Annotated in this window: 43 protein-coding genes, 3 tRNA genes and 1 pseudogene (1 of these 47 only partly in view); 26 read left to right on the top strand and 21 right to left on the bottom strand. The window is 48.7% G+C overall.

The window, feature by feature from the left end; translation table 11 throughout:
* Window positions 1-343: 343 nt before the first annotated feature.
* Window positions 344-760 (top strand): hypothetical protein, encoded by a 417-nt coding sequence (locus Q0Y65_RS10635; RefSeq protein ID WP_297959537.1) that lies wholly within the window; start codon window positions 344-346, stop codon window positions 758-760.
* Window positions 761-806: 46 nt separating this feature from the next.
* On the opposite strand, the gene Q0Y65_RS10630 is transcribed toward Q0Y65_RS10635, so the two are convergent.
* The 4 genes from Q0Y65_RS10630 to Q0Y65_RS10615 all read right to left on the bottom strand — a co-directional run bounded on the left by Q0Y65_RS10630 (window position 807) and on the right by Q0Y65_RS10615 (window position 4,953).
* Complete coding sequence (locus Q0Y65_RS10630) at window positions 807-2,315, bottom strand: ATP-dependent endonuclease (RefSeq protein ID WP_297959535.1); 1,509 nt, start codon at window positions 2,313-2,315, stop codon at window positions 807-809.
* A 92-nt stretch (window positions 2,316-2,407) separates the two neighbouring features.
* Window positions 2,408-3,898 (bottom strand): hypothetical protein, encoded by a 1,491-nt coding sequence (locus tag Q0Y65_RS10625; RefSeq protein WP_297959533.1) that lies wholly within the window; start codon window positions 3,896-3,898, stop codon window positions 2,408-2,410.
* A gap of 18 nt (window positions 3,899-3,916) precedes the next feature.
* A complete protein-coding gene (locus tag Q0Y65_RS10620; RefSeq protein WP_297959503.1) occupies window positions 3,917-4,723 on the bottom strand; it encodes a hypothetical protein in 807 nt (268 codons plus the stop codon).
* A gap of 2 nt (window positions 4,724-4,725) precedes the next feature.
* Window positions 4,726-4,953 carry a helix-turn-helix domain-containing protein gene (locus tag Q0Y65_RS10615; protein WP_297959501.1) on the bottom strand — a complete coding sequence of 76 codons (228 nt, stop codon included), beginning with the start codon at window positions 4,951-4,953 and terminating at the stop codon, window positions 4,726-4,728.
* 79 nt (window positions 4,954-5,032) lie between these two features.
* Between Q0Y65_RS10615 and Q0Y65_RS10610 the strand changes: the two genes are divergently transcribed.
* Window positions 5,033-5,875: a Dam family site-specific DNA-(adenine-N6)-methyltransferase gene (locus Q0Y65_RS10610; RefSeq protein WP_297959499.1), complete on the top strand. Its 843-nt coding sequence runs from the start codon at window positions 5,033-5,035 to the stop codon at window positions 5,873-5,875.
* A gap of 116 nt (window positions 5,876-5,991) precedes the next feature.
* Here Q0Y65_RS10610 and Q0Y65_RS10605 read toward each other — a convergent pair whose 3' ends face one another.
* The gene (locus Q0Y65_RS10605; protein WP_297959497.1) at window positions 5,992-6,288 is read right to left on the bottom strand and encodes a hypothetical protein; all 297 of its coding nucleotides are present in this window, start codon (window positions 6,286-6,288) and stop codon (window positions 5,992-5,994) included.
* A gap of 18 nt (window positions 6,289-6,306) precedes the next feature.
* Entirely contained in the window at window positions 6,307-7,014 is a 708-nt protein-coding gene (locus tag Q0Y65_RS10600) for a helix-turn-helix domain-containing protein (RefSeq protein WP_297959495.1), read from the bottom strand.
* A 291-nt stretch (window positions 7,015-7,305) separates the two neighbouring features.
* Between Q0Y65_RS10600 and Q0Y65_RS10595 the strand changes: the two genes are divergently transcribed.
* A complete protein-coding gene (locus Q0Y65_RS10595) occupies window positions 7,306-8,667 on the top strand; it encodes a tyrosine-type recombinase/integrase (RefSeq protein WP_297959493.1) in 1,362 nt (453 codons plus the stop codon).
* 129 nt (window positions 8,668-8,796) lie between these two features.
* On the opposite strand, the gene rpsI is transcribed toward Q0Y65_RS10595, so the two are convergent.
* Together rpsI and rplM are read right to left on the bottom strand one after the other, a co-directional pair.
* On the bottom strand, window positions 8,797-9,198 hold the full coding sequence (gene rpsI, locus Q0Y65_RS10590) for a 30S ribosomal protein S9 (protein ID WP_028519760.1): 402 nt from the start codon (window positions 9,196-9,198) through the stop codon (window positions 8,797-8,799).
* 16 nt (window positions 9,199-9,214) lie between these two features.
* Window positions 9,215-9,643 (bottom strand): 50S ribosomal protein L13, encoded by a 429-nt coding sequence (gene rplM, locus Q0Y65_RS10585; protein WP_297959491.1) that lies wholly within the window; start codon window positions 9,641-9,643, stop codon window positions 9,215-9,217.
* A gap of 503 nt (window positions 9,644-10,146) precedes the next feature.
* On the opposite strand from rplM, the gene Q0Y65_RS10580 reads away from it, so the two are divergent.
* From Q0Y65_RS10580 to nifU, 10 genes and pseudogenes are all read left to right on the top strand, one after another.
* Window positions 10,147-10,644 (top strand): CarD family transcriptional regulator, encoded by a 498-nt coding sequence (locus tag Q0Y65_RS10580; RefSeq protein ID WP_297959489.1) that lies wholly within the window; start codon window positions 10,147-10,149, stop codon window positions 10,642-10,644.
* 130 nt (window positions 10,645-10,774) lie between these two features.
* Window positions 10,775-11,014, top strand: a pseudogene (locus Q0Y65_RS10575) (hypothetical protein).
* 216 nt (window positions 11,015-11,230) lie between these two features.
* Window positions 11,231-13,267, top strand: a complete 2,037-nt coding sequence (locus Q0Y65_RS10570) for an endo-1,4-beta-xylanase (RefSeq protein WP_297959487.1) — start codon at window positions 11,231-11,233, stop codon at window positions 13,265-13,267.
* Window positions 13,268-13,411: 144 nt separating this feature from the next.
* Window positions 13,412-14,083: a hypothetical protein gene (locus Q0Y65_RS10565; RefSeq protein WP_297959485.1), complete on the top strand. Its 672-nt coding sequence runs from the start codon at window positions 13,412-13,414 to the stop codon at window positions 14,081-14,083.
* 13 nt (window positions 14,084-14,096) lie between these two features.
* Window positions 14,097-14,771, top strand: a complete 675-nt coding sequence (locus tag Q0Y65_RS10560) for a hypothetical protein (RefSeq protein ID WP_297959483.1) — start codon at window positions 14,097-14,099, stop codon at window positions 14,769-14,771.
* A gap of 102 nt (window positions 14,772-14,873) precedes the next feature.
* Window positions 14,874-16,313, top strand: a complete 1,440-nt coding sequence (gene proS, locus Q0Y65_RS10555) for a proline--tRNA ligase (protein WP_297959482.1) — start codon at window positions 14,874-14,876, stop codon at window positions 16,311-16,313.
* A gap of 173 nt (window positions 16,314-16,486) precedes the next feature.
* Window positions 16,487-16,936, top strand: coding sequence for a ribonuclease HI (gene rnhA / locus Q0Y65_RS10550; RefSeq protein WP_297959543.1), 450 nt, complete (start codon window positions 16,487-16,489; stop codon window positions 16,934-16,936).
* A 3-nt stretch (window positions 16,937-16,939) separates the two neighbouring features.
* Window positions 16,940-18,130, top strand: coding sequence for a cysteine desulfurase NifS (nifS, locus tag Q0Y65_RS10545; RefSeq protein WP_297959480.1), 1,191 nt, complete (start codon window positions 16,940-16,942; stop codon window positions 18,128-18,130).
* A 24-nt stretch (window positions 18,131-18,154) separates the two neighbouring features.
* The gene (locus Q0Y65_RS10540) at window positions 18,155-18,559 is read left to right on the top strand and encodes an EF-Tu/IF-2/RF-3 family GTPase (protein ID WP_297959478.1); all 405 of its coding nucleotides are present in this window, start codon (window positions 18,155-18,157) and stop codon (window positions 18,557-18,559) included.
* A gap of 46 nt (window positions 18,560-18,605) precedes the next feature.
* Window positions 18,606-19,022: a Fe-S cluster assembly scaffold protein NifU gene (gene nifU / locus Q0Y65_RS10535; RefSeq protein ID WP_297959477.1), complete on the top strand. Its 417-nt coding sequence runs from the start codon at window positions 18,606-18,608 to the stop codon at window positions 19,020-19,022.
* A 36-nt stretch (window positions 19,023-19,058) separates the two neighbouring features.
* Here nifU and Q0Y65_RS10530 read toward each other — a convergent pair whose 3' ends face one another.
* The 7 genes from Q0Y65_RS10530 to Q0Y65_RS10500 form a co-directional block, all read right to left on the bottom strand.
* The gene (locus Q0Y65_RS10530; protein WP_297959475.1) at window positions 19,059-20,579 is read right to left on the bottom strand and encodes a leucine-rich repeat domain-containing protein; all 1,521 of its coding nucleotides are present in this window, start codon (window positions 20,577-20,579) and stop codon (window positions 19,059-19,061) included.
* Window positions 20,566-22,905, bottom strand: coding sequence for a leucine-rich repeat domain-containing protein (locus Q0Y65_RS10525; protein ID WP_297959473.1), 2,340 nt, complete (start codon window positions 22,903-22,905; stop codon window positions 20,566-20,568). Before Q0Y65_RS10525 ends, Q0Y65_RS10530 begins: the two co-directional genes overlap by 14 nt.
* Window positions 22,906-23,026: 121 nt before the next feature.
* Window positions 23,027-24,067: a flagellin lysine-N-methylase gene (gene fliB / locus Q0Y65_RS10520; RefSeq protein ID WP_297959471.1), complete on the bottom strand. Its 1,041-nt coding sequence runs from the start codon at window positions 24,065-24,067 to the stop codon at window positions 23,027-23,029.
* A gap of 299 nt (window positions 24,068-24,366) precedes the next feature.
* Window positions 24,367-26,310: a nucleoside-diphosphate sugar epimerase/dehydratase gene (locus Q0Y65_RS10515; protein ID WP_297959470.1), complete on the bottom strand. Its 1,944-nt coding sequence runs from the start codon at window positions 26,308-26,310 to the stop codon at window positions 24,367-24,369.
* A 49-nt stretch (window positions 26,311-26,359) separates the two neighbouring features.
* On the bottom strand, window positions 26,360-27,076 hold the full coding sequence (locus Q0Y65_RS10510) for a CpsB/CapC family capsule biosynthesis tyrosine phosphatase (protein WP_297959468.1): 717 nt from the start codon (window positions 27,074-27,076) through the stop codon (window positions 26,360-26,362).
* Window positions 27,077-27,401: 325 nt separating this feature from the next.
* Complete coding sequence (locus Q0Y65_RS10505; protein ID WP_297959466.1) at window positions 27,402-29,663, bottom strand: cellulase family glycosylhydrolase; 2,262 nt, start codon at window positions 29,661-29,663, stop codon at window positions 27,402-27,404.
* 399 nt (window positions 29,664-30,062) lie between these two features.
* Window positions 30,063-33,674 carry a YfhO family protein gene (locus tag Q0Y65_RS10500; RefSeq protein WP_297959464.1) on the bottom strand — a complete coding sequence of 1,204 codons (3,612 nt, stop codon included), beginning with the start codon at window positions 33,672-33,674 and terminating at the stop codon, window positions 30,063-30,065.
* Window positions 33,675-34,055: 381 nt separating this feature from the next.
* Here Q0Y65_RS10500 and glmM point away from each other — a divergent pair, with 381 nt between their 5' ends.
* From glmM to Q0Y65_RS10485, 3 genes are all read left to right on the top strand, one after another.
* On the top strand, window positions 34,056-35,441 hold the full coding sequence (glmM, locus tag Q0Y65_RS10495; RefSeq protein WP_297959462.1) for a phosphoglucosamine mutase: 1,386 nt from the start codon (window positions 34,056-34,058) through the stop codon (window positions 35,439-35,441).
* Between the two features lie 197 nt (window positions 35,442-35,638).
* Window positions 35,639-37,231 carry a lipopolysaccharide biosynthesis protein gene (locus tag Q0Y65_RS10490; protein ID WP_297959461.1) on the top strand — a complete coding sequence of 531 codons (1,593 nt, stop codon included), beginning with the start codon at window positions 35,639-35,641 and terminating at the stop codon, window positions 37,229-37,231.
* Between the two features lie 155 nt (window positions 37,232-37,386).
* Complete coding sequence (locus tag Q0Y65_RS10485; RefSeq protein ID WP_297959460.1) at window positions 37,387-39,201, top strand: Na/Pi cotransporter family protein; 1,815 nt, start codon at window positions 37,387-37,389, stop codon at window positions 39,199-39,201.
* Window positions 39,202-39,364: 163 nt separating this feature from the next.
* On the opposite strand, the gene Q0Y65_RS10480 is transcribed toward Q0Y65_RS10485, so the two are convergent.
* From Q0Y65_RS10480 to Q0Y65_RS10455, 6 genes are all read right to left on the bottom strand, one after another.
* Window positions 39,365-40,165, bottom strand: a complete 801-nt coding sequence (locus Q0Y65_RS10480) for a hypothetical protein (protein WP_297959459.1) — start codon at window positions 40,163-40,165, stop codon at window positions 39,365-39,367.
* Window positions 40,165-42,336, bottom strand: a complete 2,172-nt coding sequence (gene rnr, locus Q0Y65_RS10475; RefSeq protein WP_297959458.1) for a ribonuclease R — start codon at window positions 42,334-42,336, stop codon at window positions 40,165-40,167. The genes Q0Y65_RS10480 and rnr overlap by 1 nt, the downstream gene beginning before the upstream one ends.
* Window positions 42,337-42,418: 82 nt before the next feature.
* Complete coding sequence (gene secG / locus Q0Y65_RS10470; protein WP_297959457.1) at window positions 42,419-42,676, bottom strand: preprotein translocase subunit SecG; 258 nt, start codon at window positions 42,674-42,676, stop codon at window positions 42,419-42,421.
* A 194-nt stretch (window positions 42,677-42,870) separates the two neighbouring features.
* Window positions 42,871-45,525: a glycoside hydrolase family 9 protein gene (locus tag Q0Y65_RS10465; protein ID WP_297959456.1), complete on the bottom strand. Its 2,655-nt coding sequence runs from the start codon at window positions 45,523-45,525 to the stop codon at window positions 42,871-42,873.
* Between the two features lie 266 nt (window positions 45,526-45,791).
* Complete coding sequence (locus Q0Y65_RS10460; RefSeq protein ID WP_297959455.1) at window positions 45,792-48,353, bottom strand: glycoside hydrolase family 9 protein; 2,562 nt, start codon at window positions 48,351-48,353, stop codon at window positions 45,792-45,794.
* A 242-nt stretch (window positions 48,354-48,595) separates the two neighbouring features.
* Window positions 48,596-49,999 carry an ABC transporter substrate-binding protein gene (locus tag Q0Y65_RS10455; protein WP_297959454.1) on the bottom strand — a complete coding sequence of 468 codons (1,404 nt, stop codon included), beginning with the start codon at window positions 49,997-49,999 and terminating at the stop codon, window positions 48,596-48,598.
* A 330-nt stretch (window positions 50,000-50,329) separates the two neighbouring features.
* On the opposite strand from Q0Y65_RS10455, the gene Q0Y65_RS10450 reads away from it, so the two are divergent.
* The 10 genes from Q0Y65_RS10450 to Q0Y65_RS10405 form a co-directional block, all read left to right on the top strand.
* Window positions 50,330-51,439 carry a D-alanyl-D-alanine carboxypeptidase family protein gene (locus Q0Y65_RS10450; protein ID WP_297959453.1) on the top strand — a complete coding sequence of 370 codons (1,110 nt, stop codon included), beginning with the start codon at window positions 50,330-50,332 and terminating at the stop codon, window positions 51,437-51,439.
* Window positions 51,440-51,545: 106 nt separating this feature from the next.
* Complete coding sequence (locus Q0Y65_RS10445; RefSeq protein WP_297959452.1) at window positions 51,546-52,271, top strand: 16S rRNA (uracil(1498)-N(3))-methyltransferase; 726 nt, start codon at window positions 51,546-51,548, stop codon at window positions 52,269-52,271.
* A gap of 108 nt (window positions 52,272-52,379) precedes the next feature.
* Window positions 52,380-52,655: a YtxH domain-containing protein gene (locus tag Q0Y65_RS10440; protein ID WP_297959451.1), complete on the top strand. Its 276-nt coding sequence runs from the start codon at window positions 52,380-52,382 to the stop codon at window positions 52,653-52,655.
* A gap of 179 nt (window positions 52,656-52,834) precedes the next feature.
* Window positions 52,835-52,911: transfer RNA gene (locus Q0Y65_RS10435), tRNA-Pro, on the top strand.
* A 66-nt stretch (window positions 52,912-52,977) separates the two neighbouring features.
* Window positions 52,978-53,053, top strand: a tRNA-Thr gene (locus Q0Y65_RS10430).
* A 36-nt stretch (window positions 53,054-53,089) separates the two neighbouring features.
* Window positions 53,090-53,175: transfer RNA gene (locus Q0Y65_RS10425), tRNA-Tyr, on the top strand.
* A 157-nt stretch (window positions 53,176-53,332) separates the two neighbouring features.
* Window positions 53,333-53,863 carry a hypothetical protein gene (locus Q0Y65_RS10420; RefSeq protein ID WP_297959450.1) on the top strand — a complete coding sequence of 177 codons (531 nt, stop codon included), beginning with the start codon at window positions 53,333-53,335 and terminating at the stop codon, window positions 53,861-53,863.
* A gap of 72 nt (window positions 53,864-53,935) precedes the next feature.
* The gene (gene typA, locus Q0Y65_RS10415; RefSeq protein WP_297959449.1) at window positions 53,936-55,759 is read left to right on the top strand and encodes a translational GTPase TypA; all 1,824 of its coding nucleotides are present in this window, start codon (window positions 53,936-53,938) and stop codon (window positions 55,757-55,759) included.
* 57 nt (window positions 55,760-55,816) lie between these two features.
* Window positions 55,817-56,503, top strand: a complete 687-nt coding sequence (locus tag Q0Y65_RS10410) for a leucine-rich repeat domain-containing protein (protein ID WP_297959448.1) — start codon at window positions 55,817-55,819, stop codon at window positions 56,501-56,503.
* Between the two features lie 18 nt (window positions 56,504-56,521).
* Window positions 56,522-56,973, top strand: the 5' portion of a protein-coding gene (locus Q0Y65_RS10405) for a hypothetical protein (protein ID WP_297959447.1). It continues 361 nt past the right edge of the window; the window shows 452 of its 813 coding nt (coding positions 1-452); its start codon is at window positions 56,522-56,524; the stop codon falls past the right edge of the window.

Raw genomic sequence — 56,973 nt, 5'->3', positions numbered from 1 at the left:
TTTATTATACATCAGATTCCTTTTGTGGGGAATACGTCCTTTATTTGACGCTTACGATTTTTCGTATAGTCCCAGTAGGGATAAAATTATCTCTTGCTGTAAGGCGCATCGGCACTTGTATTTTATTCTATTGTTTGCGAAAATGCCTGCTTTACGGCACTTTCAGTGTATTAACTTCGCTTTTCTTTATCTTCGGTTTTCTGCGATTTTGTAACTTTAAAGACCAGATAAAGACCAGCGAAAGACCAAATCGTTTAGGCGTACTCCTGTTATTATACGTTAAGTGAGAACCGTGGTGAGAGCTGCTGAGAACTTTCACCGCATAACAATGGAGGTAATAATCATGAGCAGATATACAAGTGAACAGACCGCATACAGCCCACTGAAAAAGAAATACGTTCCGCTGTGGAGATTGGACACCAATACAGTGACCGTCACGCACTTCAATGCCGATACGCAGACCGAGGAGAGCAAGACCTACCACACCGATTTTATCAGGTATCATCTTCATTTCTCTGACAGCCATTGTCCCGATAGGCTTCGCAGGCTCGTCAATGAGGGTAAGATCATGCAGTACCTTGATGATATGGAACTGAAAGTCGGTGAAGCCATCTCTCGCCAGGTGAAGCTTTGGAAGCAGACTGATAGCTGTTATCAGAAAGCTGTCCTCGCAGGCGATACCGAGAAGATGCTCTGTCTTGAAAACTGCTTCATAAGTATGGCAAGAGAATCGGTGTTTGAGTGTATGGTTTATATTTGACTTTGAACGGCTGTGCCTTCGGGTGCAGCCGCTTTTGAAATAAAATTTATGAAAGCAATTTCTTTATCGATTCCACAAATTTTGTAGGTTTTTCATATTCGTAAATATCATTTGACAAATACTTAATAAAGTCTGATTCTGATATACCAATTCTATCCAAATTAGCACATATGACAGAATAGAAATTTTTCCCATCCTTGTCATTTGAAGATGACGTTCTATCATCATTTAAATAGTCTTTAATTATATCACTTAGCGAACGTTGATTGAAATACTTATCACCTAACAATTTTATGAAGTTTTTATCTGGTGTATCAACCAACTTGAATTTTAGGTATTTCTCTACACTTGGAATGGGTAAAAAACACTTAGGCAATTGTTTATATTCTTCTTGTTTGGCAATATTTTCTTTCACATCTCCATCAAAGATACTGATAATATGTTTTCCGACTCCTAAAGTATTGTATGTTACCATATCGTGATGTAATTTCAACATTTGATTACAACCTCCAGAAGGAAGAATACATATTAATTTACTTGATGCAAGATTGTTTTCACGAATAACTTTATCTACTATAGCTTTAGCTAATTCGTCTTCAACTAATAATAGGAAATCAAAACCATTTGGAATATAAAGACTTCTTATTGCATAATTTGGATAGCAAGGATTGATAACATCAATAGTCTTAGTGTCGTTTTCTAATAAATATATATTTCGAGGAGCTATTCTATGAATAAGTTCCGCAGAATGCGTTGAAAAATATACTATTATTTCAGAATCTGAATTCTTTATTAAATCCAATAAAAAGATGTGAAGTCTATCAATAGCGGCAGGATGTAAAGCTAATTCAACTTCATCAATTAACAATAATACTCGATCATAAGTATGCCTCTTTATGATGTTATTAATAAAATCTATTAATGATATCAGCATACTTTCGCCACTACTCATTTGATATTGGCTAATAAGTTTATTGGTTAATGTTCCTTCTATTTCATAAAAATATGGAATACCGATAAAGCCTTCTTCTTTTGCCACTTTTTTAGATTTAATCTTTTTTAGTGTTTTATACCATTTTTTATCATTATGAAGAATATAACCTAAAGTTTCAGCAACAAAAGTATCTGCTTCAATTAGTTTTTCATGAATATCTGCTTTACCAATGAATTTTGTAACTTTATTATAATCAAAAAAACGTGTTCCATAAAAAATGCTACCCTCATAGAAACCATTAAAACGAACATCTTGAGTATCATTATATGAGCCGTATTTATCTTTTACCTTTTTGCCAGTAGAAAGCTTATTATTCTTATCTGGTGTCCACCTATCATTTTTATCTCCGATAGAAATTTCAACATATGAATTTGGAGAAAGATCTTTAGATGTAATCATTTTAGCAGAAGAAGGCTTAATTACAAGAGATAATAGTAACATAAGCGTACTCTTACCACATCCGTTTTCTCCAACAAGAGCATACATACCTTTTTCAAATGGTAATGAAACATTCAAACTATTGATGTTTCTAATATCGCATATCTGTATATTTAGATTCATTATTTTTCCTTTCTAAAAAAATTATAATCTTTATGTACTTTATTTATGAGATGCAACTCATATTCAAATTGTTTTTATCTTTATCGTATCTTTTATTTTGTTATTGTTATTGTTCCATTGATTATTTCTGCATTTCTTTTAGAAGTAATGGTATATGGAATATCTGTAATATCCTTCAATAATAGTATTATTGAAGGAAATGCGACAGAAGTATTATGTTTGATATAATCAAACTTAATTTTTACAACATAACATTTATCAGTAGTGTAAGCCTCAAATCCAAAAACATCTGATAAGTAGTCCGTAAATCCTTCGCAAGCATCGTATGTTGATCCAAATATACCTTGAATTGGCTTAACAGGTGTTGGAACTTGTTTAGAGAGTTTAATCGAATCGGCATAATCCAAAAATTCAGCTGTAGAAGGAATATGGAATATTTCGTCTAAATCTCTATCATTCATTAGGTAATTCTTGTCATCTACACTCAACTCAGGAAATGTATCAACGGTAACAAGAGCGTCTTTGGGGACATACAACGAAACTTCCACATCTTCATCATAGTCGGTTCCAGCATTTGTTAGAATTAGCCCGAGAGATTTCAGTCCAGTTAATGCTTTGTCAGCCGAAATCCATTTTAGAAAATCTTGTATAGTGTCATATAGCTTGTATATTAAATCATATTTTCTTTTTTCTTGGTCAGAACCACTAACAGAGGAATACATTGGTAATGCATCTAATGATTTATGTAGATTTCCAAGATCAAAGAAATTCTCGTTTAATTCTATGTTGAGATGTTTAGCGATTTCTGTGATGTATGTCTTAATATTATTACTAATCTCTGCTGGGGGCATAAAAGATAAAGTTCCAGTAAGCAAAGGATTCCCTGTTATTTTTGCTGTCTTAATTGAGTCGATTTCAGAATAGTATTCTCTAATCTTCGCAATATACCCATTTTCGTCATATTCGTTTTTTAGTTTGAAATCACATATTACTGCATTATCAGAGATATGATTTTCTCGATCAAGCCCCTTTAACAATAGTGATGAATGTCTTTCGTTATTCATACTTTCAACAGTTTTTAAACTCAAATAGTATTGTGACAGATGTGCAAAGAAATCTCGTTTAAAATCATCAATAGAAGTATATGTAAAATAAATACCCCTATCCTTATATTTGTCTTTAAATGCTTTGACACGTTTAAATTCTTCTGAATCCATTTGTGACGGACTAAGTGGTTTGTCGCAAAAATACATAAAGACTTGTTTTCCATCATGAAGCATTATCTCTATTTCTTCTTCAGTACCAGAACCGTATTCATCTGTTGGCGTTCCAAACCTTGTCCACAAGATAGCAACGGCTGCGTCACAATCATTTACAAATTGCTTATTGAGAAGTGCTTGTGGTTTACCACCAGATTGAGGATATGAGTTTTTACTCCAATGCTTAGTTCTAATTGAGATACCAAGTGAATCTGCAAAAGTAGAATTAAATTGTTCCACCGAACTTTTTATACATTCTATTTCCTCTTTAACATCACCAGGACATGAAATAAGTAAATCGTATTGAGTTACATTTTTGGCCATCGTCATTCTCCTTAATGATTACTTAACTGCTTGTAATATTTTTCTCCACTCAGTCAATACTTCTTTTCCGAAAATAACATCATCAACTAACCCCATATTAAGTGCATCAACAAGTCTGACAGTATAAGATTTTCCCATCTCCCACCAAACTTTATAGCTATCAACGAAGATAACATGATGAATCTTATGACCAGTTCTTTGATATATTTCCTTTAACTCATATCCATCAAGCTGCGTTTCATAAACACCATCAGCAATTCTGCTACCGAAAGTAGTAGTGTAGTAGTATTCTTTTATCTCCCACACAAGCTTTGGAGAATACACAGAAGGATATGCTCCATCAAATCTTCGTGACAATCCACCAAGAAGGGAGTTATTATCAACAAGATAAGAAAGTCCTCTTGGATCAGGATCAAATGTATCTGCTCCCCCAAGTACTTCCTCAGCAATCATTGTTATGATGGCAGTAAAGAAGTTAACCTTTTTCTTGTCGCCTGACTGCTTGTTCATAATCAATTTAGAATCATACTGACGGCTGTTATATAAATCCATAAAGACTTTCTCAGCCTGTTCAGCATTCATAAGGTTGTTCTGGACGGTATTGTTTATTGCAGTAGCTCTTTTCTGCAAATATAAAGAAGCTTTCACTATTACATCATCGGGAACATTTATATTCTCTCTTTTGCACAATGCAGAAATTTCTTCAGGAGAATACGAACTTACCAATCCAGTTCGACGATTTGTATAGCCAAGCTTTTCGGAAATAAAGCGAATAAGTGACCAAAATGAATTATCTTCCATCGAAAACTCAGGAAAAGCTTTCATGTTTACTCCCCACTTTCAATTTGTTTAAATATCTCAGATATAGATACATCCAATGCATTGGCGATCCTATCTATATTTTCCAACGAAACATTTCTTTTGCCAAGTTCTACGTCGCTCATGTAAGTGCGATGAAGTCCGCTTAGATCAGCTAACGTTTCCTGTGAAATGCCCTTTTCTAACCGTATTTTTCGTACAACTTGACCGTATTTTAATAATATTTCGGATTTCATCTTGACACCTCCACTATTTTATATTATAATATATATGTATGAAATAAGTCTACAGACTTTAAGTTACAGGAGAGATAATATGATACCCGCTTTGTTAAAATGGATAGGAAATAAACAGCGTTTTGCACAAACAATAGTTTCCTACATTCCCGATAGTTTCAACAATTACTATGAGCCATTTCTCGGAAGTGGCGCTGTAATGGCTGAACTGCTCAATAGCACAAAAGAATGTAACGCCTGTTACGGCAGTGATATACTTCCTTTTCTTATTGATATTTTTTCTATGGTAAAGGATGATCCAGAGAGAATAAAGCAGTATTACTCAAAAGAAATTGAAGAATACTATCTTGATCCAGAAAAAAAATATTTGGAGATAAGAGATAGATTCAATACAGATTTTAACGCTTTAGATTTTTGCTTGCTTTCAAGAACTTGTTATTCAGGTGTCATACGTTTCAGGAAAGCAGATGGATATATGTCAACTCCACGAGGACCTCATAAGCCTATAGCTCCCGCAACATTTTCTAAGAGGGTAGATCAATGGCATAACCTCTTGCAAAAAGCCTCTTTTTCTTGTGAGGATTATAGAGATGCAATGGATAAGGCTGTAGAGAATGATGTTGTATACTGCGATCCGCCTTATACACACTCACAATCCATTATTTATGGTTCGCATCAGTTTAGTGTTGATGAACTGTTTCAAAAAATCGATGAATGCAAAAAACGTGGAGTGAAAGTGATTCTCTCTATAAACGGAACCAGAAAAAGTAGAAAAGAGGATATATCTGTTACTCCGCCTGAGGGATTATTTGAAAGGAAACTCTTTGTAAACTGCGGAATATCTATGATAGATAGATTACAGCATACAGGCGAAGAAATGATTGATAAAAAGGTGGAAGATCAACTTCTTCTAACATGGTAAGATAAAAGCTCAGGAACGATTAATCCTGAGCTTTTTTGATATCACCAGAATCGAAGTCCGCACAAAAAAGGAAAGAGCTAAGAAGCATCGCTCCTCAGCTCTATAAAATACATCTGTTACTGCTCGGATAATTCTTTCGTCAACTCCGCTGACAGAATATCTATCTGCATTTTCAGTTCCGCAACTATGTTCTCATCAGGCACTTGCGAGAAAGGAACGGAATACTGGGCAAGTTTAACAGCAGTTACCGCTGCTACATTTTCATTGGTTATCCTTAGTTCCTGAATTTTGGAAATAGCCTTTTCTCTATCTAAATACCTTGTATTCATGTAATCGTTGATTATCTGCTGACGCTCCTGTATATCTTTTCTGATAGAAGCAATATCATAAGCCTTTTTGATAGGATCGTTCATAATGTAATCTCCCTTCTGTTATTCTATCCCCGTAAACATCACCCGATAACTCAGCCCCGTAAACTCCCTGAGAAAGTCCATATCCGAGAAGTTCAGCCCATAGTTATGGGACTTGCCGCCCTCTTTACCTGTGTAGAGGTACTCCATCTTCTCCTGATCGAGATGCTCGGTACGGAGAGCTTCACGGTCGAAGCCTTTTTCTTTCAGGTGATAAAGGACTATGCGTGAAAGCTGCACCTGCACGATGCGGTAGCTCTCGGTGTCGGCACAATGGTCGAGAATACCCAAAATATCGAAGATAGTTTCTGCATCTTTAAGGTGGTCGGTATCATATTCGGCTTCGGGGCTGTACTCAATATACTTATCATTATTGAGGAACTGCACCGTACAATTCACATAAGGAATGATTTTGAGCTGTGTTTCCAGGCTGATCTCGCTTCCACGGCGCAGGCTCACCCAACGCTGTGATAGAGAGCTGACAGACTTGAACACGCTACGCTTTTTGTTGGCTTCGGGAATGATCGGTGTATCGTCCTCGTTTATCAGATAATCTATCGGAACATCGAAATATTCCGCTATCCTCGTTATCATTTCAAGGTTGGGCATACCGTCATTCACCCATTTGGTGACGGTCGCTGCCGAGATACCCAGCTCTGTGGCTAATGTCCTCGGCTTGATTCCTCTCTCATCGCAAAGTTCATTGTATTTTCTCCAAAAGACAGTCATTTTGTGTCCCTCCAATTTGTGCAAAAGGCAGAACTTAACTCGTTCTGATTATTTTTGCTTGACAAATGCTACTTAGGTAGCATATAATATATCTCAGAGATTGAAACGTGTTATTTCTTGATTTATTATAGCACATCATACGCAATCTGTCAAGAGAAATAAAAGAAAAATTACAAAAAAGAGGAAAACGACAAAATGATTAGTATTTCATGGGGAGAACCCCGACCATTGCGGCAGAGGACAGATGCAATTCCTTTTCCGCTCGATGCGTTGCCGACTGTCCTGCGAAACATGGCGCAGGCGATCTCGGTCACGACCTCCACCGACGTGGGAATGGCAGGAACGGCTATGCTCTCAGCCGTGGGCTACTGTTTCACTGGTCTGTATCGACTTGCAGGAAAAGCAGACCACACCGAACCGCCTGTGCTGTATTCAATCATTATAGCACAGCCTTCTGAAAGAAAAAGCCCTGTGATGCACTTCATCAAAGCTCCGTTCGACACCTTTGAGAGCAAGTACAACAAAGACCACCGTGAGGAAATGTACAAGGCTCAGCTGGACATTAAGGCACTGGAAGCCCGTGTGAAGCAGATCATCAAGTCTACAACCTTTAAGCCGCCGCAGGGCGTAACGCCTAAAAAAGCGGAAAAGCTCGCACAGCAGTTTGCTTTCGACTTTGAGAACCGCTGTAAAGACTATACGGAACTCAATGAGAATATGCGTTTCTCTGAACTTGCTGACTGGTACTTTGAGAATTACGCACCTGTTGAGCTGAAGCCGAGTACGGCGTATACCTATAAGGGACAGTACAACAATCATATAAAGCCCGTTATCGGCAATATGAAGCTGAAAGAGATCACAACTCCTAAGCTGACAAGAATCATGAAATCTATGACGCTTAATCCGCAGACGGTGAAGAAAGTCTATGTGGTTATTCAAAGCATCTTCCGCAGAGGTGTTGAGCAGGGCTTCATTCGTGAATCGCCTTGTCACAACGTTATTCTTCCGAAGAAAAAGGACGGAAAGAAGAAAATGTCCCTTGACGAGAGCGAGATCAAGCGATTTATGGAGCTTCTTGATACAAAACCGTGGGACGAGGACTTTAAAAGAATAGTCAAAGTATTGCTTTACACAGGAATGCGTTCGGGAGAATGCTTGGGGCTTATGTGGGAAGACATTGACTTTGATGAAATGACGATCACCATTAACCATAATCTCACTGATATTGGCGGTAAACACAAGCTCGGCTCACCTAAAACGGAGAGCAGTCGCAGGGTTATCGGAATGAGCGATGTCCTTGCTTCTATTTTCAGGGAGCAGAAAGCCTATATCGACAGAATGTCGGCAGCACTCGGAAAGAACTTTGCTCACCCCGAAATGGTATTCACATCTGCACTGGGCAACTATCGAGACAGGAATTCTGTATACCATTCTCTGAAACGCTTCACTAAGGGAACGGAGTTTGAAAATCTTACCCTGCACCAGCTCAGGCATTGTAATGCTACACTCTTGCTGAACAGCGGAGTTGACCTCAAAGTGGTTTCGGAGCATCTCGGTCATCGGGATATAAATATCACAGCCGATATTTACGCTGACGTACTGAAAAGCACAAAGGCTAAGGTTGCCGATCTTATAACCCTTAAATTGTCCTGAACGCAAAATATCCGTCCCGAATGATCGAGACGGATATTAAAAATCTTTCGATAAAGACCAGACAAAGACCATGACGAATTTGTAAGGTCTGAAAAGTGCCGAAAATACGGCGATTTGAGATAAGTCTGATTATCTCTTTGAGAACTGGGGAGCACGACGTGCGGCCTTGAGACCGTACTTCTTTCTCTCCTTCATTCTGGGGTCACGAGTGAGGAATCCGGCCTTCTTGAGTGTGGGACGGAGCTCAGCATCGAACTCGAGAAGAGCTCTTGAGATACCATGTCTGATAGCACCGGCCTGACCTGTAACGCCGCCGCCTGCAACTGTGCAGATAACGTCGAACTTCTCAACATTGTCTGTGAGAGCCAGGGGCTGACGAACGATGAGCTTGAGAGTCTCGAGACCGAAGTAGTCATCGATGCCTCTGCCGTTGATAGTAACATTACCCGAGCCGGGGTAGATTCTTACTCTTGCTACGGAGTGCTTTCTTCTGCCTGTGCCGTAGTAGTATTTTACCTTTGATTCGTACATTTAAAAGCACCTCCTATTAAAGCTCGTAAGCAACAGGCTTCTGAGCCTCCTGCTTGTGATTAGCGTCCTTGTAAGTTCTGAGTCTCTTGATCTGAGCTCTGCCGAGGCTGTTGTTGGGAAGCATTCCGTTAACAGCGATAGTCATAGCTCTGTCAGCCTGCTCAGCCATCATATCCTTGTAAGCGATGGACTTGAGGCCGCCGATCCAGCCTGTGTGCCAGTAGTACTTCTTCTGCTCCAGCTTTCTTCCTGTGAGGACAGCCTTTGCGCAGTTGATAACGATAACGTGATCTCCGCAGTCTACGTTGGGAGTATAAGTGGGCTTGTGCTTGCCTCTGAGTATGTGAGCAGCCTTAGCAGCAACTCTACCGAGGGATTTGCCCTCAGCGTCGAGGATATACCAAGTACGGCTTACTTCAGCGGGCTTTGCCAGTGTAGTTGACATAAATTTTTCCTCCTGTAATAAATTTCCAAAACGGAGCGCGAGTACGGAAACAAGAGGCAGAACCTCTGACGGGACATCGGAGGCCGCTGCCTCTTGCTTCCCGGAAAACGCAGTATCCGTTTACAGTGCAAGAATTATTATACACGATAAAAAAGTGAATGTCAAGGCTTTTTCGGAGATTTTTTCAATATATATCCCTGTTTCTCTGTCAAACGCTCTGTTTTTCTCTCTTTCTCTCTCTTTCTCACGTTTCATTTCAGTTTTGGAAGGTAGAAAAAGGAGACGCTATTTCACGGAATTGTGTGCAATTTTACGAGCCGTTGGCTGAATTGAGAATGTAGGAGCATATATTATCCTCTCACAGAAAAAGGGTATGATTTTTGTGCAAAACTGCCTTTGATTTTGATTTTTGAAAATGCTAAAATATAATAAAGAACGTGTAGCAGTTTCTGCGTAAGTCCGGTTACTTGCTTCACGTTCTATTTTTTTGCGGGGTGATACTTATGTATAAGATAAATGATATTGTTATGTACGGTACATTCGGTATATGTAAGATCACGGCGATAGAAAAGCGTGATCTTACGGGAGAGGAACGGGAATATTACATTCTCAGGCAAAAAAATTCGGAAAAGAACGTTTTTTATGTTCCTGTAGATAATGAAACTGCACTCAGCAATATACACTATGTATGTTCGAGATCGGAAGTTGACGAGCTTATCTCGCACATGAACTCTGAGGACGTTATATGGATCGACAATGATATTAAACGCAAGGAGGAATACAGCCGTATTATAAAAAACGCAGACAAGCATGAGATGATAAGGCTTATAAAAACACTGTACCTCCGCAGAAAGGAGCTTTCCCAAGAGGGCAGGAAGCTGCGTTCCTCAGATGAAAAATATCTTGATCTTGCGGAAAATATGCTTTTTGAAGAGTTTGCCTATGCTCTTGACATAGACAGGAGCGAAGTTGTTGAATATATCGAAAAGCATATAGCTTGAATTTTGTGAAAAAACACCATTTGAAAAATAAAAAACAGCTGATATAATTAATAATGTAAAGAACGTGTAGCAAATATCTGCGTAAGTCCAGTTGTTTGCCGCACGTTTATTTTTTTGGAGGTGCATATCAATGAAAAGGGTCAAAGAAGCGTGTATCTGTCAGACTCTGCATTTTATGCTGAAGGAGGACACCACGCACGATTAAGCTGTCAGGCTTGTCAGGGAGGAGGTAGAGAAGTACAAGGCTTCTCTTGAAAAAACAAGAACCAAGTACAAGATCCTTGAGGAAAACGAACAGCCTGACGGCTCTGTTATAATCAGGATCAAGAAGCAGTATAATACCTCGCCTGTAGGTTCTTATCTCGATTGAGAAGGTGTTCATGCTGTAGGGGCGGATAAGGGGAGCAGCCTGTATCCGCCCCCTGTTTAATCAAAGACTAAGGGTTCTCTGCCGCGCTGACCATTTTTTGCCGCCGATTATAGTCGCCCCTCCCATTTATTGCTCTTTATACCGTAGTCTCATTGACTTATTGACATGATTGTGCTACAATATAAACACAAAAATTTATTTTTGGAGGATTTTACTATGAAAGGACAGAACATCAGGAAGCTGATAGCAGGCGTTATGGGTGCAGCCATGGCGTTCACAGCTACAGCTCCCGCTGTACACGCGGTAGCACCCGGCGATGTACAGCTGACCAACAAGACAACGGCAACACAGGGCACTCTGGTCTATGAGAGCGACTTCGAGAGCGAGGACGATCTCAAGTACTGGGCAAACAGAGGCGGAGACGATACCACAAAGCTGTCTATCTCCTCTGATGACGCAAAGAGCGGAAGCAGCTGTATGCTGGCAAGCGGCAGAACCGAAAGCTGGAACGGACCTTCCATACGTCTGGACAGCTTCCTCAAGCCCGATACCCAGTATTACTTCTCGGCTTCCGTAAGAGGCCAGTGGTACACCAACTGCACTCTCAGCTCGCAGTTCACTGTTGACGGAGAGGACTCCTACAACAACATCAGGCAGAATATCCAGGCACAGTCAGGCGGCGGAAACGGCTGGGCTACTATCGAGAATATCCCGATAAGCTATTCCACAGGCATGGACGCAGCCTATATCTACTTTGAGTCGGGCAACAACGAGGATATCCTTGTGGACGACGTAAAGATCTACGAGGCTCCCCATGTGGATATCGAAGCTGATATCCCGTCTCTCAGCGAGCTCTACAAGGACAAGTTCATTGTGGGTACAGCTCTTACTCCCGACGATCTGGCTTCACAGCCCTTCATGGATCTGGTTCAGAAGCACTTCGGCGAGAGCATCACAGTGGGCAACCAGATGAAGCCCGACTATGTTCTCAACAAGGCAAAGACGCTTGCTTACTTTGAGGAGACAGGCGACGACGAGAATCCTGTGATAAGTTTCTCACAGGCCAAGCCTGTCCTTGAATACGCAAGAAAGTACGGTATCCCCGTAAGAGTACATACCCTTGTTTGGTACAGCCAGACTCCCGAATGGTTCTTCAAGGAGGACTACGACGAGAAGAAGGATTACGTTACTCCCGAAAAGATGACAAAGCGTATGGAGAACTACATCAAGAGCTATTTTGAAACACTTACAGCTCTTTATCCCGATATCAACTTCTATGCCTGCGACGTTGTAAACGAGGCATTCCAGAACGACGGCAGTCCCCGTCAGAAGGGCCATCCTTCACAGGCCAACCAGTATGAGGCTTCGGACTGGGTAGCTGTATACGGCGACAATTCATTCATCGACTACGCATTCAAGTTTGCAAGACAGTATGCTCCCGAGGGCTGCAAGCTCTACTACAACGACTTCAACGAGTATATGGACAAGAAGAAGGCTATCTGCGAAATGGCAGAGAGACTCAAGAAGGCAGGCACTATCGACGGTATCGGTATGCAGTCTCACCTTGACGTAAGACAGAGCATGGACGCTGCATTCCCCTCGCTGGGTATGTACGAGAGCGCTCTCAAGGACTTCATCGCTACAGGCCTTGACGTTCAGATCACAGAGCTGGACGTAACCGTACAGGAGAATTCAGGCGACAAGTATTTCGATGTTCAGGCTACATACTACAAGGGCCTCTTCGATATCTACGAGAAGTACAGCGATAAGATCTCCGCAGTAGTATTCTGGGGCGTTACCGATCCCAAGAGCTGGAGAGCTTCACAGAATCCCCTTATCTTCGACAAGGAATTCATGGCTAAACCTGCTTACAAGTCCATCGTAGGCAGCAGAACAGCTCCCGATCCCGTAAGGACCACTATCCCGGGCGGCAGCGTTACTACCACTACCACCACCACAACAACTACCGTTACCAATACTACCACCACCTCATACTGTTATGAGCCTTTCTTCTGGGGCGATACCAACTGCGACGAAAATGTTGAGCTGGCAGACGCTATACTCATCATGCAGGCACTGGCTAACCCCAACAAGTACGGTGAAAAGGGTACTGACGCAAAGCACCTCACCGCACAGGGCAAGATGAACGGCGATGTGGATAGGGATACAGAAGGCCTTACAGGAAATGACGCTCTCTTTATACAGGAGTACCTTCTCCATATAAGAGAAACGCTCGTTCCCAGCACACGCTGAGCAATGGTTTATAAGGGCTGCACGGCTTGTCCGTGCAGCCTTTTGTTATATTGACATCGGGGACTATATATGATATGATATTTCTGGTATGATGCCCCGTATTCGGAGCTTGACATACGGATTACTATAAGGAGTTGCTTTTTTATGAGCCTTTTTATCAAAAATCAGGGTTATGCAGCAAAGCCAGCATCCCCCCTCACAGCAGCCATCGTTTTCGGTATTATTGCCGCAATATCCGTGTTTTTCGGTATAAGCGGCCTTATGGGAGACAGCCGCACTCTGGACAGTGCCTTTGATACGGGCTATGATCTGGGATCAGTAGTCAGCGGCACTCCCGCATACGGAGCTCCGGAGGCAAATCTGGATTTCAAGCACAGCGTAAGCTCCATACCAATAGGCCACGAATACTATTATATGATACTTTCCGAAGATAAGGACAAGATACTTCTTGTCCGTGCCGACAAGGATTTCGGCAGCAATTTCGACAGCGAGAGCTTCGAGAACACCACGGGCGTATCCATAAAGGGCAAGGTGAGAAAGGCTTCTCAGAAGGTGTCACGGAATTTCAGCGAGCTTGCTACCATTATGGAGCCCGATGTGATGTACATAGACACCACCTATAAGAGCAGGAGCATAAAGTGGTTCATCATAGCTGCCATCAATCTGCTCCTTATAGTCACGCTTGCTGCAAATTACGCTATAAACGGCAGACACGGCAGACCGGGCGGAGCTGTGGGCGGTCTCATAGGCTTGGTGGATCTGGCAGGACTGCTCGGTGCAGGCTATCTGCTCATCTGCAATATCCTTCTGAACTGAAGGGAGAGCGGCTATGAATAACAAGCATTATTCGGTCACACTTTTTGCATCGGCGCTGATCTTCCTTATAGGAGCTGTATTGCCAGCCTACAGGAATATACCGTTCCTGCTGGAGGAGCCTCAGAGCATTTCGGAGGTGCTTGACAGTCCCGAAAAGGGTCAGGCAGTGGAATGGGTGCCGATCGCAGGCATGAGCAGTAAGATCACCACCAGCAAGGGACTTTTCGGCACGGGACTGTTCAAGACCTATCTCTACGGTGCTGCGGTAAAAAACGGCGATACGAAGGACATGGTCATAGTCCGCGGAACAAAGCATTTCGGAGAGATGTTCGACCCCGAAACTCACCTCAATGACAGGAATAAGACCGTAAGAGGCAATATGATGCCTATGAGCAGCAGCATGAAGACCGCTGTGGCTCCTATCGGGGATATGGTCAAGGAACACGGCTATGCCTTCGGCGACGGCTGGTATGTGGACACCATGCTCAGATACAAGGCCGTTATAAGGCTGATATCTGCGGCTGTTTTTCTGTTGCTGGCGGTCATCACAGCGGTGAGAGGCTTCGCAGAGAGAAGACGTGAAAGAGAAGGCAGGTTCAGAGAACGTGTGTCAGTGCTCGACCGTGTCACTCTGGCTGTCATTGTCTGCGATATGATTGTGATGTACATTGCAGGCCGCGTTATATGAGCGGAAAGGGGACTGTTTGCCCGCTTTTTGCATTGACAATAAGGATAATAAATGATATAATGATTATATCTATTTAAATTATAACAGAAAGAGGTCAATAATATGGCTAAGGATAAAAAAATGGTCACTGCCATCACCTCAATGGACGAGGATTTCGCGCAGTGGTATACAGATATCTGCAAGAAGGCAGAGCTGGTAGAGTACACAAGCGTCAAGGGCTGTCTCGTTATCAGACCCTACGGCTACGCTATCTGGGAGAATATCCAGCATATTCTTGACGGTATGTTCAAGGCTACAGGTCACGAGAATGTATGTATGCCTATGTTCATTCCCGAGAGCCTTCTCCAGAAGGAAAAGGATCACGTTGAGGGCTTTGCTCCCGAAGTTGCATGGGTAACTCACGGCGGCAGCGAGAAGCTTGAGGACAGACTCTGCGTCCGCCCCACTTCCGAGACCCTTTTCTGCGAGCACTATGCCAATATAGTTCACTCATACCGCGACCTGCCCAAGCTGTACAACCAGTGGGTAAGCGTTGTACGCTGGGAAAAGACCACACGTCCCTTCCTCCGTTCAAGAGAGTTCCTCTGGCAGGAAGGTCATACAATACACGCAACTGCCGAGGAGGCTGTTGAGGAGACAGAGCGTATGCTCAACCTCTATGCCCAGTTCTGCGAGGAAGCTCTGGCTATGCCTGTTGTAAAGGGCAAGAAGACCGAGAGCGATAAGTTCGCGGGAGCTGTTTCGACCTATGCTATCGAGGCTCTCATGCACGACGGCAAGGCACTTCAGGCAGGTACCTCACACTATTTCGGCGACGGCTTTGCAAAGGCCTTCGAGATCGAATACACAGACAAGGACAATAAGCGCGTCAATCCTCACCAGACAAGCTGGGGCGTTTCCACCCGTCTTATCGGCGGCGTTATCATGACTCACGGCGACGACAACGGTCTTGTTCTTCCTCCCGCAGTAGCTCCCATTCAGGTAGTTATCGTTCCTATCGCCCAGCACAAGGAGGGCGTTCTGGACAAGGCTGCCGAGCTCAGGGACAGACTTGCAGCAGCAGGCGTAAGAGTAAAGCTGGACGACAGCGAGAACTCACCCGGCTGGAAGTTCGCAGAGTACGAGATGAAGGGCGTTCCGCTGAGAGTTGAGATCGGCCCCAGAGATATCGAGGAGAATAAGTGCGTTATCGCTTCACGCTGGAGCGGCGAGAAGGCTGATGCTTCACTGGACGAGCTGGAGAGCGCTGTTGCTCAGAAGCTTCAGGAAGCACACGACGGTATGTATCAGAAGGCTCTGGACAACCGCAACAGAAGAACATATGCCTGCACGACTCTCGACGAGATCACAAAGTCACTGGAGAACGGCGACGGCTTCATAAAGGCCATGTGGTGCGGCGACGAGGCCTGCGAGGACGAGATAAAGGAAAAGACAGGCGTTGGCTCAAGATGTATCCCCTTCGAGCAGGAGAACCTCAGCGACAAGTGTATCTGCTGCGGAAAGCCTGCAAAGTGCATGGTATACTGGGGCAAGGCTTATTGATCGGAGCTTTATCCGCGAACAGACCATATATGGGCGGCAGCTGCCGCCCATTGGATTGTTATGAAGTTAGCCGGTAAAAACGTAAAAATCAGTTTACCGGGGCTAACACCTATTGATTTTGTAGACATTTTAATGTACAATATTATTGACTGCGATTTTCGGAGGTGAGACTTATCAAGACAGTTGAGATCTTTACGGACGGCGCCTGCAGCGGCAACCCCGGACCGGGAGGCTACGGTGTGGTGCTTCGCTTCGGCAGCGTGGAAAAGGAGCTTTCGGGCGGACACAGTGCCACCACCAACAACAGAATGGAGCTCCTCGGTGTTATCACGGGTCTTTCCGCTCTGAAGGAGCCCTGTAAGGTAATACTCACAACGGACAGCAAGTACGTGGTGGACAGTATCACAAAGGGCTGGGTGTACGGCTGGAAGAAGAAGGGCTGGATAAAGTCTGACAAGAAGCCTGCGCTGAATGTTGACCTGTGGGAGCAGCTGCTGCCCCTGCTGGAAAAGCACGACGTTACCTTCAACTGGGTAAAGGGTCACGCAGGCCACCCCGAGAACGAGCGCTGTGACCGCCTTGCGGTTGAGCAGCGTGATTTGTATGCAAAACAGGAGGTCTGAACAATGGATAAAAGGTTCATATATGCCGACAATGCGGCAACTACGGCGGTTTCGGAGGAGGTTCTGAATTCCATGCTGCCTTATTTCCGCACGGCATACGGCAACGCTTCCAGCATCTATAAGCTGGGACGCGACGCCCAGAGAGATGTGGAACTGGCCCGCGAAAAGGTGGCAAAGGCTCTGGGAGCCGAGCCGAGAGAAATATTCTTCACCAGCTGCGGCTCAGAGTCCGACAACTGGGCTATAAAGGGTACTGCGGAGCTGATGGCGAAAAAGGGAAAGAAGCATATCGTCACCTCTGTATTCGAGCACCACGCTGTGCTCCATACCTGCGAATATCTTGAAAAGCACGGCTATGAGGTAACATACGTCCCCGTAAGCGACAAGGGTCTCATTGATCCCGAGGACGTCAGAAAGGCTATCCGCGAGGATACAGCACTGGTCACCATAATGTACGCAAACAACGAGATCGGCACCATACAGCCTATCGACGAGATAGCTGCCATATGCAAGGAAAAGAAGGTGCTCTTCCACACTGACGCCGTACAGGCCGTGGGACACGTTGAGATAGACGTCCACAAGCAGGGCATAGATATGCTTTCGCTTTCGGGACATAAGATACACGCCCAGAAGGGCATAGGCGTTCTGTATATCCGCAAGGGCATAGTCCTCCCCAACCTTATACACGGCGGCGGTCAGGAGCGCGGAAAGCGTGCAGGCACGGAAAATGTTCCCGCCATAGTGGGTCTGGGAACTGCTATTGAAGCTGCCACACGCAATATCGCGGAAAAGGCTGACATAATAACTCCCAGAAGGAACCGCCTTATCGACGGGCTGCTGGAGATACCCTATACCCGTCTCAACGGCGACAGGGACAGCCGACTTCCCGGAAATCTCAATATTTCCTTTGAGGGCATTGAGGGAGAATCTCTCCTGCTCATGCTCGACCTCAACGGAATATGTGCTTCATCGGGTTCGGCCTGCACATCGGGCTCACTTGATCCTTCACACGTTCTGCTCTCCATAGGACTGGTACACGCCGTAGCACACGGCTCCCTGAGACTGTCCATCGAGGAGGACGTAACGGACGAGGATGTGGACTATATCCTCGAGGTGATACCCAAGGTAGTTGAAAGGCTCCGTTCGATGTCCCCTGTGTGGGAGCGCATGATGAAAGGCGAGAAGTACGAATAAACCATAACAACGGGGTGTATGACTATGGGAATATTAGATAATTTAAAGGACAAGCTCCTGAACAGGGAGCCCAGAAACCATGAATTTCTTACGGACGACGAAAGGGAGCTCCGCGAATACGAGGAATACTATACTCCTCAGTCGGGAGTTGCCGACGGCACATATGCCGAATTCGTTGTGAGCGATGTATTTACTGTCACGGGCAGAGGCACTGTTGCGGTGGGGACCGTTACAGGCGGCGTTTTCACCGTGGGCGACAAGGTAGTTATAGTCCGCGGCAGAGAGGACGAGATATATACCGAGATAGTAGGCATCGAGCAGTTCAGGAAGGTCTGCAATACGGTCTCGGAGGGAGCCAATGCCGCGTTCATGCTGAAGGACGTGGACAGAAAGCAGATCGGCAGGAACGACATCATCAAGAAGCAGTAGGCTTTGCGGCGGTAAGTTCCGAAATAATAACAAAGGAGTAATTGCTATGTTATACAGTGAAAAGGTAATGGATCATTTCTCAAATCCGAGAAATGTAGGCGAGATCGAGGACGCTGACGGAGTAGGAGAGATCGGAAACGCCAAGTGCGGAGATATAATGAAGATGTACCTGAAGATAGACGACGGTATCATCACTGACGCAAAATTCAAGACCTTCGGCTGCGGAGCGGCTGTTGCCACATCTTCCATGGCTACGGAGCTTATCAAGGGCAAGTCTATCGAGGACGCGCTGAAGCTGACAAATCAGGCCGTTGTGGAGGCTCTTGACGGACTTCCCGCTGTAAAGATACACTGCTCGGTGCTTGCAGAGCAGGCCGTAAGATCAGCTCTTTCGGACTATTATACAAGACAGGGCATAGATCCGCTTCCCATAGTCGGCGAGATAAAGGAACCCGAGGAATAATAAAAAAGACGGCTTTAAGCCGTCTTTTTTTATTGATTATTCTTCTTCTTCGTCGTCATCATCGCTGTCATCATCATCTTCGTCGTATTCTTCGTCGTCCTCGTCCTCATCGTACTCCTCGTCATCGTCGTCCTCTTCGGGCTCGTTCATGATCTTCTTGTACTTCTTCTCCTCAGCCTTTTCCTTGGCTTCCTTGGCAGCCTTTCTGGCACCTGCGGGAGCTGTTTTGCGGCTGCGCTTCATGAGGACTGCGGCGAACACTATGACTATGGCAGCAAGAGCTATCATAGCGGCAATGAATGCCACCTTCTTCAGGTTTCTGTCGGTAACGGTATACTCTATTCCCGAGCTCTTGGCGTATTTTTCACCTGCCGAGCCCGAGAAAACGCTGAGCCGGAAGCCGTCTGAAATCTTGTATTCCTTGTCCTGAACCGTGTAGCCTATTGCCTTTTCACCGATGGTCTTTACACTCTTGGGTATGCTTACCTGTGTAATACCGTTGCAGGAGAGAAAGGCATTGGGGCCTATGGTCTGTACTCCCTCGGGGAGTATAAGTCTGGTCATGCTCTTGCAGTAGGCAAAGGCGCTTTCGTCTATGGTATCCACCGAGGTGGGTATATCAACGGTTTCTATAGCCTGATCGAAGGCAAAAGCACTGAAGCCTATAGTATGGAGACCGTTGTTGAGATCCAGCTTTTTAATGCCCGAGCAGTAGCTGAACGCCTCGTCGTTTACGGCTGTGACCGTATTGGGGAAGTGTACCGCTGTTATCTGCGAGCAGGTGGAGAAGGCTCCGCCTCTGATAATGGAAACTCCGTCGGGGATATTTATCTCGCCGCTCTTTTCCACGGAAACACGGTATATGTCCTTCTTGTCGGCGCTCATAAGCATATCGTCCTCGTATACGAAGGCGGAGCAGGCAGAGGCGTCTATGTCCGTTACGGAGAACCAGCTTCCCATGGCGTTCTCGCCGATCTTTGTGAGAGAAGCGGGAAGTCTGAAATTGTTCAACAGTGAACACTGATAGAAGGCGTACTCGCCGAATTCGGTTATGGAGTCGGGGAGGTCTACAGCCGCAAGATTATCGCAGAGCGCGAAGGTAAGGGGCTCTATCTTTGTAAGAGTATCTGGGAGGGATATCTCCGTCAGGGAGCTGCAGCTGAAAAATGCGTTGTCGCCCAGATATTCCAGCTTATTCGGCAGAGTTACCTGCTGGAGTCCCGTACAGCCGTAAAAGGCGTGGCTGCCTATGGTCTTTATAGAATCGGGGATAGACAGCTCTGTTATGCCCGTGCAGTTTGCAAAGGCCTCGTCGCCTATGGCAGTAACGGCCTTACCGTTTCTGATGGAGGGCACTGTTGTAACTATGGTGGCAGAGCATTGGGTTATGGTGTAGGTATCGTCTGCGTTGAGCGCATAGTAGAAAGATCCGTCGTAAAGGGGGTCGTCAGAGGCGCCGGGGAGGTTGTCCGCTGCGGCTCCGAGAGGAAGGCAGCAGGCTGCCATAATGCCCGAAGCGATGACTGCGGCCAGCTTTCTGAAATTATTCTTCATCATCTGTGTCCTCCTCGTCCTCGTTATCTTCTTCCTCGTTATCCTCTGTCAGGCCATCATCGTCGTCTAAATCCTCGTCCTCGATGTCCTCATCGTCGTCGTATTCTTCGTCGTCGGCTTCTTCTTCCTCGGCTGCGGCCTTGCTGCGGCGCTCGGCAGCCTTTTTCTTACGCTCCTCCAGCTCCCTGGCAGCTTTTTTCGCCTTGGCTTTCTTTGCAACGCCCTTGCCGATGAGTATGGCGATGAGCAGCAATATAAGTCCGCCTATGAAGCCCAGGAGGCGTATATCGTAATTCTTGCCGAATATCTCAACTGTTCCCGTTATCACCGTCATACCCGAGCCCTTTGCGTACTTATAGGCTGTGGAGTTCTTGGGAGCGTAAACCCTGAAGTTTTCGGCCAGAGCATTTGTAGCTTCGGGATCGTCGGAATTGGCCACCTCTCTGTAGGTATAGCCGAATGCGCAGGCGCCTATGTCATTGAGGGTCTTGGGCAGACGCAGGCTTTCAAGCGAATCGCAGGTATAGAATGCGTCGGAGCCCAGTGTTTTCAGCTTCTTGGAGAGCTTTACGCTTTTCAGCTTGCCGCAGCGCTCAAAGGCGTAGGCCTGTATGACTGTAGCGCTGGAAATATCCACCTTTTCAAGGTTCTGTGCGCTGTAGAAGGCTGACTGTGCTATCTCCTTCACTGTTGAGGGAGCTGTGAAGCTCTTGTCTGCCTTGTTTGCGGGGTAGGCTTTGAGTATGGTCTTGTCCTTGTTGTAGAGCACGCCGTTTTCGGAGCTGAAGTTTCCTCCGCCCTCGGTGACGTTTATCTCCTCGAGAGCCTTGCAGTCAATGAAGGGCTCGTCGTCGTTCCATTCCTTCAGATCGCCTGAAATAGTGAGCTTTCTGAGCTTCTTGCAGTCGCAGAACACCAGCTCGCCCATAGTCTCGGCGCCCTGTATCTCCACGGTCTCCAGAGCGGAGCACTTGTCGAAAACATTATTGCCTATGGTCTTTACGCTTGCGGGAACGGTTACAGATGTAAGGTTTGCACAGCTGTAAAATGCCATTTCCTTCAGCTCGGTGATGGTATCTGGCAGGATTATCTCGGTGGACTGGCAGGGAGTGAAGCAGGTGGGGTATATCTTTACCAGCGTATTACCGTCAAGCTTTGCGGGAACTTCCAGCTTTGCCTCGGAGGACTTGCATGAAAGCAGCACTGCTCCGTCGTCGGTAATGGCATATTCAAAGTCGCCTGATTCTATTCTTTCAAGGTTCAGAAGCTCCTTCTGCTCCTCGTATTCCTCGGGAGTGAAGAAGTTGAAGTTATTCACATATTCGTAGTCGGAATCGGCGTCTACGGAGTATCTCTGGGCTGCGGAGCCGATACTGCCTATTAGCGTGAAATCGTTGTCGGCGATGAATTCTCCTGTATGGCTGGTGGAGTAGCCGAAGGCTCCGTACTGGATAGCCTCTACGGTGTCGGGAACCTTTATCTCCTTCAGTCCCGTGTCAACGAAGGCGTACTGACCTATGGTATAGAGGCCGTCGGGGAGAGTTATGCTCTCAAGGCTGCGGCAGCCTGCAAAGGCGCCTCCGCCTATATGCTCGAGGGTATCGGGGAGAAGCACCTCTTCAAGAGCCTTGCACTGTGAAAAGGCGTATGAGCCCAGCTCGGTCACCTTGGTGCCGCTCATGTCTATCTTCTCCATGAACTTCATGTCGCCGAAGGCAAAGTAGTTTACCTCCTCAAGAGACGAGGGGAGGTTCAGCTCTGCAAGGTCAGCATCATATAGAGCCGCTGCGTAAAGAGTCTTGACTCCGTCGGGGATAGTGAAGCTCTTTCCTGCCTTCTTGGCAGGGTAGGCGATAAGAGTTTCCTTCTTCTTGTCGTACAGCACGCCGTCCTCGGCGCAGAAGCTTTCGCTGCCCTCTGCCACCTTGATCTCGGTGAGCTGCGAGCAGTAGAGGAACGGGTTGTCTGCGGATATATAGTTCACCGAAGCAGGTATCTCGATGCTGGTGAAGCTGTTGTTGTCCATGACGTCGCCGAAGGCGGTGGTGCCCAGCTCCGTTACGGTGAGTCCGTCGATCTTGTCGGGGATAACAAGGGCAGAGCCTGCTGCGGTGCAGTTCTCTATACGGGCGTCGCCTTCGCTGGTCTTTGAGTACATGAAGTCTCCGCTGACGATGCAGTTATCATATGTAGTGACGGAAGGCTCCGGCTCATCTGCCGCAGCAGCGGGCCCTGTCTCGTTGTCTGCAAAGGCTGCCGAAGGAGCGGCTCCGCAGGTACACAGGAGAAGCGCTGCCACAAATGCGGCTATTTTTTTACGGTCAAACATAGTATTACCCTCTCATTATTTCTGTACAGCCCTGATGAGCTGTTAATTCTTATACATTATAGCACAATAGCCGTGATATTGCAATGAATTTCACTTATTTTTCGTATTTGGCGGTATTTTTTCAGTTCCCGTCCACATTTTCGGGAAAGGAGGCGGCAATGAGGCTTTTCAGCGAGAGCGTACCGAAGCAGGGCTCCTGCCCGAAGCGTTCAAGGAGCTCCGCCATATTTTCCTCGCAGTACTCCGTTTCCTTGGAGTAGTTTTTTGCGATCCCGGCGCAGCGGTCAGCAGTGCAGCCCTCCTCCGCAAGGCGGCACAGCCTGTCGATGATGATTAGGCTGAACACCGCGAATTTGGCATAGCCGAGGACCTGCCCGTCGTATACGCTTTTCAGCAGGTAGCGGTATATGAAGTAGGCTCCCAGCCGTCTCAGCAGGATATCCTGTCCGCTTTCGTGCGGAGCGGCGGAGCTGAGTTTCTCCGCACAGGCGCTTATATAGGGCTGCCAGCTTTCATCTATGGGTTCGAGCTCCGAAAGGCAGGCGAAGAAGCTGCCCAGAGTCCCGGAGCAGGGGAGCTCTGCACTGCTGTCGGGGAAGGGCATATCCAGGCAGTCCTGTATTTCCGCGGCAATATCCAGTATGCGGCAGAGAGCCTCCCACAGCGGGATATCCTCTCTTTCAAGAGCGGCGAACATCTCGTCCCGCGCTCTCAGCAGCATAGAGAGCAGCTCCTCATCGTATTCTCCGGCGGCGTCCTCGGGGGGAGCCTCCTCCTCACGGAGCAGGAACGGCCGCGAGAGTATGAGCTCCGCCGCCGCCTCGCAGCAAAGGCCTATGCCGCCCTCCTTGAAGCTGCCGAACCACTCATAGAATCTGGGGTGATCCGAGCATATTTTACAGAGCTTGTCGCCGCCCAGCTCGGTGTATATATCGCAGAGGCCGCTGCTGTTGAGAAAGGGGCAGCGCTGGTCTGCGGTGAGGACGAAGGAGCCGTTTTTTATGCTGCTGCGCAGTCTTTCGCCGAAGCTGCCCTTTACGGCGGCGTAATAGTCTGCGGTGTCACTGTCGATGTCTATCTCCCAGCCCTTGCAGCAGTTGTCGCGGCAGTCGCCTGCGATACAGCGGAAGTCGCGGTAGTAGTCGGGGTATCTGTATATCATGTTTCCTCCAAAAACAAAGGGGAATAGCGGCTGTACTTCTCAAGCAGAAAACCTGTACTTATTGTCGGGGAAAACCTTTCTGAGGAAAGGTTCTTCCCCGAACCCATTTCCAAAGACTTTATAGCTGATTTTTTCTATAACAGAGCCCCCTTGTAGTTTACAAGGGGGCAAATTTTTTTATAGGGGCTCTGCCATAGAAAAAATTAAACCTGAAGACTTGAAAAAAGCATGGAAAAAAGCCTTTTTCAGAATGATCTCACTAATAATAAATATAAGTTTTCCGAATGAGAAGCATAGTCTTATTCTCTTTTTTCGTTAAGTGTGAATTTGTGCTCCTTGATAAGCTCCGCCCTGTTGAACTCCTCGGGAGTGGTGAATGTGGGAACTATATCATGGAGGGCCTCTATGGCCACATCGTTGAGATTTTCGTTTGCGGCGTTGCGCAGGGTCCTCAGCTTGCTGATGAACTCGTCGCCGTCAAGGTGTATCTGCTTGCCGATGAATATGAGCTCGTTGGAGGTCTTCTGAAGTCCCTCCTCGTCCATGAGGAGCTCCTCCTTCAGCTTTTCACCGGGACGCAGGCCTGTGAACTTTATCTCTACGTCCTTATATGGCGTCTTTCCGTACATACGGATAAGGTTCTCGGCCAGCCTTACTATATGGACGGGCTGTCCCATATCCAGCACGAATATCTCTCCGCCGTGAGCTATGGCGGCTGCTTCAAGCACGAGGCTGACAGCCTCGGGGATAGTCATGAAGTATCTTATAACGTCGGGGTGAGTTACGGTAACGGCTCTTCCCGACTCTATCTGCTTTCTGAAAAGGGGTATCACCGAGCCGTTTGAGCCAAGGACGTTTCCGAAGCGTGTGGTGACGAATTCGGTACAGCCGTCCTTCTGCTGTGAGAGGTACTGTATTATCATCTCGCAGCAGCGCTTTGAAGCGCCCATGACGTTGGTGGGATTTACCGCCTTGTCGGTGGATATCATCACGAACTTCCTCACCTTGTGGAACTGAGCCAGAGTAGCGGTGTTGAAGGTTCCGATGACGTTGTTCTTTATGGCCTCCATAGGCGAGTTCTCCATGAGGGGAACGTGCTTATGGGCTGCGGCGTGGAATACGATATCGGGCTTGTACCGGGCGAAGATGCTGTCCATGCGGTAATAGTCCCTGACCGAGGCGATGAGCACCTTCAGGTCAAGGTCGTCGCCGAATTCCATGAGCAGCTCCTGCTGGACGTCATAGGCGTTGTTCTCGTAGATATCGACTATGATTATCCTTTCGGGGCTGTACCTGGCTATCTGGCGCACCAGCTCGGAGCCGATTGAGCCGCCTCCGCCTGTTACCATGCAGACCTTGCCGTGTATGAAGCGGCGTATCTCCTCGTTATCGAACTTCACGGAGGCTCGTCCGAGAAGGTCCTCTACCTTGATGTCGTGCATCTGGGTGAGGAGGGGAGTATTTCCTCCGTCGAATATAAGGCTTCCGATAAATGGGACCACCTTTACGGGGACGTTTGTACCCGAGCATATGTCCAGTATCCTCTTGCGCTCGTCCTCAAGGCATGAGGGGATAGCGAAGATGATCTGCTCGATATGCTGCTGATCCGCGAATTTTATAATCTCCGATGTGGTGCCTACCACAGTCACGCCCTGTATCTCGGAGCCTATCTTGCTTCTGTCGTCGTCGATTATACACACGGGATCGTACTTTGCCGAGACCTTGTCCCCCTCATAGGGCGATCTTCTGGCGTTCTCGATCTCTGTGAGTATCATGCGGCAGGTCTGTCCGCCGCCGACGATCATAGTGCGCTTGCGTCCGTCCTCGGAGCTTATCCGCGAGAAGGTCACGAAGCTCTCCTTGAACAGATACCTGAACAGGCAGACGCCTGTCAGTGTTATCAGTGCGTGGAGACACAGATATCCCAGCGGTACCTCGTTCCTGATGATATATACGAAGCTGCCTGCGGCGATAAAGCCGAACACCACTCCGTACACGCATGAGAGGTAGTCGCGCTTGTGGAAGAATCTCCACAGCTTGTTGTAGGCGCCGAATATCATCAGACAGCCGCAGCAGGTCACGGAGCCGATCATGAAGCTCATGAGCATATCCGAACGGCTTATATCCGCGTCGATGAACGACAGGATGAAGTTGGTGATAAGAGCGGCGGCTACGACGATAAAAGCGTCGGCAAAAGCGAGCACCACTCTGCGGAAGCTGAAGTTACCTATTAATTTTTTCAAAAAGATCCCCCCGTATCAGCAAAAAATGTGCTGACAGATGTTTACCCCCTCAGACGCTTGCGGTATCGCAGGCTGTAAAGACCTCGATGGTATTATCGGCAGGTGCGATAAGATCATTTGAGGCCTCTATCATCTCAGGGTCACATTTCTCCAAAAGCATATCCCAGTTCGGGCGTCTTGTGCCCGTATTATGTGCATCGCTTCCGAAAACTATCCTTTTTTTATTTTCTGCAAGCTGTCTGAGCAGTTCTCTTTCGCGGTCCATGAGGAAGACCTCGTTGTTGAACTGGAAGACTGCGTCGGTCTCCAGCAGCTTTTCAAAGTTTTCGGGTGTATAGTACGCCAGATAGCGGTGTACATGAGCCAGTATCACGGTGAGGCCGTGATCTGAAGCGATAGCATTTATCTCCTCGGACATCCAGTCCTCGAAGTCGCGGAAAGGCAGCTCCAGCAGTATAAAGCCCGTATCCTCCACTGCGAGCCTGTCTATCCCGTGTATCATTGATATACCGTGCTCTACGGCGACCTCTGCGCCGAGCATGATATCCGGCACCGCAGCAAGGTCCGCGATGCTCTCATAGGCGATCTCACGCCTTATAAGGTATTCTGTCAGGGATCTTTCCTCGTGAGCGTAGAAATGAGGTGTGGCGATTATCCTTTCGACGCCCTGCTCCTTCATGATCTCGATCATGCTGAGAGAGGTGTCCACATCGAACGCTCCGTCGTCCATTCCCGGCAGAATATGGCAATGGTAATCAGTAAGCATATTCAGTTGTCATCCTTTTGTTCTTTAGTGTATGGTGTATGTGTTCCATAAAAAAAGCATATATATGTCTCTGCTTTGATCAATACTTTTTGCTGACCGTTCCCATGGCGGGACTGTGCGGTTACAGCGATACTGTTATAATTATATAACAGATAGTATTGCTTTGTCAATAGTCTGCAAAAGTTAATAATATATTATAATTCAATAGCCATAGGGGGGATAGCATATGATGGTGCCGGGAAATGCTGAAATAAAAAATGCAGCCGCCCGAAGGCAGCTGCAAAGAGGTATAATTGAAGAACCGGATTAATGGATATTATCGGTCTCAGCCCTGTGTTACAGGGAGAGAAGCTACTCTGTGGAGGAGGTAGAGCTGAATGGTAAGAGCGTCATCTGAAGTGATGCCGTCGTTGCCTGATACATCAGCTGCTACACGACCCTCAGCTGTGAGCTGATACTTGTTGGGGTTAGCCAGACACTGCATGATGAAGATAGCATCTGCAAGCTCAACTGTACCGTCCTGGTTGGAGTCGCCGTTGCCGGTGCTCTTTATGCCGGGATTGGGATTTGTTGTAGTAGTGGTCGTTGTAGTCTCTGATGATGTAGTTGTAGTTGTTGTAGTTGTTGTGCTTGTTGTAGTAGTTGTTGTCTCGGGAGTGCCCTGAGAAACGAATGAGTAATCATCAAGGTTAAGCTTCTCAGCCTCAAGCCAGATCTGGCACTCAGCGGACTGGAGATTAGCGGGGAACTTGTCCATGCCGATGGTAACAGTCAGCACGCCGTTGGCGTCTGTCTTGCCGCTCCACTCGATCTGCTCCCAGCCGTTGCCGTTGAAGCCTACACAGCCGTTTGTATCTGTATTGGGCTCACCCTTGATAGTGAGAACAAGGTTATCGTCTGCCTTAGCGTTGGAGAAGTCAAGCTTGAACTTCTTTGTCTTGTTCTCGGGAACATCGATGGTTATATCGGGAGCCTCAAGGATAACTATTTTCTCGATAGTTGTCTTGCCGGGAGTTCTTGCCTGCATATGATTAAGGGTTGAAAGGTCGGCTGAGTAAGCCTTGGGTACCTGCTGGTCTACAAGGTAGTAAGCGATGCCGTTTGCCTCGTCAACTGTGTAGGGAGACATCTCCGACCAGTTGTCGAAGCTCTTGTCTGAAACAGCGAGGACAGGTGTATCGCCTGTGTACTTGATAGCAACTTCCTTGCCCTTGAGCTGATCCCATGAGATCTCCTTGCCAGGAGTTGAGTTGCCGTATGTATCTGAGAGAGCAACGTCGATAGTTGCATTCTCGAGGAATACCGTACCTGCTGAGAGAGACTGATGATCATAGGTAGGTATCTTTGCCTCACTGCCCCACTTGATGGAGCTGTCGTTCATGATCTCCATCATCTTTTCGATGATAGGAAGTGAATCCTGATTCCATTCGCCTGTTTTACGGTTGATGTAGCCGTGTACCTCACCGGGATTCTGATCAGGGTTGCTGGGATCTCTCTCCTGGCCGTTGTCCCAGAGAACGCAGGGGATACCGTATTTCTTTGTAGTTGTGAAGTACTGAGTTGTCCAGTCAACACGAGCCTGTGTGTTGCCGAAGTTTGAGGTACCCATCTCGCCGATAACTACGGGGATACCCTTGTCAACGAACATATCGCGGAAGTTCTGGAGGTTGTAAGCGAGGTCGTTGCTGAAGGCAGTTGTGAAGGTGTCATGATAAGCACCCTCTGCCTCGTTTGTATTCATTGTGAAGTTATAAGGTGTATAAGCGTGGATCGAAACAGCCAGGAATTCGTCGTTCTCGGGAAGAACGATCTGCTTGAGGAAGGTCTTGTCCGAGCTTGCCACATAGCCGGGGAGCATGAGGAGACGGGTCTTTGCGTAAGGGCCGTCCATGCCTCTGATGAGCTCTACGAAGTTAGCTTCCAGTCTGTTGATAACGTTTGCTTCCTCAACAGGTGTAGCGGACCACCACTCGTAGGACTTGCCTACGGCACGGGGCTCGTTCATGCACTCGAAGATGAGGTGCTGATCGTAGTCCTTGAACTCTGTGGCTATCTGAGTCCAGAGCTTGAGGAGTCTGGGGTTGATCTCGTCATAAGCTGTGAGAAGATCGCCTCTGTTGATCCAGTTCTCGTGGTGGAGGTTGAGGATAACATACATATCGTTCTTGTATGCGTAGTCAACTACCTGATGAACACGAGCCATCCATTCGGGATCGATGTTGTCGTTCTCGTCAAGATGCTGGAACCATGTTGTGGGGATGCGGACAGTGTTGAAGCCCTTTGCCTTGAGAGCGTCAAACAGCTGCTGATTAGCCTCGGGGCAGCCCCAGCAGGTCTCTGTCTCAAGTCCTGCGTGATCATAATCGTAGGAATTGCCCTGTGCGTCTATGCCGCCTGCCTTAGCGTCCAGTGTGTTACCGAGATTCCAGCCGACTTTCATGTTTTCTGTGATCTCAAAGGCTGTCATTGTCGGAGCTGCTGCGTCGGCGATATCACCGATCGGAGCAATGCGAAGTGAAGATAAGATACAAACTGCTGCCGCAGAGATGCTTACCACGCGCTTCACGTTCTTTGAATTGATGAACATAGTATTCCTCCTAAGATAAGAATTTTACCTTTCGGGATCCAGTGCAGTTAATCCCGAAATTCTTTCTGACAACTAAAGTTTAGCACAAATGTAAAATAAAGTCAAGATGATTTGTGCAAAATGCAACAAAACTTGCATAGAAATTATAGCGGAGTATTTAGTGCATATGTATAGTGAAAGCTCGGAGAATAGGGGAGGATTGTTGCAACAATATTATTTTGGTATAATATTTTTTAGGTATTGTTTATACTATTCCAAAACAAAGCAACTGAATAAACATATAAATAAAAAATTAATAAGCACATCGTTATATTACCATTTTTTGTCGATTTTTACCATACCCCGAAACGGGGGCAAAAAAGGCATGAAGAAAGCCCCCGCAACTGCGGGGGCGTCATATTATTTCTTTTTCTTCTTGTTTTTCTTGGGAGCGTCAGTAGATACAGCCTTCTTTACCGACTCTGAAGCCTTCAGCTTGACCTTTTCAGCAGCCTCGGAGACTTTCTCCTCAGCCTTGTCAACGACTTCTTCGGCGGCCTCATCGACGATATCAGCGGCTTCATCGGCTGCTTCCTCAGCCTCTTCCGCTATATCTCCGACAGCCTCCCCGGCCTCGTCCTCAACGCTGCTGATGCCTTCCTTCAGGGAGGCGTCCGCGTTTCTGATGAACCTTTCGGCGTCGTTTTCGATCTCCTCGGCCTTTTCCTCAGCCTCTTCCTCCGCCTCGACCGCTATGACGGTCTTCTTTGCGGCCTTCTTTGGCTTTTCGGTCTTTTCGGCCTTGGTATCGTCGTCAGGTTTATCCTCGGTGTCTGTTTTTGCAGCTTCGGTCTTCTTCTTTTTCTTCCTGCCTTTGGCTGCTGCCTCGTGCTCCTTGTTGAGCTCCTCGACTATCTCGTCAACGCTCTTGTTCTTGAAGAGTTCCTTCCTCTTCTTGTCGGCGATGATGACCTTGTTGTGCTTCTTGTCGTACCTGTAGAACAGTACCAGCACTGCGATGCCGAGTATAAGTGTTATTACGCCCAGATTGAATCCGGGAGGAGTATACTTCATGGATACTGTGTGGTGACCTGCGGGAAGCTTTATGCCGATCATTGTACCCAGTACGATGACCTGACCCACAGAGCCTTCCTTGTTCTTGAGCACCTTTGTACCCTGATCGGTGGTCTCCTCAACAATGAGGTTGTCGATGGTCTTGCCGTCCACCTGTACCTTCCAGCCGGGCTCATAGGGAATGGTGGTCATGAGTATCTGGCCTTCCTGAGCGTCGATATCGCCTACCAGGTAGCGGTCGTTGGTCTTGTCCATGTCCAGCTCCCACTGATTTGCCTTGAGCTTGGTGATATCCTCTGTGAAGGCTTCCTCGTCAAGGTAGTAGAAGTTGAAGCCGGCGTTCTTTCTGACCATGATGTACTCGTTCTGACCTGTATAGCTTCCGTTGGGGCCTGTGGGCGGGATAGTGAGTCTTACCTCGACCTCGTCGCCTTCCTTGAAGGGACCCATTCTTACTATAGGAGAAGAGTTGGTGGTGAAGTACTGACCGTAGCCGTCAAATGCTTCTGTGCCTGTGTTCTGTCCTCTGTAGACTCCGTCCTCGCCCTTAACGGCTACCCATACGTTGCACTGACGTCTCATTTCAGAGCCCAGGTGCATATAGATGTTGCCGTCGTGGGGAACAGTTACGTCAATGTTTACTACAGCGTCGTTTACGCCTGCGAATGCCTCATAGCAGTCGTGCATTGTGCCGTTGCCGTCGCCGTCGGGATCGTTGAAGTAATCGTGGAGGTATACCTTTGTATCGTCGTAGCTTATCTTGCAGTCAAAGGGTACATAGTACTGCTTGGGTACTATGGGATTTGCGTAGAAGTCGGGGGTATTGCCCGTCATAGCGCTGAGGAAGTTGTTCAGGCTGTTGAAGGGGTTATCGTTGCCCAGACCCGAGAGCACCAGTATGTCGTCGTCAGCCATATAGCCGATGTTGAGAGCATTGGGGTTCTCATATACGTCGATATGTGCGGGAACGTCCTTGTCCTTGGTGTAGGAGGACTCAAAGCGCTTGATATAGGAAGCGTCCAGCAGGTTCCTGCTGCTGCTGTTTCTCTCGGGATCGTCAAGGACGTACTTGATACCCAGGATAGAGTCGGCAACGGGGTTGCAGCCCTGATACTTTGACTCGAAGCTCTGTGTGAAGTAGCCCATGGTCTCGATGAAGGTGATAGCTCTTGAGTTCATTACCGAGCTGGAGTGGGATATTCCCTTGAGGTTATATGCCAGCGGGTCGTTTACCATTCTGTCGTAGGTCTTTTCCGCACGGTAGAAGCCGCTGTCGTATGCCTCCAGCTCCTTTACCACCTCGGGAGCGGTGATTATCTCGGTGTAGGTGGCCTTGCCGGAGTTTCCTACCTCCTTGAATATCTTCCTGAAGGTATCGAAGCAGTTGTAGCCTGTCTCGAAGAAGATGAGACCTGCCATGAACACGGTTATGGCGTTCCTTGCCTTCTTGGTCTTGGAGTGGCTGTACATATATATACCGATGAGGTATATTGCGGCCAGTATGAGTCCGAAGGCGATAGTGCCCAGCCAGAGCTGTTCTGTGGAGTCGGCGCTGTCGAGCTTTGCCTTATACGGGGTAAGGGCTACATACTTGTACTTTTCCTCGTTGTAGTTGAATTTCTTCATCATGCCGCAGAATATGGCGGTGAGACCGCCCACCGTGACAGCGGATATTCCCGCGTTCATCGGAGTCAGCTTGTAGCCGTCCAGCTTTGAGAACACCTCCGCCGCCATGGAAACCAGCACGAAGGACAGCAGGAATGAGTACCTGTAGGGGAGCCAGTTAGGATCCTGGCCGCCGTGCCACATCATGTTGATGGGCTTTACATACATACTGAAGAGCAGTGCAAATGTCATGAGACCGTAGCCGATCTTGTTGTTGCGCTTGATCTTCTTGTTCATGAAGAACAGGGGGACAAGTATGAATGTGAGAACGCCGCAGTAGATCTCGGGGCGTCCGTAGAAGCGTGTTCCCTCGTCAACGTTTACCGAGTAGTACTGATCGGGAAGCAGACAGGGTACAAGCTCTATGGGGTTGAACATTGCCTTGTAGCTGTAATCGGGCACGGAGAAGTCGAACTTACCCAGTGCCAGAGCATTGTAGACAGGCAGTATCATAAAGCAGCTGCACATGAGGACGACAACGGTTGACAAGACCATAGTGCCGAAGGTCTTTCCGTAGTCCTCGATGCCCTTGAACTTGCGCTTTGTTCCGAAGAACATATAGTATACGAAGTAAAGGGCGATGAATATGGCTATCATGAAGCCGATGTAGAAGTTTGCCACGAACATTATGGCTGTGGGGATGATATAGTTGAGCTTCCGTCCGTCGTCTATCAGGTATTCCACGCCCAGGATGATAAGAGGCAGGAACACGGGGCCGTCGACCCACATGGGGTCGATGAGCTGGATCACTACATATGCCATCATAGCATACATCGTAGAGAACATGATGGACTGGAGAGGCTTTACCTTCTTTGATTTCTGTGCGTAGATGCTGAAGGTAAGTCCTGCGGAGCCCACCTTTGTCATCTGCATTATCATCATGCTTTCGAGTATCATCTTTCTCGGAAGGATCATGATTATAAGAGTGAAGGGGCTTGCCAGGTAGTAGCCTATGATACCCATGAAGCCGCCCGAAAGGTTACGGCTCCAGCTGTAGAAGGCGCTTCCTCCGCCCCAGAAATCTCTCCTGAGAGCTTCAAAGTAGTAGATGTACTGACCGTTGAGGTCGAGGGTGAGCACTGAGCGCTCGCCGAAGGGATAGACGTCGAAGCCGATGTACGCCAGAAGCGTGAGCAGGAAGGGAACAATAAAGGCCGCGAAATAGAATATCGGCCTGATTTTTCTCCCTCTCTTCTCGGCTATGATGTCTGCGGCAGTGACAGCAGGTCGCTTACTGCCGATCTTGTTGCGGGCAGCAGCTGTTTTGGTGCCCGTAGCTTTTGACTTAGCCAATTTTGTTCCTCCTTTTGTTCGGGCACAGGAAAAAGGCCCCTGCGGCGCAGGCTGCTTGACAGCGCCGTAAAGACATAAAGCCCGATTTTATACTATTTTCTATTATACTACAAATCTTCTGCTTTTGCAATAGTCAAATTCCCACATTACCGTTATATTTTATGCGGAAAATTTTGCATATAAAAAGGTGAGAGTTTTTGCTCCCTTATCCGTATAATATAACAGAGGCGACATTTTTTGCTGTTAAAGGGTAAATTATACTATTATTGTGAACATTCTGCAAAAACCGTTGACGGCGGGGGCGTGACGTGATATAATAGTGTCGTTATGAGTCTTTACAGGACTTGATATATCATATCATTTTTTTAAGGAGATATAATAGTGGGCAAGTATTTTGGTACAGACGGATTCAGAGGCACCGCAAACGAGAACCTCACAGCAGACCACGCATATAAGGTGGGAAGGTTCCTGGGCTGGTACTACGGCGAGCTTAGAAGAAGGAACGGAGACGATACCGCTCCGCGCATAGTAATAGGCAAGGATACCAGACTTTCAAGCTATATGTTTGAGTATTCCCTGGTAGGCGGACTTACCGCTTCGGGCGCTGACGCATATCTGCTCCATGTGACTACTACACCCTCGGTAGCCTACATATCAAGAGTTGACAGCTTTGACTGCGGTATAATGATATCCGCCAGCCATAACCCATATCACGATAACGGCATCAAGCTCATAAACGGACAGGGCGAGAAGATGCAGGACGAGGTCATCGACCTTGTTGAGGCTTACCTTGACGGAAAGCTCAGCGCCTTCGGTCAGGACTGGCCTGAGGTCCCCTTCGCACACGGCGAGAAGATAGGCAGGAGCGTTGACTATGTATCGGGCAGGAACCGCTATGTGGGATACCTCATATCTCTGGGAATGTACTCCTTCAGAGGCATGAAGATAGGCCTTGACTGTGCCAACGGCGCAGCATGGAACATTGCAAAATCCGTATTTGACGCTCTCGGCGCAGAGACCTACGTTATAAATGCAGAGCCTACAGGCGTTAACATCAACAACAACGCAGGCTCAACACATATCGAGAATTTACAGAAATTCGTGGTGGAGAAGGGGCTCGATGCAGGCTTTGCCTATGACGGCGACGCCGACCGCTGCCTCTGTGTTGACGAGAAGGGCAATGTCATCACAGGCGACCATATCCTCTACATCTACGGAAGATATATGAAGGAGCGCGGAAAGCTCATCAATAATACGGTAGTTACTACAGTAATGTCCAACTTCGGCCTGTACAGAGCCTTCGACGAGATAGGTGTAGAGTACGCAAAGACCGCAGTAGGCGATAAATATGTATACGAGTATATGAAGGAGCATGACTGCTGTCTCGGCGGAGAGCAGTCAGGCCACATCATCTTCTCAAAGTATGCCTCCACAGGCGACGGCATACTCACCAGCCTGAAGATCATGCAGGTCATCATGTCGCGCCAGAAGAAGCTCAGCGAGCTTGCGGCTCCCTTCACAGTATATCCCCAGGTGCTGGAGAATGTAAAGGTAAAGGACAAGGCGGCCGCTCAGGCAGACCCCGATGTGTGTGCAGAGGTGGAGAAGGTAGCGGCCGAGCTTGGCAGCTCCGGAAGGATACTGGTACGCGAAAGCGGTACAGAGCCTCTTGTGAGAGTAATGGTAGAGGCTGAGGACGAGACTGTATGCCGCAGCTGCGTTGACAGAGTTGTCAGCGTTATAAAGTCCAAGGGTCATACATTATAATATATAAAGCCGCAGCGCTCTCCGAAAGGAGGGCGCTTTTTGTATTGTGACCGATACGTAGGCCGATGACAAGGAAAAATTCGTCAGAAACGGAAATTTCGTCTTTTTCTATTGACTGTTGTTTTTTTTAGTGATATAATGATTATTACGGCGTGTTATGCCGTAATGAAAAATAAAAAAGGAACACGGAGGTCAAAATGGCTAAAAGAGAAGAGCGTAACCTCAACGTTACGATTAAAAATCAGGATGACAACAAGAACGAGATAGTCGTTTCCGTTTCGTCCATTATGCAGAAGCTCAAGAAGAACCTTGCAATCTGGCTTGCTGCTGCTATCATTGCAGGTATCCTCGGAGTAGTTATTTCATCCATAAGAACTTTTTCTTCCAAGACTCCTGCGAGAGCGCTGATAAGCTTTACATATCCCAATATTGAAAAGGGTCTGGACCCTGCGGGACGCAAGTTCGAGATAGAGACCATGAAGGATCCCGTAGTTATAGAAAGAACTCTTACACAGCTCAATATCGAGCTCGATAAGGTTGAGGACGTAAGAGCCAACATATCCTTCGATTATAAGATACCCGATGACGCTTACGATAAGCTCACAGCCTACAACAGCGTTATGGACAAGGCCACAAGCGGAAGCCTCTCTGCTGCACAGGCTATGCTGGATACAAAGTATTATCCCACACAGTTCACTATATACTTCGACTTCGGAGCAGCAGGCTTCGACAGAAAGACAGGCGTTGAGGTGCTCAATACACTGCTCAAGTGCTACGGCGACTACTTCTATGAGCAGTACGGCTACAATGAACCTCTCGGTGCTGCTGTAAACGCTGCCGAGTACGAAGGTTATGACTATGCACAGCAGCTCGACCTGTTCAGGGATTCTCTCAGAACTGTAAGAAGCTACCTGAGCTCTCTTTCAAATGATGACAACACGAACTTCCGTTCAAGTGTTACAGGTTATACCTTCAAGGACCTTTCGGAATATGCAAAGACAGTAAGAAGCATAGATATCGACAGAATCTCGTCCTATATCTCAGTAAACAACGTTACCAAGAACAAAGAAGCTGCTCTTGCCTATTATGACTACAGGATCGAGAACCTCAACCGCGACAAGGACGAATATGCAGAGCGTCTTGCTTCCCTCGACGAGTCCATAAAGCAGTATGAGAAGGATTCTATCCTTATCTTCGGAAACGGCACCGATTCCACAAATACACAGTATGCAACAGCTTCAGATCAGTATGATTCACTGTTCAGACAGAAGACCAAGGTAGAGGCAAACCTTGCCGAGACAAAGCAGGATATAAAATACTATGAGTCAAGACGCGATGCTCTCAAGAGCAACAAGAACAGCTCAAAGGAAAATGTTGAGAAGGTAGAGGCTGATATCGCTTCACTCAGCGAGAAGGTATCCCAGATCGTTGATCTCACAGAGAAGACCGCAGAGGATTACTACGAGAACGTTCAGTTCGCACACGCCTACAATATTCTTATCCCCGCTCAGAAGTCAGTGGGAGCAGGCATCAAAGAGGCTGTAGTTAACTCCATAAAGCCCCTCTTCGTTGTTGAGGCGCTCGTATTCCTCATCTACTTTGTAGCTTCATTCCTTGGTGCACTGAAGTCTTCCAATAATATGACCGCAAAGGCTTCGGCAGGCGGAGATGATGACGATGATGATGACGACTGCGATCTCGAGGACGTTATCGACGCCATCGAGGAGGAAGCAGATGAAGTAAAGGAAAAGACCGAAAAGGCCGTAAAAAATAATAAAAAGAAGAAATAAGCTTCAGGTCCCGACGTGATAACGCGCCGGGACTTTTTTATCGTTCCGCATCAGGGCGAATGTTAAATCCGCGTTAAAGAATCACTGAAATCATTGACTTGCCTGTACTTTTCATTATAATAAAGATAGGAAATAAATTATAACAGGAGACGATCATGGAAGAATTCTCTATTTTTAACATCTTTACCCTTCTGGGCGGACTTGCTTTTTTCCTCTACGGAATGAAGGTAATGTCAACAGGACTTGAAAAGCTTACAGGTGGTAAGCTGGAGGTCGCACTGAAGAAAATGACCGAGAACAAGATCAAGGCTATACTTCTCGGTATGGGCGTGACTGTAGCCATACAGTCGTCATCAGCTATGACGGTCATGCTGGTGGGCTTCGTAAACTCGGGAATAATGACTCTCGAACAGACCATCGGCGTATGCTTCGGCTCAAATATCGGAACCACCTTTACCGCGTGGATACTCTGTCTTGACGGTATCGAGGACAACGGCAGCGGAGGTATCCTCAGCTTTATACTGAAAATGCTGAAGCCTGTTTCGTTCTCTCCTCTCATAGCTCTTGCAGGCGTTATCCTTATCATGTTCGCAAAAAAGAACAAGAAAAAGGACGTAGGACGTATCCTTGTGGGATTTGCGGTGCTTATGACGGGTATGACCTTCATGTCGGATTCGGTAGACCCCCTTGCCAATTCACCCGACTTCCAGAGGATACTCACAGCTTTCCACAACCCTGTACTGGGCGTAGCTGTAGGAACCATATTCACAGGTATTATTCAGAGCTCCGCAGGCTCTATCGGTATCCTTCAGGCCTTCTCAAAGACAGGCGGACTTACCTACGGCATGGCGCTGCCTATAATCATGGGCTGTAACATCGGTACCTGTGTGACTGCCCTGCTGTCAACAGTGGGCGTAAGCAAGGACGCAAAGCGCGTTGCCTGGACACATATCATCATCAAGATAATCGGTACACTGGTGCTTCTCCCCATAATCATGATACTCCAGAATGTCATGAACCTGAGCATCATGAGCAAGACAGTAGGCTATGTGGGCATTGCAGTAATGCACACCATATTCAATGTGGCAACCACAGTAATGTTCATGCCATTCACAAAGCAGCTGGTAAAGCTCTCAAAGATAGTGGTAAGAGACGGCAAGGAGGAGAAGGTAGACTCCAGAAGAACTCTCACAGGACTGGACGATATCCTGCTCAAGACCCCTGCTGTTGCTGTCCAGACCTGCCTTACCGCAACTGAACAGATGGCAGAGCTCACAAGAGAGACCATCGACATGGCACTGAAGCTGCTGGTTGACTATGACAGCGACAAGTGCGACCTTGTCATTGAGAACGAGGACATCATCGACGGCTTTGAGGACAAGATAAACAGCTATCTCATTAAAATAGCCAAGGCAAGCGTTACCGGCAAGGACAGCCGAAGCGTTTCCAAGATGATGCACTGCGTGGGCAATTTTGAGCGTATCTCCGACCACGCCGTGAACCTGGTAGAGTCGGCACAGGAAATGCACGAAAAGGGCATAATGTTCTCTGAGGAGTGCATAAACGAGATAACCGTCATCACCGATGCTATCAGCGAGAATATCAACAAGGCTTTCGACTCCTACATGAAGAATGACCTTGCTATCGCCCATAAGGTAGAGCCTCTTGAGGAAGTGGTGGACAACCTCAGCACCGAGCTCAAGAACAGGCATATCCGTCGTCTCCAGAACGACGAGTGTACAGTTGAGCTGGGCTATATCTTCCAGGACGTACTCACCAACCTGGAGCGTATTTCCGACCACTGCTCCAACATCGCGGGCTGTCTTATCGAGACTGACGAGAAGACCAATCTCCACGCTTATCTCCACGATGTCAAGGAGAACGATGAGCAGTTCAGGAACGAGTACCGCGAGTATGCGGAGGAATATTTCCGCAGACTTGACAGCGTTGAAGTAAAAACCGAAGCATAAACAAAAAACCGAAGCTTATTGCTTCGGTTTTCTTTTTATGATAGCAGCAGATGAGGATCTAAGGGGCTCTGCCCCTTGGACCCTGCACGAGGCTGTCTGCCTCGTGGCTCCGACCAAAGGAACACAGTCCCTTTGGAATCCCCTTCATAGCTGCCGCCGCTTTTTAATAAGGCAGCGTGAACTGTCCTGCCTTCCATACATTTCCGTCCTCGATAACTACGGAGAAATCGTCGGTCTGGGTGTAGGACTCCTCTCCGAAGTCGCTGCCGTCATAGAAGCTGTCCACAGAGAACACTATCTCGTCTGCGGTGCGGGACTTGATACCCGTTACCTTCGATGAGGAGTAATAGATATTGCTGCCGCGGTTGCCGCAGAGGGCATAGACCGCGCCGTTCTTCTCGATGTAAAGATCCGACAGCTCATCGCAGGGATAGCGCCTGCTGAACACCTTGAAATAGGCGTCCTCCACGTCGCTGAAGCTGCTTATGCCGCTTTCCGTGATGCGGTAGAACTGCCAGCCGAGATCGTTTTCCACGAAGTTGGTGTAGTCCACCTTAAAGGGGCAGCCGACGGTGAAGTTCAGCTGAACATGGCCTGCGGACTCGTAAAGTGCCTGTGCAGCTGCTATGAGAGTCCTGTCGTCGGAGTCCTCAACGGGCTTTTCAAATACCACAGCTCCGTCATCGTTGAACTCAAAGGCGTCGCCGCCCATAGGGTCGGGCTGATGGGTAGCCTGCTGGGCAGCGGTGGTGGTGACAGTAGTCGCTTCCGCCGCGGTAGTCGTTGCGGTTGTGACCGCCGTGGTGACCTCGGAGTGGTCTGTAGGTACGGGCTGGGAAGCGTCGGTTGCTTCGATAGCTGAACTTTCAGCGGTCTGTGAGGAGCTTCCTGCCTTTTTGCCGCTGCATGACACAGCTCCCGCAGCCACAGCCGCTGCTGCTATGAGTGATAAGAGCTTTTTCATCAGTCATCCTCCTGTTCGTCGTCGAGAACGAAATCTATAGTGCCGTCGCTGACGTTTACCGCTGCACAGACCACCTGAACGGTCTGACCGAGAGTATAGGAAACGCCGCTGAATTTTTCGGTAAGTGAAACGGGCTCGGAGTAGTCATACTCGCCCTCGGGGAGCGTCCTTATATGGACCAGTCCCTCCACCGTATTGGGGAGCTCAGCGTAGAAGCCGAACTCGGTAACGCCCGAAATTTTTGCGGTGAAGCTCTCGCCGATATGGGCTTTCATGTACTCAGCCTTGTAGCAGTCCTCGCACTCGCGCTCGATAGTGACTGCCCGTATCTCCGCCGCGGATGAGCGCTCTGAGGCGTTCAGCGCAAAGGCTTCATAGCGCTTGCTGAGCCACTCATTGTTGTAGCCTGCCAGAATATCGGTGATTATGCGGTGTATAGCCAGGTCGGGGTATCGGCGGATAGGGGAGGTGAAGTGTGCATAGTCTTCCAGCACCAGTCCGAAGTGACCGAGGGGCTCGTTGGAGTATTTAGCCTTCGCCATAGAGCGGAGCACCAGCATATTCACGGCTTCAAACTTGTCCGTGCCCCTTGCGCTGTCCAGTATCTTAGCCGCGTGGGCAGGCTTGAACTCGCTGAAATGAGGACACTCAAAGCCGTACTTGGGCAGCAGCTCGTGGAGAGCCTCCGCCTTTGCCTCGGGAGGAGCCTCGTGGATACGGTAAACGAAGGGGACCTTCCTGTCCTTTGCCAGCTTTGCGGCAGCCTCATTGGCTGTCAGCATGAACTCCTCGATGATGCGCTCAGCCTTGCCTCTTTCACGGGGCTGTACATCATAGCAGATACCGTCCTCACCGATGAGGAGCTTGCTTTCCGTGGTCTCTATCTCGGGAGCGTGGCGGAGCTGCTTCTTTGCGATGAGCTTGTCCGCCAGCTCGTTCATGAGCGTTATATTCTTGCGAACCTTTGCGTATTTCGCGGCGATGTCCTCTGTCTCCGAGCCCTCGAGTATGCGGTTTATCTCGGAGTATACTCCCTTTACGCGGGAGCGGATAACGCTTTTGCAGAAGCGGTAGGACAGCATATTGCCCTCCTTGTCCAGCTCCATGAAAGCCGAGAGTGTCAGCCTGTCCTCGTCGGGGTTGAGGGAGCATATTCCGTTGGAAAGCTCCTTGGGAAGCATTGGTATGACCTTGTCCGCGTAGTATATGCTTGTACCGCGGAGCAGAGCCTCCTTGTCCAGGGCGCTGTTGCCCTTGACGTAGTGGGATACGTCGGCGATATGGACGCCGAGGCAGTAGCCCTTCCGCGTTTTCTCTACGGATACGGCGTCGTCAAGATCCTTGGACTCCGCACCGTCAATGGTGAATATATCCATTCCGCGAAGATCCTCGCGGTTGTTGAAGCAGTATTCCTGCACTCCGCCCTCGGCTATCTTGCGGGCCTCCTTCAGCACCTCCTCGGGGAATGCCGTGGGAGCGCCGTGGGTCACAAGTATCGAGGCTGCGGAGGAAGCCGCGTATTCCGAGCTGCCGAATACCAGGGTTATCTTTACCTTGTGCTCGGCGTGACGGCGGCCGCGGTAGACTATCTCTGCCAGTACCTTGTCGCCGTTTTCAAAGGGAACGCTTTCTTCGCGGACGATGATGACATGGTTGCGTGAGGCGGTATCGGGCACCAGATAGGGTCGGCCGTCCTCGAATTCCACACGGCCTGTCAGCTGTGAGCTGCCGAATTCAAGTATATCCAGCACTTCGCCCTCGGGCTCTCCCGAACGTGATGTGATAGGGGAGATGAGCACCCTGTCGCCGGGCATAGCGCCCAGCATACACTTTCCGGGAATGAAGTACTCAACGCCCTCGTCGGTCATTGCAAAGCCGAAGGTGCGGCTGAGCCTTGTGACCTCTCCCGCATATACTCCCATACGGGAGCAGAGTGCAGCCTTCATGCCCTTTTTCATCATGACAACGCCCTCTGTGCGGAGCTCCGAGAAGGCTGCGGTGAAGTTCTCTCTTCCCGATTTCTTGGTCCTGCACTTGGATTCCAGCTCGCTTAGGGGCATGGACTTCTTGCCGTAGGCCTTCAGGAAGGTGACTATCTTGTTTTTATAGCTCTCCGTGGAAACGGGAGCTTTTCCCTTTTTATCGGGCTGTTTCTTCTTTTTTTCTGCCATATTTACTCCTTGATGATATGCCGCAGTGCCGCGGCGCAAAAAATAAGCCCCGTGACTTCAGGTCACAGGGCAGCTTTTTTTCTTACTTTGTGAAGATCGGTACTACGTTTACCGCAAGTACGGCGATGAAGAGTATGATCGCCATAGCTCTTGTGATCTTAGCGAGGATAGCCTCTTTTGTTCTTCCCTCGTTCTTGCCGTAGAAGGAATCAGCGCTTGCACCTGTAAGAGCTGCTGTCATGCTGTCCTGTGATTTCTGCTCCTGTGAAAGGCAGATAACGATTGTTAAAAGGCTGAGGACGAGTATAACTACACCGCCGATGATCTCTAAAGTTGACATAAAAACTACCTCCGGAAAAGTATGGATTACGGCATTAGCCGATATATTTCAATTAGCTTTAATATTATATCACAGACGGCAGTGTTTTGCAAGGGTTTTTTCCGAAAAAGCCAGACAAAAAAAGCGGACAAAATTGTTGAAATCCTACAATAAAAAAGAAGCAGCTCCTTTTGGAGCTGCTTCGTATTATCCGATCATACGATCGGGAGAGTGTAGATGCTGTGCAGGAGGTATTCCTGTATAGTAAGTGCATCGTTTGAGGTCAGGCCTGTGGTACGTCTGTCAACGTCGCCGTTGAGCTTGCCCTGCTCTGTGAGGTGCTTGGGATCTGAACCGTAGAGGCCGTACTTGTTGGGGTTAGCCAGAGCCTGCATGATGAGGATAGCGTCAGCCAGCTCGATCTGTCCGTCGCAGTTTGTATCACCGTACTTTACAGCTTTGGGAGGTGTTGTTGTAGTTGTTGTAGTTGCAGGAGGATTGTAGGGAGGAGCTGTTGTTGTGGTAGTTGTAGTTGTTATAACAGGCTTTGCTGTTGTAGTTGTTGTTGCAGCTGCGCCCTTTGCTGTATAAACTACGATAGAATCCATATTGTATGAGGAAACATTTGTCCACCATGTACCGAACTTGAGCTCGCCGGAGCCGTAAGAGAATGTCTTTGCTGCGCTCTCGGGGATCTTCCATGTGATAGTTCCCTTGGTGCTGTTGATAGTTACATCCTGCTGAGCGTCATCGTCCATGTACCAGTAATCGGGAGCAACAGATGTTGAAGAACCGAAGTTACCTACCCACTTGTCGATGTTGCTGCTTGCGGAGATGTTGAACTCTACCTTTGTAGCGTACTCGCCGCTGGGAATATCGAAATCAGACCAGTCAAAGCCGATCATCTTGTCGTCGGCAGCGTCGTCGAACTTGAGAGACTTGTTGAACTCTACCTTGTAAACACCGTTACCGCCTGTTGAAGGACCGGGAGTGGGTGATGTTGTAGTTGTGGTTGTTGCGGGAGGATTGTATCTTGTTGTGGTGGTGGTAACTGAAGGTGTTGAAGAACCGCCGCCGTCGAGAACGATCTTCTCGATAGTAACACCCTCACCCTGAGGCCACCAGATCATAGCCTTAACTGTTGAGCCAACATTTGAAGGAATGTCGTAATCAACTACTACTTCCTTGTTTGAATCAGCCTTTACGTTTTCAAACTCTACCTGCTCCCACTTGCCTGTCCATGTGCCGAAGCCGCCGGAAGCCTGAGTGTCGCTGGTATTTATCTTGAAGTAAAGTGTAGCCTTCTTAGCGCCCTGGGGGCTGAACTCGGCAAAGCTGATAGGACCGTCTGTTCCGTCCTCTACGCCCACCTTCATGTCAGCGGGAAGGAGAGTCTTGCCGCCAGTTGAAGGGCCGGGAGTAGGAGTAGTTGTTGTTGTAGTAACGTTATAGGGAGGTGCTGTTGTTGTGGTTGTTGTGCCGGGTGTAGGTGTTGTAGAACCACCGTTGTAGATCTTTGTAACACCTGTGATAGTTGAATCTATAGAGCCTGACTTATAGAAGTGGTAAAGACCTGCTGCTGCACCGACGAGACCTGCGTTATAGTCACAGGCAACCTCGTTTGCCTTATAGTCTGAACGAACGTCGCGGTATCCGTCGCCGTTTGCCGATGTAGGACCGCCGCAGAGAGCGCCTACCAGCAGGTTCTTGTTCTGGATTCCGTCGTTCGTCTCTTCTGCACCTACGTCAGGTGAAGAAGCTCTGTGGTGAGGATTCTTGGAAGCGTTGTCCTTGAAGCCTACGATGAGACAGTAGCTCTTACCGTTTGCAAAGGCTCTGTCGCCTGTGAGGTATTCCATCTGGCCCTTAGCCCAGCCTGCGTCGCCGTGATTGTACTTAGCTGCTACGAGAGTTGCCAGCTGAGCGGTAGCATTGTGTCTTGCCGAGCCCCACTCGTCGTAGAACTTGTACTCGTTGCCGCCGCCGATCTCGTGAACTGCGCTCCAGTTGCCTGTTTCCTCAGCCTTGAGGATAGCAGCGCCAAGTGCGACGTTCTCCCAGCAGTGTACCCACCAGCCCTCGGGGGCGTTGTTGAGATCGTTGAGGTACTGCTGATCCTTTGTAGCCTTGTACAGCCAGCCGGCTGCCCATGCGAGCTCGTCTGCCGAGCCGCTTTCACCGCTTACATAGAAGGGAGAAACCGAATATGTTCCTGTATTCTGCTTAGAGAAATTGTAAAGAGCCTTAGCGTATGTAAGGTCTTCGTCGTTGCCGAAGTTTATATAGTTTGCTGCGAGAGCTGCCGCATACTCGGCAGTGATGTTTGCAGCGCCGCCTGTAGTCCATACCATACGGCCTCTGTCGCCCTGTGTCTCGGGAGCGCCCCAGTAATTGTGATCCTGGCCGCCCTCGCCCTTTTCGATGAGGACCTTGGAAACAGTGCCGCCGTTGAGGACAGTGGCATCGCGGAAGAACTTAGCGAATCTGTCTGTAATGACCTTGAGGTGGGCGTCCTGGCCTGTAGCCACAAAAGCGTCCTTGAACTCATAGTAAGCCCAGCCCAGTGTAGAAGCTGTATAGCCCTGAGGCTGGCCGAACATTACATGGTCGCCTGCGTCGTGGAAACCGCCGACAACTTCGTCGTTCATGTGGCAGTTGCCTCTCCATGAAAGACCGCAGTCAGAGTTGTTTCCGCACATATTTGCGTCATAGAGATAGAGGGAGTACTGAAGGAGCTTTGCATAGTTATCGCCGCCTGCCGCTGTTGCTGAGAGAGAGGGAGACACCGCTGACGAGAGTGGTGCAGCAAGAGAGGACAGTGCGATTGCGCCGCTGATAACGGCTGACTTAACCCTTGTTAATTTGTTCATGTTATCACACTTCTTTCAATATGATCTGCCTATAATATGTCTTACCATCATTATACAGGGTTTGTTCTGAAATTTGGTAACAAAACGGTAACAGAGATATTACAATATGGTAAAAAGCCGAGGATTATTCATATTTTCGTCACAGTGTTCAAAAATGCATACCATACATTGTGCATAATTACAACGGATTTTGTGCATTTCGGGTGTACAAAAAACAGGTCCGCACAGAACAGCTGTTCTGCACGGACCTGAAAAGAGGTATTATGTCATTTATCAAGTGATGATATAAGGTGGAGCAGGAATTTCTGGATTGAGAGCGCGTCATCGGAGGTAAGTCCGTCTCCGTTGATATCGCCGTTTGCCTTGCCCTGCTCTGTGATGTGCTTGGCGTCTGAGCCTGTGAGGCCGTATTTATTGGGATTTGCCAGCGACTGCATTATGAGTATCGCGTCGGCCAGCTCGATCTGTCCGTCACAGTTGGTGTCGCCCTTGAGGGCGTTTGTCTTTGCCATTAGCACATCGTAATACCTGACATTGGGCTTTCCGCCGTCCCTGATATCCTCTGTGGCTTCAACAAAGGTATAGCCTTCAGCCTTTGCGGATATCTGATCCACGGTCACTGTTTTCCTGTCCTTGAATTTATCGCAGGTGTAGGTTATGGGATTGCTGTCGGAGGTATTGAGCGTAACTTCCATATGATCGTAGGGATCAAATATATGGAAATCGGGATCATCGGGGAGAGAAATGAGACCGTTTGCACGGAAGGACAGCTCCGCATTGTTTATGAGGGCACCCGAATCCATATCCTTTATAGTGAAAACAAAGGAATAGGGCTCGTTCTCATCTGCTTCCTTGAATACTACGGAATATTTGAGACTGATCGATATGTTGATATTGCGTGTCTCGTCAAAGTATGTTCCGCTGTACATGAGCATATAGCTTCCTGCGGGGATATCCTTGATGCTGTCTTCTCTCCAGTACGCGCCGTTATCGCCGACGATTCTCGCACCCTCGGGATCGAGGGTGATATTGTCGATAATAAAGGGCTCGCCGTAGATCATTCCCGCTCTGCTTCCTTCTACCTCCTGCCAGTAGGTGCTGGAGCGGACCTTTACGGAAATTCCCGAAAGGTCAAGGCTTTCGCCTACGGTATAGGTGGTCTTTGCAGGATAGGAGAGGACCTCCATCACATTGTATGCAGCTGTCATCGTTATAGTAACAAGAGGCTTGTCTTCGGTGGTGGTAGTTGTGGTGGTTACGGGAGCGGTCGTGGTAGTAGTTGTGGTGGTAGTGGTTGTGGTCACAGGCTCTGCGGAGCCGAACTTGAAGTCTGCGTTTATTTCGCTTACCTGCTTTGCAAGTGCGGGCATTGCCGTTGCGTCACCGCCGTAGAGGTTTGCTACGCCTGCACAGGCGATAGCGAAGCAGCCGTTGTAGTCCAGAGCGCCCTCTGTGAACTGGTACTTGTCGGTCTTGTCTTCATAGTTTCCGCTCTTGTCGTCGCCGCCCACAAGGAGACCGTAGGCAGTGTACTTTGCGGAAGGATTCGATGAAGCTCCTGCGCTGTCATTGCCGGGATTGGCTGCACGGTGGTGTATATGTACGGGCCACTTGTCGCCGTAGCCCAGCAGGAAGCTGTAGCCGCGGCTGTTGTCGCCGAGGATATGATCCATCTGATACTTTGAGGCCTTAGCGTATGCCGCTTCCTTGTCGCCGTTTGCAAGAGCGAGAGCGTCCATCTGCTTTGCGCAGTTGTAGCGCGAAGCGCCCCAGCCGTCGCCGTTATAGGTGCCTTCTTTCAGATCGCCCTGCTTCTGGAGCTCATACTTCAGCTCGTCGGCAAAGGTCTGATCTCCTGTTTTCTTGTACATTATGGCTGCATAGCCCTGCCATACCTTATCCCAAGAGTATACCCAGCCGTCGTACTGGTTGTTGCCGTAATCGCCTGTTCTGGGGGTGTATGAGGGCTTGCTGCCCTCGTCCAGTATCCACAGCCAAGCCTGAGCCATTGCCTCCTCGTCCTGATACTGTGAAGCGGTGTCATAGAATCCGCCGATGCCGCCTGTATTGTTTCCGACGTGCTTCTGGCCGAATTCCAGCAGAGCCTTTGCGTACTTTATGCACTGGGCGGAGTACTGGGGGTCGATGTCCTTGAGGACGTATGCGGTGCCTGCAAGGCCTGCCGCCATCTCGCAGCATACTGTGGAGTTATTGTCGCCTTCCGTGAGCCAGTAGACGGGTCTGTCGTAGGTCTGGACCTCGGGAGGGCTCCATATGCCGTGGTCGGTGCCGCCGTTGGCCACAACGTGAGCAACAGCGCCGACCTTGCCGGAGCCGTCCAGGAAGGTGGTCTTCATGAGGTAGTCTGCGCCCCATTTCAGCTCATATATAAGGTGATCCTTGCAGCCTGCCTTTTCGTAAATGCCCTCGTTTAAGTATTCCGAGAGCGCAAGGCTGCTCATTGCGAAGCCTATGGTAAGATTGAATTTTATATGGTCGCCTGCGTCGTGGAATCCGCCCGAAACGTCCACCTTGCCGTCGCCGTCGGGATCGACGATTGACTTCAGCGAGCCGTTGAGGCTTCCCACAGAGGCTTCCCCGTCGTAGGTGTGGCAGTCGCCTCTCCATGTGAGGGGACCGTCGGTTATGCCCTTGCCGCAGGCGTTTGCGTCGTACATATACAGCGACATGGCAAGAGCCTTGTAGTAGTCGTGGTCTGCTGCGTTTGCGGCTGTGGGGACTGCTGTGGTTACCGCCGATGTCAGTGCCATGACAGCGGAAGCGGCAGCAGCTGCCAGCTTTTTCGCAATAGTGTTTTTGTGTTTCATTTTTTCCATTCTCCTCTCAATAATGATAAATAAGTAAAGAAGTGCGGGAAGCCATAACTTCCATGATACTATTATAACATATTATCGCGCATTTTTGTGAACATTTTGTGTAGTTTCGCACAATACGCAACATATTTGGAGAATGTATCAAAAAGCCCTTCGTTCCTTTGGTGCATTTTACTATCATAATCAGGATATATTGCCTGAATACCACAAAAAGGACGGCCGAAGCCGTCCTTTTGTCATTTGCTGTATTTTGCGATCTCCTCGTCGATTACAGGGGAGAAGGCCTTTTTGAGTTCTTCCCAGTCCCTGCTCTGCTGAGAATCGGTTATGCGGTACATTATGCCCCTTGTGTCGCTGGTATAATGACCGTAGCCCGTCATTGCCTCGGTCATGCCGTTGCCGAAGTCGAATACGGGAACTGCCTTTGCAAGGTCGGTGTACTCCTGCAAAGCGTCGTACTGCTCCTCGGTGATGAAGCTCCTGAAGGAGCCCGAGGCGTTCTTCTGCTGCACAAGAGCCTGTTCCCTTGCGGCCTTTTTATAGGTCTCCTCGGTGACCGCAAGGCGCTCGCATTTGAGGTATGTTGCCACAGCTTTGCCCTTCTGCGAGTTCTTCACCAGCATACGGGAGTCGATATTGCAGGTGATGTAGTTGTTGTCCGCGTCGGGAGACTTGGGGAAGGGGACTATCATCAGGTCGCCTTCGGGATTTGCGGCGTTGGAAATGCCGAGGGACCAGCTTCCCGAGGCATAGAACAGCGTATTGAAGTCGGCGGGGAAGGTGTCGCGCCATACGGTGCTCACCCAGCCCTTTGCGCACATATCGTTTATGAGGCCTTCCGCCTTTGCTATCTCGGCGTCGGCGATATTGTTCTTCAGCGTGCTGCCGTCAAAGCTTACAACGGTATGTCCCGTTGATGCGAGAGCAGCCTGTCCGAACCAGCCGTTTATGCCGTATCTTACGGCGTCGGGCTTGTTTGACCTGAACTTCTCTATCATGGCCTTCATGGCGTTCCAGTCCCACTTGCCCTCCTGCCAGAGCTTCCTGGGGTCGTCTATGCCCTCGGACTGCATGAGCTTTCTGCTGTAGGTGAGCACAACGGGCTCCGATACGGAATAGGGAACGATGTAGTGCTGACCGTTGCATGCGAACATATCCGTGAGGTATGACATATCCGACCATAAGCCCTCGTCCATGCCCATGTCCCCGAAATAGGGATCAAGGGGATCGAACTGCTGAGTCATTACGCCGTTGGGAAATGCCTTGGGCTCACAGGGGAACATATCCACGGTCTCGCCTGCGTTTATCATTGAGGACAGTGTGTTATACTTGTCGTCGGGGGAGGTTCCCACCCAGTTTATCCTGCCGCCGTATATGTCCTCGAATATGGCCAGAGCTGTGGAGCGCTGCTCGCCGCCCTGGGGGTTAAGGTCATAGTCTGCCAGCCATGTTATCTCCATCCCGGGGTCGGCTTCGGCGGGAGTGCCGTCGTAGGACGCCGCTGTGGGAGCGCCGGTGGTCTGGGCCTCCGTGGCTGATATTATATTGCTGCTGTTCTTCTTGCTGCTGCACGAAGAAGCTGCCGTAAGGACTGCCGCCGCAGCCGTAAACGCGGCCAGCAGTCTCCTTGTATCAAACATTTCAGAATAACTCCTTTCGGGTCGTGTGCTTTTCGAGTCTATATAATTATACTCGTTCTTTGCGGCGCTGTCAAGGAATATAATATTAACAAGCGGCAGCATACCGCGGTGAAAAATACGTTGCTTTTTTCTATGGAAATACGGATAAGTCTACAGTTCTTTGTTAAAAAGCTCCAAAAATACTGCCTGTTATATGTCAAGTTGTTAAAAAAATGCGGAATCGTTATAATTTTGCGTGACATTTCATTTATGCTGTGATATAATATTAATAGGTATTTTAAGGCGGTACTGACTGCCTGCACTAATATATGCAGTGAAAGGGATTTTAATATGGACAATAACAGATATGATTCACATCGTCCCCGCAAAAGAGTATCCCGAAAGACGCTGAGAAGGCGACAGCTCACAGCCCTTGCCGTTATCGCGTTCCTCGTGCTCCTTTTCGTGCTCCTTGTTGCTCATGCCTGTTCCGACGGCGGCAAAAAGGACGGCGGCAAGAAAAACAACTCTGTGACTACGATCACTACCGCGGCTACAACTACGGATCCCGCTATAACAACTACGGCTGTCACCACTACGGCGACACTTACAGATCCCGTAAACAAGAGCGATTTCAAGCTTGACAAGTACTCGGTATTCCTTGAGGTAGGCGAGTCGGATATGCCAAGAGTACAGGCTTATCCCGACGGTACCGAAGAGGCCGACGAGCGCTGGTCCTCGGGCGATCCCACTATCGCTTCCGTTGACAATATCGGCAATATCACAGGCGTTAAGCCCGGCACCTGCTACGTTACCCTCAGATCCGCTTCCGACCCCGAACAGGAAGTAATGATCAAGGTAACAGTACGCGGCGATTCAACAGATGATACAGCTTCGCCTCAGTCAAATACGGCTGAGGCGCCTGAGCCCCCTGTTTATGATACAGAGGGGCTTACTTATATAGAAGGGGTGCTCATAGTCAACAAGACCTACGGGCTTCCCGCTACCTTTTCTCCCGGACTGGAGCCCATATGCTATCAGCAGTTCCAGGCCATGTCGGGAGCGGCTGCAAAGGAAGGGCTCAGCCTCTATATAGGCTCGGGCTTCCGCTCGTATCACGATCAGGAGCTCATCTATGACAACTATGTCAAGGAGGACGGCGCCGATATGGCGGATACCTATTCAGCGCGGCCCGGCTTTTCGGAGCATCAGACGGGACTGGTCATCGACTGCAATACCATTGACGACGCCTTCGGAGCAACTCCCGAAGCTGCATGGCTTGCCGAGCACGCCCATGAGTACGGCTTCATAATACGCTATCCGCAGGGCAAGGAGGATATCACAGGCTATCAGTACGAGCCCTGGCATATCAGATATGTAGGCTCAAAGCTGGCCACCAAGCTCTACAAGAGCGGACAGTGTCTTGAGGAATACCTCAAGGTGGATTCAAATTATGATTGACAAAAGTCCCTGTCGTCAGACAGGGTTTTTTATTGCCGTCTTGACAGGGCGGCGGTATATGTGATAATATTTATCTGACGCAGGACGTCGGAAAGAGGTGCAGCTTATGCCGAGATTTTTCAGGAACGAGATCGACGAGGAGAATATAGTCCTCACTGGCGACGACGCCAACCATATAGGCCGCTCTCTGCGCATGAGAGCGGGGGAGGAGATAACAGTGTGCTGCAACGGTATCGACTACCGCTGCAAAATAGCGGGTATCACCCCGGATTCGGTGTATCTCGACCTTGTGGAGAAGCACAGATGCGCTGCCGAGCCTCAGCTGGCGGTGACCCTTTTTCAGGCGGTGCCCAAGCTGGACAAGCTGGAGTACATCATACAGAAAAGCGTGGAGCTGGGCGTTTCAAGGATAGTTCCCGTGCTGACCAGAAGGTGCGTATCCCGCCCCGACGAGAAGGACTTTGAGAAGAAAAAGCTGCCGAGACTGCGCAGGATAGCCGAGGAGGCCGCAAAGCAGTCGGGCAGGGGCATAATACCCGTTATAACTCCCATGGTGAGCCTTGGCAGAGCCGTGGAGATGACAAAGGAGCTTGACCGCACGGTGCTGCTGTACGAGGAAAAGGGCGGACGCTCCTTCGGGGATATCGACTTTGACGGAGCTGCCACGGCAGGCCTTTTCATAGGCAGCGAGGGAGGCTTCGACAAGGAGGAGGCCGACGCCATAGTTGCCGCAGGCGCCGACAGGGTGTGGCTGGGCCAAAGGATACTGCGTTGTGAAACTGCACCAATAACAGCACTGTCAATTTTGATGTTTTTAACAAATAATATGTAAAGAGTTGAAATTACAAAAAAAGTATGGTATAATAATTTCAGATTATCGTAATCCGATCGCAAGCGGTTCGGTAAGTACTAATTCTTGCGGAGAAAAGAGGAAATTAAAATGAATAAGTTTTTAGTTGCTATTTTAGCTGCTGGCGCAGCAGCTGCCGTTGGATATGTTGCAGCACAGGCGCTGAAGGATAAGAACTCAGGTTCAGATTATGATGACGACGATTACGATGATTTCGACAACTTCGACACAGACGAGAGCATCGATTTCGAGATCAATGATAATTCCGTAAAGGAAGCAGCTGAGGATATCAAGGACAAGGCTGAGGACGTTGTTGAAGACGTTAAGGATGCCGCTGAAGATATCATCGATGACATCAAGGACTAATGATTCTTATTAAGGGAGCTTTAAGCTCCCTTTTTTTGTAAAAACAGCGGACAAAAATACTAAAACCTGCCGGCCATATTGTATGATGTTACAAAATATAAAAAAGTGCTTGACAAGCAGGCGGCGTTCTGGTATAATATAAAAGCTGTCCGTCAAGGACTTGCCGAAGAATTATTATCCGAGGCGTAGCTCAGTTTGGTAGAGTGCTTGCTTTGGGAGCAAGATGCCGCAGGTTCGAGTCCTGTCGCCTCGACCAGACAAAAAAGTCAAAAAAAGTACTTGACAATCAGAAGCAGATGTGATATAATAATTAAGCATTAGCGCTGGTGTAGCTCAGTTGGTAGAGCAGCTGATTTGTAATCAGCAGGTCGGGGGTTCGAGTCCGTCCACCAGCTCCATTATTTTGTCCTGAGACAGAATAGGATCTTTAATATGGGAGAGTTCCCGAGTGGCCAAAGGGGGCAGACTGTAAATCTGTTGCTTTTCAGCTTCGATGGTTCGAATCCATCCTCTCCCACCAGAAGGCCCCGAAAGAATTCGGGGCTGTTTTCGTTTCACCCGCCGCAAACCTTGCAATATTCCTGCAAGGGCTTTTTTATGCCCTGAAAAAAAGAGGATTTGCACGGAAATACAGCCTTTTTGTTCAGAAATGTATAAAGAATGTAGGAGGTCAGGCTATGAAGATAGAGATAAATAATTTTGATATCCGGCATTATTCGGTACTCATAAAGAATTCTGTATCATACAGAAAGCTGAAAAAGCTATTCCTCGTTGAAGGCGTTTCCTTCGTTCTTGTAGCGCTTCTGAATGTATTTGTCGTATTTGTGTGTCATTCGGTCAGCGCTTTTATGATACTGTGCCTTACTATTGCCTTTGCTTTGTTCATTGTAGTAGGGTTAAGGCTGAGACAGTCTGATCCTGTAAAAGGCTATACGAAATTCCTGGAGAAAAATCCCGATTACCGCCTGAAAGCTGCCTTTAATGATGATAAAGTGGTTCTCGAAGGACATACGGCCTTTTCCGACACCAACAGCTCATACGACTACGCACGAATTGTAGGCGCAGAGGAAATAAACGGCTTTTTCGATATACTTCTGGAGGGCTCGGGATATATCGTTTTCGATGAGAGCGAGATAACCGAGGGCACTCCCGAAGAACTGAGAGCTCTGCTCCGTGCAAAGCTGGGACAGAAATACAAGGCGAAATAACGCACAGACCGGCGAAAGCCGTTTACATATATAAACATAAGAAAGTCAAAGACGATCCGGAGGAAAGAAAATATGATAAGAGAAGATTTAAGAAACATTGCCATTATCGCTCACGTTGACCACGGCAAGACCACTCTCGTTGACGAGATGCTCAAGCAGGGCGGCGTTTTCCGTGAGAACCAGGAGGTCGCAGAGCGCGTAATGGACTCAAACGACATCGAGAGGGAGAGAGGTATCACTATCCTTGCGAAGAATACCTCGGTCATGTACAACGGCACAAAGATCAACATTATCGACACCCCCGGCCATGCCGACTTCGGCGGCGAGGTTGAGCGCGTACTGGAAATGGTAGACGGCGTTCTCCTCCTTGTTGACGCAGCGGAAGGCCCCATGCCCCAGACACGTTTCGTACTGTCAAAGGCACTGGAAATGGGTCACAAGATAATCGTTGTGGTAAACAAGATCGACCGTCCCGACGCCCGTCTGGACGAGATAGGCGACGAGGTGCTGGAGCTCCTCCTTGACCTTGACGCAAACGAGGAGCAGCTGGAAAGCCCCCTCCTTTTCTGCTCGGGAAGAAGCGGTACTGCTTCTCTCAGCCAGTATGAGGCAGGTACGGATCTGAAGCCCCTTTTCGATACCATCATCAACTACATCGAGCCCCCCAAGGGCGAGGAGAACGATCCTCTCCAGATGCTCATTTCCTCTATCGACTACAACGAGTACGTCGGACGTATCGGTATCGGCCGTATCGTAAGAGGAAAGATAGCCGTCAATCAGCAGGTAACTGTCTGTGATTACACAGGCTCAAAGAAGAACTACAATTCCAAGATAGTATCCCTTCTCCAGATACAGGGACTCAACCGTGTTCCCGTACAGGAGGCCACAATGGGCGATATCGTGTGGATATCGGGTATCGAGGGCATCACCATCGGCGATACCATATGCGCTACGGACGCTCCCGATCCGCTTCCCTTCGTGAAGATAAGCGAGCCCACCGTTGAGATGACATTCTCCGTAAACGACAGCCCCTTTGCAGGCCGCGAGGGCAAGTTCGTAACATCACGTCAGCTCCGCGAGAGACTTTTCAAGGAGCTCCTGAAGGACGTATCCCTCCGCGTTGAGGAGACAGAGTCCACTGACGCCTTCCGCGTTGCAGGACGAGGCGAGATGCACCTGTCCATACTCATCGAGAATATGCGCCGCGAGGGCTATGAGCTGGGCGTTTCCACACCTCACGTTCTCTACAAGCAGGACGAGAACGGCAGACGTCTCGAACCTATCGAGCGCCTTGTTATCGACGTTCCCGAGGACTGCGTAGGCTCCGTTATGGAGAAGATAGGCGCAAGAAAGGGCGATATGGTGGATATGCACCCCCAGGGCAGCCGTATGCGTATAGAGTTCCTTATCCCCGCAAGAGGCCTTTTCGGCTATAAGAGCGAGTTTCTCACCGATACAAAGGGCGAGGGCATCATGAGCCATGTATTCGACGGCTATCAGCCCTACAAGGGAGACATCGAGCGCAGGAACACAGGCTCTCTCGTCTCCTTCGAGACAGGCGAGGCTGTTACCTACGGCCTTTACAACGCTCAGGAGCGCGGACAGCTCTTCATCACAGCAGGCACTCCCGTATACGAGGGCATGATAGTGGGAGCTTCACCCAAGACAGAGGACCTTGTTGTCAACGTCTGCAAGAAGAAGCACCTGACAAATACCCGTGCCAGCGGAAGCGACGACGCTCTCCGCCTTGTTCCCCCCAGGATACTCAGCCTGGAGGACTGCCTTGAATTCCTGGCCGACGACGAGCTCCTGGAGGTAACTCCCGAGTCTCTCCGTATCAGAAAGAGAGTTCTCAGCAATACCCAGAGAGCTAAGGAAAGAGGAAAGAAGTCCTGATTTTTCATCAAATCAACACATATAAACCATACAATTTGCAGGTTTGGGAGATATGATATGAAAAAGCTTATATGCGCATCGCTGATAATAGCTGCGGCAGTCTGTTTTTCGGGCTGCGGCACCAAGGTCGAAAAGCAGAGCGATGTGAATTCTGCAACTACCGCGGCTGCCGTGACGGAAGAGACAGCTGCGGAGGATGACACATATGCTCCTCTCGCCACGGTAAGGGAGAGGAACATAGTCTCCGCAGAAGAGTACGATTACGAGATATATGAGGGCGGAGCCATAATCACAAAGTACAAGGGCAGCGATACGGACATTGTTATACCTGCCGAGATAGGCGGAGCACCTGTCACGGAGGTAGGATTCTATGCCTTTGAAGCCGATCATGCCCTGACCTCGGTAACTCTTCCCGAGAGCATAAAAGTTATAGGAGAGGGCGCCTTTGCGGACTGTCAGTCCCTGATGAGCATAAACCTCCCCGAAGGACTGCAAGAAATAGAGGTGGGAGCCTTCGCAGGCTGCATAAACCTTCCCGAGCTCACCATACCTGCGTCCGTGACGCGGATACAGGGACAGGCTTTCACCGCCTGTACGGGAATGACAGCCCTTACGGTACTCAGCACGGAGCTGAAGTATGAGGGCTGGGGGCTTGAGGAGCTTCCCGGCCTTACAGTATACGCCCCCGAGGGCTCGGCGGCTGCCGAGTGGGCGGGAGCAATGGGAAAATACGCCGTTTATTGATTACGAGAGGAAAAGGCTATGAGAAGATCAAGGCTTACGGCTCTTGTCCTTGCTGCTGCGGCAGGTACACAGGGACTCTGGGGCTGCGGAAAGAAAAGCGATATCAGTATGCCTAATTATGCCGAGACAGCTGTTCAGACACCTACTGCGGGAGCAGCAGGCGGAGCGGAGATCTCAGGTGACAACTACAATTCGGACGAGTATTATACCAAGATAATGGACTGCATCAACAGCGCTGTCACCGATGACCTGCCCCTTGAGCTGGGAATACTGGGCAACGAGGTCATAACCCCTGCCGCTGAAGACGCGGAGGCCGAGCTGGGCCCCTATAAGATCAGCAGCAGCGGTGTAAAGCTTTACTACGATGCCGCAGAGTTCCCCGACGAGCTGCTCCTCACCCTGGAGAAGTACTTCATATGCTTCCCGTCGGCTGATTACGCCACATATGTCAAGTGTGTGTTCCCCAGCTA

This window comes from uncultured Ruminococcus sp. (assembly GCF_947301925.1).
Lineage (GTDB): Bacteria > Bacillota > Clostridia > Oscillospirales > Ruminococcaceae > Ruminococcus.
This window is presented reverse-complemented; position numbering and strand designations above follow the sequence as displayed.

Excerpts from the sequence above, each read along its gene's own strand:
- Q0Y65_RS10445 (WP_297959452.1), top strand. The coding sequence starts at position 51,546 with ATGCCGAGATTTTTCAGGAACGAGATCGACGAGGAGAATATAGTCCTC.
- proS (WP_297959482.1), top strand. The coding sequence starts at position 14,874 with ATGGCTAAGGATAAAAAAATGGTCACTGCCATCACCTCAATGGACGAG.
- Q0Y65_RS10570 (WP_297959487.1), top strand. The coding sequence starts at position 11,231 with ATGAAAGGACAGAACATCAGGAAGCTGATAGCAGGCGTTATGGGTGCA.
- fliB (WP_297959471.1), bottom strand. The coding sequence starts at position 24,067 with ATGATATACAGATACCCCGACTACTACCGCGACTTCCGCTGTATCGCA.
- Q0Y65_RS10595 (WP_297959493.1), top strand. The coding sequence starts at position 7,306 with ATGGCGCAGGCGATCTCGGTCACGACCTCCACCGACGTGGGAATGGCA.
- Q0Y65_RS10455 (WP_297959454.1), bottom strand. The coding sequence starts at position 49,999 with ATGTTTGATACAAGGAGACTGCTGGCCGCGTTTACGGCTGCGGCGGCA.
- Q0Y65_RS10490 (WP_297959461.1), top strand. The coding sequence starts at position 35,639 with ATGGCTAAAAGAGAAGAGCGTAACCTCAACGTTACGATTAAAAATCAG.
- Q0Y65_RS10620 (WP_297959503.1), bottom strand. The coding sequence starts at position 4,723 with ATGAAAGCTTTTCCTGAGTTTTCGATGGAAGATAATTCATTTTGGTCA.
- Q0Y65_RS10530 (WP_297959475.1), bottom strand. The coding sequence starts at position 20,579 with ATGATGAAGAATAATTTCAGAAAGCTGGCCGCAGTCATCGCTTCGGGC.
- Q0Y65_RS10600 (WP_297959495.1), bottom strand. The coding sequence starts at position 7,014 with ATGACTGTCTTTTGGAGAAAATACAATGAACTTTGCGATGAGAGAGGA.
- Q0Y65_RS10615 (WP_297959501.1), bottom strand. The coding sequence starts at position 4,953 with ATGAAATCCGAAATATTATTAAAATACGGTCAAGTTGTACGAAAAATA.
- Q0Y65_RS10610 (WP_297959499.1), top strand. The coding sequence starts at position 5,033 with ATGATACCCGCTTTGTTAAAATGGATAGGAAATAAACAGCGTTTTGCA.
- Q0Y65_RS10525 (WP_297959473.1), bottom strand. The coding sequence starts at position 22,905 with ATGTTTGACCGTAAAAAAATAGCCGCATTTGTGGCAGCGCTTCTCCTG.
- secG (WP_297959457.1), bottom strand. The coding sequence starts at position 42,676 with ATGTCAACTTTAGAGATCATCGGCGGTGTAGTTATACTCGTCCTCAGC.
- Q0Y65_RS10625 (WP_297959533.1), bottom strand. The coding sequence starts at position 3,898 with ATGGCCAAAAATGTAACTCAATACGATTTACTTATTTCATGTCCTGGT.
- Q0Y65_RS10480 (WP_297959459.1), bottom strand. The coding sequence starts at position 40,165 with ATGAAAAAGCTCTTATCACTCATAGCAGCAGCGGCTGTGGCTGCGGGA.
- Q0Y65_RS10440 (WP_297959451.1), top strand. The coding sequence starts at position 52,380 with ATGAATAAGTTTTTAGTTGCTATTTTAGCTGCTGGCGCAGCAGCTGCC.
- Q0Y65_RS10630 (WP_297959535.1), bottom strand. The coding sequence starts at position 2,315 with ATGAATCTAAATATACAGATATGCGATATTAGAAACATCAATAGTTTG.
- Q0Y65_RS10560 (WP_297959483.1), top strand. The coding sequence starts at position 14,097 with ATGAATAACAAGCATTATTCGGTCACACTTTTTGCATCGGCGCTGATC.
- Q0Y65_RS10580 (WP_297959489.1), top strand. The coding sequence starts at position 10,147 with ATGTATAAGATAAATGATATTGTTATGTACGGTACATTCGGTATATGT.
- Q0Y65_RS10410 (WP_297959448.1), top strand. The coding sequence starts at position 55,817 with ATGAAAAAGCTTATATGCGCATCGCTGATAATAGCTGCGGCAGTCTGT.
- Q0Y65_RS10460 (WP_297959455.1), bottom strand. The coding sequence starts at position 48,353 with ATGAAACACAAAAACACTATTGCGAAAAAGCTGGCAGCTGCTGCCGCT.
- Q0Y65_RS10540 (WP_297959478.1), top strand. The coding sequence starts at position 18,155 with ATGGGAATATTAGATAATTTAAAGGACAAGCTCCTGAACAGGGAGCCC.
- nifS (WP_297959480.1), top strand. The coding sequence starts at position 16,940 with ATGGATAAAAGGTTCATATATGCCGACAATGCGGCAACTACGGCGGTT.
- Q0Y65_RS10635 (WP_297959537.1), top strand. The coding sequence starts at position 344 with ATGAGCAGATATACAAGTGAACAGACCGCATACAGCCCACTGAAAAAG.
- rplM (WP_297959491.1), bottom strand. The coding sequence starts at position 9,643 with ATGTCAACTACACTGGCAAAGCCCGCTGAAGTAAGCCGTACTTGGTAT.
- Q0Y65_RS10605 (WP_297959497.1), bottom strand. The coding sequence starts at position 6,288 with ATGAACGATCCTATCAAAAAGGCTTATGATATTGCTTCTATCAGAAAA.
- Q0Y65_RS10450 (WP_297959453.1), top strand. The coding sequence starts at position 50,330 with ATGGACAATAACAGATATGATTCACATCGTCCCCGCAAAAGAGTATCC.
- typA (WP_297959449.1), top strand. The coding sequence starts at position 53,936 with ATGATAAGAGAAGATTTAAGAAACATTGCCATTATCGCTCACGTTGAC.
- Q0Y65_RS10485 (WP_297959460.1), top strand. The coding sequence starts at position 37,387 with ATGGAAGAATTCTCTATTTTTAACATCTTTACCCTTCTGGGCGGACTT.
- nifU (WP_297959477.1), top strand. The coding sequence starts at position 18,606 with ATGTTATACAGTGAAAAGGTAATGGATCATTTCTCAAATCCGAGAAAT.
- rnr (WP_297959458.1), bottom strand. The coding sequence starts at position 42,336 with ATGGCAGAAAAAAAGAAGAAACAGCCCGATAAAAAGGGAAAAGCTCCC.
- Q0Y65_RS10510 (WP_297959468.1), bottom strand. The coding sequence starts at position 27,076 with ATGCTTACTGATTACCATTGCCATATTCTGCCGGGAATGGACGACGGA.
- rpsI (WP_028519760.1), bottom strand. The coding sequence starts at position 9,198 with ATGTACGAATCAAAGGTAAAATACTACTACGGCACAGGCAGAAGAAAG.
- Q0Y65_RS10565 (WP_297959485.1), top strand. The coding sequence starts at position 13,412 with ATGAGCCTTTTTATCAAAAATCAGGGTTATGCAGCAAAGCCAGCATCC.
- Q0Y65_RS10465 (WP_297959456.1), bottom strand. The coding sequence starts at position 45,525 with ATGAACAAATTAACAAGGGTTAAGTCAGCCGTTATCAGCGGCGCAATC.
- Q0Y65_RS10420 (WP_297959450.1), top strand. The coding sequence starts at position 53,333 with ATGAAGATAGAGATAAATAATTTTGATATCCGGCATTATTCGGTACTC.
- Q0Y65_RS10505 (WP_297959466.1), bottom strand. The coding sequence starts at position 29,663 with ATGTTCATCAATTCAAAGAACGTGAAGCGCGTGGTAAGCATCTCTGCG.